Genomic DNA, 56,506 nt, shown 5'->3' on the forward strand with positions numbered 1-56,506 from the left:
AGAGACCGCATCATCGAGGCGGCGAGCGCGCTCGTCGACGCCGAAGGGCTGGACGCCGTCTCGACCCGCCGGCTCGCCGCCGAACTGGGGGTCAGCGGACCCTCGCTCTACAACCACTTCCGCAACAAGGACGAGATCCTCGACGCGGTCGCCGACGCCGTGTCCGCGCAGGTCGACCTGTCGATGTTCGAGGTGTCCGACGCGCGCGACTGGCCCGCCGCCCTGCACGACTGGGCCGTCTCCTACCGGGCCGCGCTCGCCGCGCACCCGCACATCGTCCCGGTGCTCGCCCAGGGGCCAGGGCGCCGTCCGGCGGGTCTACGGGTCGCCGACGCGGTCTTCGGAGCCATGGTCCGGGCCGGCTGGCCGCCCGCCCAGGCCACCTACATCGGTGCGCTGATGCGCTACTTCATCACCGGTTCGGCGCTGGGCTCCTTCGCCCGGGGATTCGTCGACGACGAGACGGCGTACGACCCCGCCGACTACCCACACCTCGGCCAGGCACATCTGCTGGCCGACCGTCGCCAGCAGGTCGACGAGGGCGCTTTCGAGACCGGGCTGCGAGCCCTGCTGGACGGCCTCGCCCTCCAGTACCAGCAGACGGCCGGCGGCCGTACGGTTCGGCGCTCGCCGAACGGTGCCTGACGCATCCTGGACGTATGGCCCGTACGACACCGCACGATCCGACCGCGCCACGGCTCGCCGCGCTGGCATCCCTGCTCGCCGACGAGACCCGCGCCTCCTTCTGTCTGGCCCTGCTCGACGGCCGGGCCTGGACCGCGGGCGAGCTGGCCCGTGGCGCGGGCGTGGCTCCGTCGACCGCCAGTGAGCATCTGGGCAAGCTGGTCGCCGGCGGGGTGCTGGCGGAGGAGCGCCAGGGCCGCCACCGCTATCTGCGGCTCGCCGACGGGCGGATCGCCCAGCTGATCGAGGAGCTGGCCGCTCACGCCCTCCCCGGGGCCCGGACGCCCCCGCGCACACTGCGCGAGGCGAGCCTCCACCACGCGCTGGCCCGTGGGCGTACCTGCTACGACCATCTCGCGGGGCGGCTCGGCATCCGGATCACCGACGCCATGACCGAGCGCGGACTCCTGCGGCAGGACACCGGTTTCGCGCTCACCGACGACGGCCTGGAGTGGTTCGCCGCACTCGGTGTCCGCCTCGGCACCACGTCACGCAGGCCCCTGGCGCGCGGCTGCCTGGACTGGACCGAGCGGCGGCCGCATCTGGCGGGTGCCTCGGGTGCCGCCCTGTGCCGTCATGTGCTGGACGCGGGATGGTGCGAACGGGTCGGGACGGGAAGAGCTGTCCGGGCGACGCCCGCCGGACTGCGTGCCCTGTCGGAGCACCTGGGTATCGAGCCGGCGGCCGTCCACGCGGGCTGACAATTCGGTGGGAGCCGAAGCGTTCCCCGCCTACCGTCGTGACCATGACGACGACACCGACAGCGCACTCCTCCGCACCGGCCGCCTCCCGACGCGACTGGCGTGCTCCGGCCGCGGCGTGCACCACAGTCATCCTGTGGGCCTCCGCGTTCGTCTCCATCCGCAGCGCGGGCGAGGCGTACTCCCCGGGGGCGCTGGCCCTGGGCCGGCTCCTCGCGGGCACACTGACGCTCGGCACGATCCTGCTCGTGCGCCGCGGGGGGCTCCCGTCCCGGGCCGCCTGGCCCGGGATCATCGGATCCGGACTGCTCTGGTTCGGCCTGTACATGGTGGTGCTCAACTGGGGTGAGCAGCAGGTCGACGCGGGCACGGCGGCCATGGTCGTGAACGTCGGGCCGATCCTGATGGCGCTGCTGGGCGCCCGGCTGCTCGGTGAAGGGCTGCCGCGCCGCCTCCTGACGGGCATGGCGGTCTCGTTCGCGGGCGCCGTCGTCGTCGGTCTCTCCATGTCGGGCCACGGAGGTTCCTCCGTGCTCGGCGTGCTCCTGTGCCTGCTGGCCGCGGTGTCGTACGCGGGCGGGGTGGTCATCCAGAAGCCCGCGCTGCGGCACGGATCCCCGCTGCAGATCACCACGTTCGGCTGCCTGATCGGCACGGTCGCCTGCCTGCCGTTCACCGGCGTCCTGGTCTCCGAGGCGGCGGACGCCCCTGTGTCCGCCACACTGAACATGATCTACCTCGGGGTGTTCCCGACGGCGCTGGCCTTCACCACCTGGGCCTATGCGCTGGCCCGTACGACCGCCGGCCGGATGGGCTCGACGACGTACGCGGTGCCGGCCCTGGTGGTGCTGATGTCCTGGCTGCTGCTCGACGAGGTACCGGCGCTGCTCACCGTCGCGGGAGGGCTGCTCTGCCTGGCAGGGGTCGCGGTCTCGCGGACCCGGGCGCGGCAGGCGGGAGTTTGACGACAGACCGTGGGGCCGGAAGTCCCGCGTGGGGGGAACGTAGGTCCCTTACACCGGGTTCGGGTGACGTCGGAGACTGGAAGACACGTCATCACAGGCCACCACCCGCAGGAGGCACGCCTCATGCAGTCCTTGCTCCGCACCCCACTCGACCTGCCGGGACAGGCCGCCGTCGCAGCGGCCGCGGCCGCGGCTCCTTCCGTGTTCAACACCCAGCCCTGGTCGTTCTCGGTGAGCCCGGCAGGACTGGACGTGTACGCGGATCCGGGCCGGGCCTCGCTGCCGACGGCGTCGGCGGAGCGCGACGTCCACCTGTCGTGCGGGGCGGCGGTCCTCAACGCCCGGGCCGCGCTCGCGCGCCTGGGCCACGGGACACGGGTGTCGGTACTGCCCGACGCCGGCGACCCGCTGCTCGTGGCGCGGATCACGGTGACCGACGAGGCTCCTGACCAGGTGCTGGGCCGGTTGTACGGCTGGGTCCACCTGCGCCGCACGAACCGGTACCCGTTCGCTCCCGAGCCCCTTGCGTCGGAGGTGGTGGCACTCCTGCGCGACGCGGCGAGCCGGGAGGGGGCGAGTCTGCGGCTGCTGGACCGTGAGCCGGAGTACCAGCGCGTGCTGTCACTGATCCGGGCGGCGACGGGGAAAGAGGAGGAGGCCGTCCGGGAGGACAGGGCCGCCCGCCTCTCGCCCGGCAGCGCCCCCTCCGTCATTCCGGTCGGCAGCCTCGGACCGGTGCCGCGCCGCGGCGGTTACGACGACCCGGCCGTACGGGACATGGCCGAGGGAATCGGCCTCCCCGGGCGTACCTGTGCGGACTTCGAACCGCGCCCGGACCTCGCCGTCCTGGAGACCCCCGGCGACGACCCCGCCTCCTGGGTCGCGGCCGGGCAGTCGCTGCAGAGGCTGCTGCTCACGGCCGCGGAGCACGCGGTCGCCGCCTCGTTCGCCAACCAGCCGCTGGAGGACGCCGACCTGCGCGACGCCGTGTCGGCGAGTGCCGCGCACTACGGGCACCCGCAGATGGTGCTGCGCATCGGCTATCCCCTGACACAGCCGCCCGCCTCTCCCCGCCGCCCGCTGAGCGAGGCGCTCCGCCGGGACGGGGACTGACAGCACGGCCCTGCCCTGGCTTCGCGGCCCGGCCTAGAACACGACCAGCGCGCGTCCGCCCTTGCCGGCGATCATGTTGTCGAACGCCGCCGGGATGCCGTCCAGCGAGATCCGCTCCGTGACCAGCATGGAGAGGTCGAACCGTCCGGACCGGATGTGTTCGGCGAGCACCGGCAGGTCTCGTGCCGGGTCGCTGTTCCCGTAGACGCAGCCGGTGAGGGAGCGGCCCCAGTGGAAGATCTCCAGGGCGTTGAAGGTCACCTGCTGGTCCTTGCCGCCGATGCCGACGACCGTGGTGCGGCCGCCGCGGCGGGTCGACTCCCAGGCCCCGCGGATCGTGGCGGGGCGGCCCACGCACTCCACGGCCACGTCGGCGCCCTGGCCGCCTGTGAGCTTGCGGATGGCGCGCGGCGTGGTCTCGGACGCGACGACGTAGTCGGTCGCACCGGCCCGGCGGGCGAGTTCCTCCTTCTCCGGTGACACGTCCACGGCGATGATCTTCGACGCTCCGGCGATACGGGCGGCCTGCAGGACGGCGAGGCCGACGCCCCCGATCCCGAAGACGACGACGCTCTCGCCCTCGCGGACCCGGGCGGAGTGGTGGACCGCCCCGTATCCGGTGAGGACCGCGCAGCCGAGCAGGGCCGCGTCGTCGAGCGGGATGCCGGCCGGGGCGGGCAGCACGCAGTTGGCGGCGACGACGGTCTCCTGGGCGAAGGCCGCGACGTTCAGTCCGGGGTGGAGCTCGGTGCCGTCGGCCGTGCGGGCATGGATGTTCGCCGCGCCCTTGAGCGCGTCGGCGCAGAGCCAGACCTCGCCGATCCCGCAGTGGAAGCAGGCTCCGCAGGACGGCGCCCAGTTGAGGACGACCGCGTCGCCCGCGGTGACACGGGTGACGCCCTCGCCGACGGCGAGCACCGTACCGGCGCCCTCGTGGCCGAGGACGGCGGGGACGGGCAACCGCATGGTGCCGTTGGACAGGGACAGGTCGGAGTGGCAGACACCGGCGGCGGCGAGAGAGATGCTCACCTGGCCGGGGCCGGGCTCCGGGAGTTCGATGTCGGTGATCTCCAGGGGAGCTCCGACGGCGGGCAGTACGGCGGCGCGGACCACGAACAGACTCCTCGGTGGATCGGCGTGGGGATCAGAACTGGAGGGACTTGGTCTGGAGGTACTCGGAGAGGCCGTGCGGGCCGAGCTCGCGGCCCACCCCCGACTGCTTGTAACCACCGAAGGGGGCCAGGGGGTTGAAGCGTCCGCCGTTGATGTCGACCTGTCCGGTGTCCATGCGGCGGGCGAAGGCCACGGCCTCCTCGTCGTCGGCGCCCCAGACGGCGCCGGCCAGTCCGTACACGGTGTCGTTGGCGATGCGCAGGGCGTCGTCCACGTCCTCGTACCGCAGGATCGAGAGCACCGGGCCGAAGATCTCCTCCTGCGCGATGGTCATGCCGGGCGTGACGTCGGCGAACACGGTGGGGCTGACGTAGTAGCCCTGGTCCTTGGGCGCCTCGGGGCCTCCTGCGACGAGTCGGGCGCCCTCCTCGATGCCCTTCTCGATGTAACCCCGCACCCGGGCCTGCTGCTTGGCGTTGACGACGGGACCGACCCGCTCACCGGGTACGTACTTGGCGACGGCCGTGGCGGCGAGGCTCACGGCCTCCTCGTACCGGTCGGCGTCGACGAGCATCCGGGTCCAGGCGCTGCACGTCTGGCCGGAGTTGGACATCACGTTGGCCACGCCGACGTTGACCGCCTTCGCGAGGTCGGCGCCGGGCAGGATCACGTTGGCCGACTTGCCGCCGAGCTCCAGGGCGACGCGCTTGACCGCCGCGCCCGCGGTGGCCCCGATCTGCCGGCCGACGGCCGTGGACCCGGTGAACGAGACCAGGTCGACGTCCTCGTGCTCGGCGAGCGCCTGGCCGGCGACCGCCCCGATTCCGGTGACCAGGTTGAAGACGCCGGCCGGCAGGCCCGCCTCCTGGGTGGCCTCGGCGAAGAGCTGAGCGGTGAGCGGGGTGTCCTCGGCGGGCTTCAGGACGACGGTGCAGCCCGCGGCCAGGGCGGGGGCCACCTTGGCGACGATCTGGTGGAGCGGGTAGTTCCAGGGCGTGATCGCGCCGACCACGCCGACGGGCTCCAGCAGGACGGTGGAGTTGCCGAGCTTCTCCTCGAAGGAGTACGAGGCGGCCAGTTCGGCGTACGAACCGGCGACCAGCACCGGTACGCCCGCGTGCACCATCTGGGACATGGGCAGCGGCGAGCCGAGCTCGGCGGTGACGGTCTCGGCGATCTCGTCCTTGCGGGCGGCGAGCACGTCGCGCAGCGCGGCGATCCTCGCGGCGCGCTCGGCGGGCGGGGTGGCCGCCCAGCCGGGGAAAGCCGCGCGCGCGGCGCGCACCGCGGAGTCGACGTCCTCGGCGGTGCCCGCCGGGACATGCCCGATGACCTGCTCGTCCGCCGGGTTCACGACCGCGATCGTGTCCTGGCCCGAGGCGGGCCGCCACTCCCCGCCGATGTACATCCCGTCATGCGCCTTCATGGCTGTTCCTCCCGGGCTCGCTGTGCCTGCCGCCGAAGCCGTGCGTCGTACGGACGGATGCCGTTCCGGCCCCCAAACTAGCGCTGTTAGTTTTTTGGCGCCAGGGAACCACTGGAGACACAGGTCACGCACGGCCGGCAGCCACACTCGCACGCCGGGCCGGAGAGTGTCCCGGTGCCCGCCGCTCCGCCGCCCCGCAGCCCGAGCCCCGCCGCCCCGACGAGCAGGGCACCCAGCATCACGAACGGCGCGGCGGTGCCCGCGACCCCGGCGATCAGGCCGGCCGACGCGGGGGCCGCGACCTGGCCGAGCCGGTTGCCGGTGAGTCTGAGGGCGAGCGCGGTGGAGCGGGCGCCCGCAGGGGCCGCCTGGACGACGGTGGTCATCGAGAGGGGCTGCCCGACCCCCAGGCAGAAGCCCAGCACGGCCAGCATCACGGCGAGCCCCCACACCGGGGCGGGCAGGGCGATCGCCGCGCAGAGGAGGCCGCCGAGCAGGCAGGTCGTGGAGAGCAGGGCTGCCCTGCCGACCGTACGCAGCATCGGTGTCATGACGAGCCGGCAGGCGATGGTCGCGGCGGCCCGGAGGCTGAGCAGCAGGCCGACGGTGGCGGGTGCGATCCCGCGGTTCTCACCCACCACCGGCAGATAGGCGGTGAGGATGTCGGTGGCGCTGAGCACGGCGAGGCTGATGAAGATGCCGGCCGGGACTCCGCGGGTGCGCAGGATGCCGCCCACCGGCACCTTCCGGTCCGTCCTCCGGGGCACCCCCTCGGACCTGCGGTGCTCGATGCGCCACAGCGAGGTCAGCGAGACGGCGGCGACGGCCGCCGAGACCAGCAGGGCGAGGGCGCTCGTACGGGCCATCGCGCCGTCCTGCTCCGAGACGACGTAACCCGCGGCGATCGGTCCGACGAGCTGGCCGAGCGAGGCACCGATGGTGAAGTGCCCGAAGTTGCGGTCCTGTTCGGCGGGGGCCGACTGCCGGGCGACCAGCGACTGAGCGCCGATCACGAAGCAGAGGTGGCCGAGCCCCATGAGCCCGCTCCAGGCCGCCAGTGCCGGGAGGGAGCCCGAGACTCCGCTGAGCGCGCAGCCTCCGCCGATCAGAAGGACCCCGACGGGCAGCAGCGGCGCGCAGCGGCCGTGGTCGGTCCGCCGGCCGAGCGGTACGGCGGCGAAGAGCGGCAGAAGCGCGTAGACACCGGCGATGACGCCGATCGCACGCTCGTCGGCGCCCAGCGAGAGGGCCCGGTAGGAGACGGCGGGCCGCGCCATCGACACCGCACCCTGCGCGAAGGCGAAGGCGATGACGAGGCGCAGCAGCCAGCCCCTGCCGGGCCGTGGCTCCGGAGGCATCAGACGATTCCGAAGAGGATCGCGGCGCCGAGGACCACCAGCGAGGTGAGCACCGCCCACTTGACGGTGAACCGTGTGTGGTCGCCGAACTCGACCTTCGCCATGCCGACCAGGACGAAGACGGCGGGCACGAGCGGGGACGACATGTGCAGCGGCTGTCCGACGATGGACGCGCGGGCGATCTCCAGGGAGGAGACGCCGTGCGAGGCTCCGGCCTCGGCGAGCACGGGCAGGACCCCGAAGTAGAAGCCGTCGTTCGACATGAAATAGGTGAGCGGGAGGCTCAGCAGACCGGTGACGAGTCCCATGTGCGGGCCCATCGAGTCGGGGATCGCGCCCACGAGCCAGTCCGCCATGTGATCGACCATACCGGTGCCGGTGAGCACGCCCGTGAAGACGGCGGCGGCGAAGACCATGCCGGAGACGTTGAGCACGTTGTCGGCGTGGGCCGCGATCCTGGCCCGCTGGTCGGGCATGTGGGGGAAGTTGACGGTGAGGGCCAGGGCCGCACCGAGCAGGAAGAGCACCGGGATCGGCATGAGTTCCAGGATCATCGCGGTCAGCAGGGCGACGGTGAGACCGGCGTTGAACCAGTAGAGCTTCGGGCGGAGCGTGGACCGGTCGGGGTCGAGTCCCTTGAACTCCTCGTCCTCCTCGTCCTCTTCGGTGCCGCCCGTGGCGCCCGCACCGCCGGTGCTCCTCGGAGCCTTCGTGAGGCGGTCGCCGCCGCCCGCGCCGACGAGGACGGTCTCGGGCTCGGTCACCAGCGCCTCGTCGAGGGTGAGCATGCCGAGCCGCTTGCGCTCACGGCGGCCCAGGACACAGGCGAGGAGGAGGACGGCGAGCAGGCCGACGGCCAGAGCCGGGATCATCGGGACGAAGATGTCGGCCGCGTCCACCTTGAGCGCGGTGGCCGCGCGGGCGGTGGGGCCACCCCAGGGCAGGGTGTTCATGACCCCGTTCGCGGTGGCGGCGACACCGGTCATCACGACCAGGCTCATCTTCAGCCGCTTGTAGAGCGGGTACATCGCCGAGACGGTGATCATGAAGGTGGTGGAACCGTCGCCGTCCAGCGAGACGACCGCTGCGAGCAGGGCCGTCCCGATGACGATCCGCATCGGGTCGGCCTTGCAGAAGCGCAGGATGCCCCGGACGACCGGGTCGAAGAGACCGACGTCGATCATCACGCCGAAGTAGACGATGGCGAACATCAGCATCGCCGCGGTCGGCGCGAGCGTGCCGACCCCTTCGATGACGTAGTCACCGAGCTTCGCGCCCTGTCCGACGGCCACACAGAACAGGGCGGGGATCAGGACCAGCGCCGCGATCGGCGACATCTTCTTCATCATGATCAGGACCAGGAAGGTCGCGATCATGGCAAAGCCGAGGACTGTCAACATATGGGATACCTAACGTTCACCTTTGAACTCTCACCGGTGTCGGCGGTCCGGATGACGTTAGGGGCCCCGAAGCAGCGTTAACAAGATGTTGACGTGTGAGCAATACGAGCAAAACCCCAGGTCAACGAGTTGGTGCTACGGAGACGGGGACGGCGTTGAGCACCGCGGTACCGGACAGCGGGTCCAGGAGGGTGCCGTCCAGGAGCTGGTTCACATTGACGCCCGGGTCCGCCCCCGCCACCGACATACGGGTGCCCGGCCGGCTGTGGCCCCAGCCGTGCGGCAGGCTCACGACCCCGGCCCGTACCGAGTCGGTGATCTCGGCGGGTGCCTCGACCGCGCCGCCCGCGGCGGTGATCCGGGCCGTGTCGCCGTCCGCGAGTCCGATCCGGTCCGCGTCGTCGGGATGGATCTGCAAGGTGCAGACGTTCGAGCCGCCGCGCAGCGCGGCGACGTTGTGCATCCAGCTGTTGTTGGACCGCAGATGGCGGCGGCCGACGAGGACGAGTCCGGCGGGCCGCGCCCCCAGCGACGCGCGGAGCCGGGGAAGGTCGGCGGCGATCGGCGCCGGGAACAGCTCGATGCGGCCGCTGCGCGTCCTGAGCACCTGCGGGACGCGCGGCTCCAGCGGGCCGAGATCGATCCCGTGGGGCCGCGCGAGGAGCTGCTCCAGCGTGAGCCCGTACGGACCGAGGCGCAGCATCAGGTCGAGGCGGCGTTCGGCCCCGGTGCTGCCGGTCAGGTCGGCCGCGAGGGACTCAGGGAGTCCCGCCTTGGCGATCGTGGTGGTGATCGCCAGGTCGTCGACGGCCTCGGGCGGCGCGCCGTGGTTGCCACCGACGGCGAGAACGAGCCGGGCCAGAATCTCGCTCTCGTCCATCCGCCCCTCCTCCAGCTCCACGGCGGGGCCGCTGTAGCGGACCTGGTTGCGCACGGCGAGGGAGTTGAACGCGAAGTCGAAGTGGGCGCTCTGCGAGGGCGGCGGCGGGGGCAGCACGACGTCCGCGTGGCGCGCGGTCTCGTTGAGGTACGGATCGACGCTGATCATGAAGTCGAGGCCGTCGGTGAGCGCCCTGTCCAGGCGGTCCCCGTCGGGCGCGGAGAGCACCGGGTTGCCCGCGATGACGATCAGCGCCCGGATCCGGCCCTCCCCCGGTGTCTCGATCTCCTCGGCGAGTGCCGCGACGGGCAGTTCGCCCTTGGCCTCGGGGTGCCCGGAGACCCTGCTCCTCCAGCGGCCGAGGGAGAAGCCCTTCCCCGGCCCGGCGGGACGCGGGGTGCGGCCGGTGGCGGAGAGCGGGAAGAGCGCACCGCCAGGTCGGTCGAGATTGCCGGTGAGGATGTTGAGTACGTCGACGAGCCAGCTGGCCAGCGTGCCGTGCTCGACGGTGCAGCTGCCGATGCGCCCGTAGACGGCCGCCGAGGGGGCGGCGGCCAGCTCACGGGCGATCTCCCGGATGGTGGCCGCGTCCAGGCCGCAGGCCCCGGCCACCGCCTCGGGGGTGAAGTCCGCGACTGCCTCCGTCAGTTCGTCGTAGCCGTCGAGGTGCTCGGCGAGCACCCCGGGGTCGGCGAGCTTCTCCTCGACGACGACCTGGGCGAGCGCGGCGAGCAGCAGCGCGTCGGTGCCGGGCCTGATGGCGGCGTGCCGGTCGGCGAGGCGCGCGGTGCGGGTGCGGCGCGGGTCGATGACGGTGAGCGTGCCACCGCGCTTGCGGAGCGCCTTGAGCTTTCCCGGGAAGTCGGGCGCCGTGCACAGGCTGCCGTTGGATTCCAGCGGGTTGGCGCCGATCAGCAGCAGATGGGCGGTGCGGTCCAGGTCCGGTACGGGGATGGCGTTGGCATCCCCGAAGAGCAGTCCGCTGGAGACGTGCTTGGGCATCTGGTCCAGGGTGCTGGCGCTGAAGACGTTGCGGGTGCCGAGCGTGGACAGCAGCAGCGGCGGATAGAGCCCGCCCGCCATGGTGTGCACATTGGGGTTGCCGAGGAAGACACCGACGGCCTGCTCGCCGTGCGCCCGGACCAGAGCCGGGATGTTCGCCGCGATCGCGTCGAAGGCCTCGCTCCAGCTCGCCTCGCGCAGCACACCGTCCGTGCGGACGAGCGGGGTGCGCAGCCGGTCCGGGTCGGCGTCGAGGCCGCCGAAGGAGGCGCCCTTGGGGCAGATGAAGCCCTTGCTGAACACGTCCTCGCGGTCACCGCGGGCACCGGTGACCGTGGCCCCCTCGATCGTGAGGGTGAGTCCACAGGTGGCTTCGCAGAGCGGGCAGACACGCAGAGCGGTACGGGATTCGTGGGACATGGGCCCTCCCCGGGGCGGCGGCAGCGGTGGCACGCGGGCGTGATCCGGCCCCCCGCGGCGCACTCGGCGGGCGCGGGCTCCCGGCGAACCGAGCATACCGACCGGTACGGATGCTGGCGAGGTGCTGGAGCGACCCGTTGTCCCGCCGCCCCGCCTTTCGCCCCGCCGCCCCCGCTCGTCTATTCGAGTGCGCCCGCGAGATAGGCCTGGAGCAGGACCCGGGTCTCCGCTATGAGGTCCGGGTCGCCCGCCGGGTCGGCGCGGAAGGCGAGTTGGAGCAGGGCGTCGGCGGCCTGCACGCAGACCAGGACCGTGCGGAGCAGACCGGCGTCGGAGGCGGCCCCGTCGCGCCCCCGGCCGAGGTACCCGGAGAGCAGATCCGTCAGGCGTCCCGCGACGCGCCGGTTCACCTCCGCGTCGAGCGGTCCCGCGACGGGCACGGGAGGGCCGAAGTCGACGAGGGAGAAGCCGGCGACGGAGCGCTTCATCGCGAGGTACTCGTCGAGCACGGCGTCGATGGCCGCGCGCCATTCCCGCTCCGGGATCGTCTCCAGTCGGGCGACGACCCGCCTGGCGTAGACCTCGAGGTTGCGCTCGGCCAGGGCGTCGACCAGCGCCCTCTTGTTGGGGAAGAAGCGGTAGACGGAGCCGATGGGCACGCCGGCCCGGTCGGCCACCGCCCGGGTGGAGAGCTGCTCGTAGCCGGTCTCGTCGAGCAGCGCGGCGCCGGCGTCGAGGATGCGGGCGAGGCGGTCGGCGCTGCGCTGCTGCACGGGGACGCGTCGGAGGTTCGTATGAGCGTGGGACACGCCTCCATGATGCCTGTATGCCGTTGACGGGCCACGTTTCGATTCCTACGGTGATCCATAGGATTCTTCGTCAGGGGATCCACGGGATTCCTCATCCAACGGGAGCGCACCATGAGCGGCATCGAGCAGGCGAGGAAAACGGCGGAGAACCTCGGCCACATGTCCGGCTTCGGCAACGAGCACAGTTCGGAGGCCGTCCCGGGCGCCCTGCCCCACGGCCGCAACTCGCCCCAGCGCGCCCCCCTAGGGCTGTACGCGGAACAGCTGAGCGGCTCGGCCTTCACCGAGCCCCGCGCCCGTAACCGCCGGTCCTGGCTCTACCGGATCCGCCCCTCGGCCGCCCACCCCGCCTTCGTCCGCACCGGCAACGGCACCCTGCGCACCGCCCCCTTCACCGAGACGGTCCCCGACCCCAACCGGCTGCGCTGGGACCCGCTCCCCGATCCCGGGCCCGGCACGGACTTCCTCACCGGCCTGTGGACCCTGGGCGGAAACGGCGACGCCACGCAGCGCACCGGCATGGCCGTGCACCTGTACAGCGCGAACTCCTCCATGACGGACCGGGTGTTCAGCGATTCCGACGGGGAACTCCTGATCGTCCCCGAGCGCGGCGCCCTGCTGCTCCGGACCGAACTGGGCCTGCTGCGGGCCGAGCCGGGCCACGTGGCGCTGATCCCGCGTGGCGTCCGGTTCCGCGTCGAGCTGCTGGACACCACCGCCCGGGGCTACGTCTGCGAGAACTACGGGCAGCCCTTCGTCCTGCCCGACCTCGGACCCATCGGCGCCAACGGCCTGGCGAACGCGCGGGACTTCCTGGCGCCCGTGGCGGCGTTCGAGGACCGCGAGGGCCCCGTCGAGGTGGTCAACAAGTTCTGCGGGAACCTCTGGTCGGCGACGTACGGCCACTCGCCGCTCGACGTCGTCGCCTGGCACGGCAACCACACCCCGTACGTCTACGACCTGCGCCGCTTCAACGTGATGGGCACGATCAGCTACGACCACCCGGACCCGTCGATCTTCACCGTGCTGACCTCGCCGTCCGACACCCCGGGGCTCGCGGGCGTCGACTTCGTCGTCTTCGCCCCGCGCTGGCTGGTCGGCGAGGACACCTTCCGCCCGCCGTACTTCCACCGCAACGTGATGAGCGAGTACATGGGCCTCATCGAGGGCGCGTACGACGCCAAGGCGGGCGGCTTCGTGCCGGGCGGCGGCTCGCTGCACAACATGATGTCGGCGCACGGCCCGGACCGTGAGACCTTCGACCGTGCGAGCGCGGCGGAGCTGAAGCCGCAGAAGATCGACGACGGACTGGCGTTCATGTTCGAGACCCGCTGGCCGGTCACGGCGACCGCGCAGGCCGCGGGCACGGACCGTCTCCAGCGGGGATACGACGACGTGTGGCAGGGTCTGAGCCGCAACTTCCGGCCGTGAGACCGCACCGCAGAAAGCCCAGGTGAACCAGATGGATCAGTTGCACGAGGCGAGCCCGCCAGGCTTCGCCCCCGACTCCCTGGTGCTGAACCGGAAGCTGCCCCTGTGGTACCAGGTCTCGCAGTCCCTGCGGGCCTCCATACTGGGCCGCCCCCAGGACGCCTCGACGCGGCTGCCCACCGAGGAACAGCTCGCCCTGCACTACGGCGTCAGCGTCCTCACCATGCGCCAGGCGCTCAAGGAGCTGGAGAGCGAAGGGCTGATCAGCAGGCACCGGCGGCGCGGCACGTTCATCGAGCCGCGCGCCCGGCGGGTGTCCCCGGTCCGGCTGATGGGTTCGATCGACGCGATCGTCGCCCAGCAGTCGGGCGAGCGGACGACCGTCCTGGGCCACGGCCGGGCGCCCGTCCCAGGAGATCTCGCCGAGTTCTTCCCGGACTGTCCGGAGGTGGTCACCTACCGGCGGCTCCGCTGCGACGAGGGGACGGGCGAACCCACCAACTGGGCGGAGAACGCGGTGCGCCCGGAGGTCGCCGCGCGGCTCGACGTGGCCGATCTGGAGCGGTGGCCGATGACCAAGGTGCTGCGCGACGCCGTCGGCGTACGGATCTCCCGGATCACGGACACCGTCGAGGCGCGCCTTGCCGACCCCCTCACCGCCGAGCTGCTCGGCGTCCCGCTGCTCAGCCCGATCCTGCACTACACCGGCGTGACGTACGACGAGGACGGCACGGTGGTGGACGTGGCGCGCATCCGCTACCGGGGGGACCGCTTCTCCTTCTCCGTGACCGTCGACGCGCACTGACGGCGGGGCCGCGGCGGGCGGTCGTTACGATGCCTGGGGCGGCGGACGTGGCGAGGGGGAGGACGACACGGTGGCAGCACGGGTGGCGGCCGGAACCGGCGGGAGCGACGCGCTCCCGCTGCTCGACGACCTCATGCCCTGGTCGGTGCGCCCCCTGAGACCGGGACGCCCCTGGGTGACGGCCCCCGACGCCGCCTCGCTCCGGGCCCGCTGGGACCTGCTGGCAGAGGCGGAAGGCGCCGAGCAGGAACGGCTGTTCCGGCCCAGCCGCTCCCGTACACCGCTGACCCCGGCCGCGGCACTGCCCGGCAGGGCCACCGGCACGAGTGCGTTCGCCCGGGATCCCGGCCCCTGTCCCGAACCGGTGCGGATCTCGCACGGCCCCTTCGACGAACAGTGGCTGATTCCCGACCAGAGGCTGCTCGACGCGGCGCGCCCGGAGCTGTGGCGGGTCGCCGACGGGCACCAGGTCTTCGCCGTCGAGCACGGATACGTGCCCCAGGACAGCGGCCCCGCCCTGTCCGCGACCGCGCTGCTGCCCGACGGCCACTCCCCCGCCGGGCGGCCAGGCCGGATACGGCCGCTCTACCGGCGTCCGGGCGGCCTGGAGCCCAATCTCGCACCGGGGCTGGCCGCTGAGCTGAGTGCCCGGTACGGAGCGCCGGTCACCGCCGGATCCGTCCTGGCCTGGGCGCTCGCCGCCGCCCGCCCCTCCCCTGCCGGGCCGCTCGTCCCGCTGCCCGCCGACGGCGCACTGTGGGCGCAGGGCGTGGAGCTCGGCGAGGAGCTGTTGCGGATCCAGCTGCGCGGGGCGCGCGGCGGGGAGCGTCCGCGTCTGCCCGGCGGCCGGCGCCCCTATGTGCGGGCCGCGATCCCGCCCCGGCCCACCGGTCTGGACTACGACGCCGACGACGAGGCGCTCGTCCTCGGCGAGGGGCGCGTCTCCCCCGTTCCCGTGGGGGCCTGGGACTTCCGGGTCTGCGGGGTACGGATGCTGGAGCTGTGGTTCGAGCGCCGGACGGAGACGGCGGAGGGGCTTGCGGCGGTGGGGCCGCGCGGCTGGCCGCAGGAGCGGACCTCGGAACTGCTGGAGCTGATCACCGTCCTGGCGCTGCTCGCCGGAGTGCGGCCCCGGCAGGACGCGCTGCGGGACCGGCTGGACGAGGAGGATGTCCTGACCCTGGACGGGCTGCGCGCGGCCGGGGTGCTTCCCGTGCCGGCCTCGGCCCGGCGTCCCGCGTCCGTACTGGACCACCAGGAGGAGGGGCCGGAGGGGCAGTTCGCGCTGTTGTGAGACGGCGGGAACCGGCCATATCTGTCGGCGCGTCGCAGGCGCTGCTGCCCCCGGTCACGCTGCCGGGCGGGGGCGTCGGCGCCGATGGGTGCCGAACCGGCGCTGGGGGAGCACACCGACGCAACGCTGCGGGCCCTGGGGATGACGGACGGGCGAAAAGCAGCACTGCGCCGGGACGGAGTGATCGTGGACGCGGCCCCGAGCGGAGGGCCGGACCGGTCGTGACAGCCGTCGGTCAGCGGCGGCTGCCGAAGAGCGAGCGCCGCAGTCGCCGCAACGGGGCGAAGAGCGAGACACGCGCGCTCCTGCTCCTGCGGGTGTGCGCGGCGTCGCGCGAGGTGAGCTCGAGCATCAGCAGCGTCGCCTCCGCCGACTCGCGCTGCGGAACGGCGGGGCCGCCCAGCACTGCGAGATGGCGGTCGAGGCGCGAACTGGTCGCACCGCTCCCACATGTAATCGCAGGCACACGAGGCCTGCTGCGCACCGTTATCTGTTCCATGTCACTCCCCACCCGTACGAGGGCACCCGGCCCGGGCAGGTTAACCCTATCGTCCCGCGGTGACACTCGTGTATCCCGGCCGCAGGATTGCACACCTGTACACGGGAGCTGACGGGCCGTTACCGGATCCCGTCGGTTCCGGGACACGTTGGGTTAGCTTGGAAGGGATTCGTCCGTACTGCGCACCGCTGCTGATGGAGGGTCACCGATGAGCGAAGTCCCGGGAACCGGCCGTGTGATCGCGGATCGTTACCGCCTTCTGGACCCGCTGGGCGAGGGCGGGGCGGGCATCGTGTGGCGGGCCCGTGACGAGGTGCTGGGGCGCGAGGTGGCCGTGAAGGAGGTCCGTGCGCCAGCCGCCCTGTCCGTCACCGACACCGAACTGCTGCACGCCCGTCTGGAGCGGGAGGCCAGGGCGGCGACCCGCTTCTCGCACCGCAACGCCGTAGCCGTGCATGACGTGGTCACCCAGGACTCCCGGCCCTGGATCGTGATGGAGCTGGTCCGTGGGCTCGCCCTGTCGGACGTACTGCACGCCGACGGCCCGCTCTCCCCCCGGCGCGCGGCCAGGATCGGCGCGGAGGTGCTCGCGGCACTGCGCGGCGCCCATGACGCCGGCCTGCTGCACCTCGACGTGAAGCCGGGCAACGTGCTGATGGCCAACGACGGCCGGGTGATGCTGAAGGACTTCGGCATCACCCCCGCCGACGGCCCGTCCGGCCTCACGGCGACGGGTGGTCCGATCGGCTCGCCGGACTACCTCGCACCCGAACGTGCGCGGGGGCGCGCGCCGGGGCCCGAGTCCGACCTCTGGTCGCTCGGAGTGCTTCTGTACGCCGCCGTCGAGGGGCGGCCGCCGTTCGGCCGGAACACTCCGCCGGACACCCTGCGCGCGGTGACCGAGGAGGAGGAGCCGCCGCTCCGACGGGCGGGCGCGCTGGCGCCGGTCATCGAGGGGCTGCTGTGCAAGGACCCGGCCGGGCGGCTCACGGCCGGGGACGCGGAGCGCCGGCTGCGGATCCTGGCCGCGGGCGGGACCGGATCACCCGGCGGCGGAGCGGCCGGCCCTCCGCTGCCACCGCCGACGGACGGCACGGCCGAGGCGGCCGGGAAACCCGGAACCGTCACGAGCGCACCGGAACCCGCCGGCCGTACGAGACGCACAGGCGTCCTGGTGGCAGTGGGGGCGGTTCTCGCGCTGCTCGTCGCGGGAGGAGTCGTCTGGGCGCTGGCGAGCGACGACGACCAGGACGAGAGGGGCGGCGGGAAGGCCACGACGGAAGCCGTGGAGCCCTTCCTGCCGGTCCGGAAGGAGACCCCGCAGGGCGGAGTCCCCTCCTCGGCGGATGGCCGCGCCGGCGCGCCGCGCTACTGAGGTGCGGTCAGGCGTTCGAGCTGAGGACGGGCAGGTAGCCCCCCGACTGCCCGGCGGCGGTGGGGTGGTAGGACACACCGATGTCGAGCCAGTTGACGCTGTGCAGCCAGGCGCTGCCCGAGCAGATCTCGTGCCCGGTGAAGGTCGAGGTGACGTCACCGAAGGTGAAGCCGTGGTCCGCGGCGCGCTTGGCGGTGGCGGCGTTGAGGTAGTCGGCGGCACCGTTGATGGCGGAGCGTTCCGCCTCACTCAGGCCGACGGCGCAGCTCCCGCCGAGCTTGTAGAAGCGGGGGTAGCCGAGGACGACGACGTGGGCCGCGGGCGCTTTGGCGCTGATCGCCGCGTAGACGGAATCCAGTTTGCCGGGGAGGGTCGAGTCGACGTAGGAGCGGGCGGTGGCGATCCGGCTCAGACAGGTCGCCTCCGACTGCAGGACACAGGTGGTCATGACATCGGCGAAGCCCGCGTCGTTGCCGCCGACGGAGATCGAGACGAGGTCGGTCGCGGAGGTCAGGGGCCCGAGCTGACCGGCCGTGACATCGCCCGTCCTGGCTCCTGAGCACGCGGTGAACGCGAAGGAGGCGGGGCTGTTGGCCGCCTCCCAGAGGACGGGGTACGCGCGGGTGCTGCGCTTGCAGTCGCCGCTCGCACCGTCGTAGCTGCCGGCGCCGACACCTGACGCGTACGAGTCCCCCAGGGCCACGTAGTCGACGGCCGCGGCGGTCTGCGCGGATTCCTGGGCCTGGGCGACGCCCGCACCGGTCAGAGCGAGAACGGTGCCGAGCAGGAGAGAGGACGAGAACGCCACGAGTCCGGACATTTTCATGGAACCTCCTTGGGCAGGATCTCTGCCTGCTCCGTAGTAGCAGTACCGGCCGGTATTCCGGTAGTGGGCATGCCAAGGCGACGCAACTACGCCTTTTTGACGGCTACTTGACGGTGCGGCACATTGAAATCCGACATCCGGCGCGCTGGGGGGCAAAGTCGCCGATGCGGATCATCAGCCATGAGACAGGGACAGTAGGGGCAGCCGGGTCACCCGTTGACAACGGGCGGCCCGGCCGCCGCGCTGATCATTTATCTGCCGGCACAGATCCCGGCCGGAACACGGCAAGAAGTGGGAAGCGTCAATTCCGCGGCCGAATGTGACAGTTCCGTCAAAGTCCGAAAAGAGCGAGACGTCATCGCATGTCTTGCCATACAGTTCCAATCGTTAATACCGTCGTAGATCAACCCGCAACGGTCCATCACGCAGGCGGCTCCAGGGGAGGGCTCAGGCAGCCGCGGTGGATACCGGAGCGGGGCACGGTAGGGGGGTGCCGTGCCAGCGGCCGTACTCAGTCGAGTCGGTCGCCGCGCGGCCAGTTGTTCCACCTCATCCAGCCAGCTCGGAGCGCCATGCCGTCATGGCCGGGGTGAGAACCCCCCTTTCGAACCGGACCTTTATCCGGACAGCCCGGGGGCGGGCCGTCCACCGGACGAGAGGGAAAAGAATCATGAGTTCAGTCCTGCCTTCCTCGATCAGACCTGCCGCCGAAGAGACCGAAGCCACTCGAATAAAGAGCGAATACCGTCCGATCTCCTCGCACCTCGCGATAGCGCCACCGGTAAGTGTCGTGATTCCCGCCATGAATGAGGCGGAGAATCTTCCCTATGTGTTCAGGACGCTGCCCGACTGGATTCATGAAGTCGTGCTCGTGGACGGGAATTCGACCGACGACACCGTCCGGGTCGCCCGCGAACTCCGGCCGGACGTCGTGGTCGTCAAGCAGGTCGGCAAGGGCAAGGGCGACGCCCTGATCAGCGGCTTCGCCGCCTGCACCGGCGAGATCATCGTGATGGTCGACGCGGACGGCTCGGCTGACGGGGAGGAGATCGTCAGCTACGTCTCCGCCCTGGTCGGCGGCGCAGACTTCGCCAAGGGCTCCCGCTTCGCCAACGGCGGCGGCACGGACGACATGACGCCCGTCCGCAAGCTCGGCAACTGGGCGCTGTGCACGGTGGTCAACCGCAAGTTCGGGGCCCGCTACACCGACCTCTGCTACGGCTACAACGCCTTCTGGAAGCACTGCCTGGACAGGATCACCCTGGACTGCACCGGCTTCGAGATAGAGACCCTGATGAACATCCGGGTGGTCAAGGCCGGCCTCCGCGTCCAGGAGGTGCCCAGCCACGAGTACAACCGCATCCACGGCGTCAGCAACCTCAGCGCCGTGCGGGACGGGCTCCGGGTGCTCAGGGTGATCCTCAAGGAGAAGGGCGTGCGCCGCCGCGTGCGCCGGACGGCGGCCGTTCCCGCCGTGATCGGCCGGGGACAGGTGTTGTGACTCCGGCCCCACGCGATTTCTCCGTCGTCATCTGCGTGTACACCGAGGAGCGCTGGGAGGACATCCTCGAGGCCGTCGCCTCGGTCCGCGCGCAGTCCCTGCCGGCGGAGGAGATCCTCCTGGTGGTGGACCACAATCCGGCACTGCTGCGTCGCCTCGCCGGGGAGTTCGGGGACGGCCCGGGGGTGCGGGTGCTCGCGAACGCGGGCCCCCGCGGTCTGTCGGCGGGCCGGAACACGGGCATCGCCGCGGCCCGGGGCGCGATCGTCGCCTTCCTCGACGACGACGCGGTGGCCGAGCCGGACTGGCTGCACCACTTCGGCCAGGGCTACGACGATCCGGAGGTGATGGCCGTCGGCGGCCGGACCCTGCCGTCGTGGGCCTCGGGCCGCAGGCCGCTCTGGTTCCCCGAGGAGTTCGACTGGGTCGTCGGGTGCACCTACCTGGGGCTGCCGCCCGGCACGGTCCGGGTCCGCAACGTCCTCGGTGGCAACGCGTCGTTCCGGCGTACGGCCTTCGACGCGGCGGGCGGCTTCGCCACCGGCATCGGGCGGGACGGGGACAAGCGGCCGCTGGGGGGCGAGGAGGCCGAGCTGTGCATCCGGCTGAGCCGCGCACTCCCCCACGCCGTCCTGCTGATCGACGACCGGGCCGTGATCCACCACAAGGTCCCCGGGGTGCGGGAACGCTTCGGCTACTTCCGTACCCGTACGTACGCCGAGGGGCTCTCCAAGGCGCTCGTCGCCCGGAGCGTCGGTGCGGGCCGGGGGCTCGAGTCCGAGCGCCGCTACACCACCCGGGTACTCCCGGCCGGGGTGCTGCGGGGCGTACGGGACTTCCTGCTCGGCCGTCCGGGCGGAGCGGGCCGCGCCGGTGCCGTCGTGACGGGAGTGCTGGCGGCGGCCGCCGGCTTCGCGGTGGGGAGCGTACGCGTCCGGCGCGACGGCGCGTCCTTCGCCGTACCGGCGATCCGGCCGGCGGTCACGCCTGAGGAGGTCCGTTGAGCGCGGCCGTTCCGATCCTGATGTACCACGCCGTCGGCCGCCGTCCGTCCGACGGCGTGTACGGCCTCTCGGTGTCGCCCGGCGCCTTCCGCACGCAGATGGAGATCCTGGCCCGGCGCGGTTCCACCCCGCTCACCACGGCCGCGCTGGGCGAGCTCTGGCGCACGGGGCGGGCCCTGCCGCCCCGGCCGGTGCTGATCACGTTCGACGACGGCTACGAGGGGGTGCACCGGCACGCCCTGCCGGTGCTCGCCGAGCACGGTTTCGCGGCCACCGTCTTCGTCACCACCGGCTGGCTGCGCGGGGCGTACCACGAGGGCGGGGCCCCGGACACCATGCTCGACTGGGGCCAGGTGCGCGAACTCGCCGCGACGGGTGTGGAAATAGGCGGCCACAGCCACACCCACCCGCAGCTGGACCAGCTCGACGAGGTGACGCTGCGGGCCGAGACCGTACGCTGCCGCGAGATCGTCACCGCCGAACTGGGCGGTCCCCCGGCCTCCTTCGCCTATCCCTACGGCTACTCCACCCGCCGGGTGCGGCGGTCGGTGCGGGCGGCCGGCTTCGCGCAGTCCCTCGCCGTGGGCAACGCACTGGCGCGCCGCCGCCAGGGGCCGTACGCCCTGGAGCGGATGACCGTCCGCCGCAGCACGAGCGCCGCCGAGTTCGCACAGCTGGTCGAGGGCCGGGCCGTCGCCCGGGTGTTCGTGGTGGACCGGGCGCTCACCAAGGGGTTCGCCGTCGTGCGCGGCGTACGCCGGGTGGGCCGCGTCACCAACCTGTCCGGGCAGCACACCTGAGGCCTGTGACCGGGGCGGGCGCCGGAGCGCCCGCCCGGGGCGTTCCGGTCCACCGGCTCCTGAAACCTGGGTGCGCGGGATGCCGGTGTGCCGGATCATGGGCGCCATGTCTGCCAACCCCGAGTCCGCCCTGCCGATCCGGCTCAACGTCGACGACAGCGATTCGCCGTCCGACGTCGTGGACGCGCTGTTCCTGGGCCGCTTCGCGACGGGCGAGCAGCCCTGCTCGCACAGTGCCTCCCTCGACCGGGTCAAGTCGGGGGCGACCCTGCTTCCCACGGCGGCCAAGGTGCTGAGGACCGCCCGTGACGACGACCGCAGCGCGATCCTCGCCGAGGGCGACGGATGGACGCTGCTCGTCTCGCGGTGGAACCGGGGCGCCGATGTCACGGTCACCGCCACCACCTCCGAGCTGGCCGAGAAGATCCTGTCCGAGGCGACGGACGGGGCCCAGGACGAGCCGGAGCCGCAGCCGGAGAACGTCCCCATGGGCTTCTGGTACGTGTCCCCGCGGCGCGGTCCGCACCGCACCACCCGGCAGATCACCGCCGGCACCTGGGACGAGGTCCGCGCCAACTACACGGCCCCGGTGGCCGATGCCATGGGCCGGCTGATGAAGGTCACCCCGGACGACATCGCCGGCCGGCTGCTCCTGCTTCACGGCCCTCCTGGTACGGGCAAGACCTCCGCGCTGCGCACCCTCGCCCGGTCGTGGCGGGACTGGTGCCAGGTCGACTGTGTGCTGGACCCGGAGCGGCTCTTCAACGACGTCGGCTATCTGATGGACATCGCCATCGGCGAGGACGACGGCTCGGCGAAGGGCCGGTGGCGGCTGCTGCTCCTGGAGGACTGCGACGAACTGATCCGCGGTGAGGCGAAGCACACGGCGGGTCAGGCACTGTCCCGGCTGCTCAATCTTACGGACGGCCTGCTGGGCCAGGGCCGCAATGTGCTGGTGGGGGTGACGACCAACGAGGACCTGGAGCGGCTGCACCCCGCGGTCGTGCGGCCCGGCCGCTGCCTGGCCCGTATCGAGATCGGTTCGCTGACCCACGCGGAGTCGGTGTCCTGGCTGGGCACGGAGGAGGGGCTCGGCCGCGAGGGCGCGACGCTCGCGGAGCTGTACGCCCTGCGGCGCGGCAGCGGTCCCGCGTCCGTGCCGAAGCAGGACGCGGGCGCCGACGCGGGCCTGTACCTCTGATCTGCCGCGCTACCGCGCGTAGGCCGCCCGTACCGCGTCCTCGGCCTGTGCCAGCGCGTCGGCCCTGGAGAGGCCGAGGCGCCGGGCCTGCTCGGCGTACTCCTGCGCCGCCGTCGCCGCATGGCGGGCCGCCGCGTCGCCCGCGGCGGCGATGAACGTCCCGTTGCGCCCCCGCGTCTCGATCACCCCGTCGCTCTCCAGCGCGCGGTACGCCTTCGCCACGGTGTTGGCGGCCAGGCCGAGTTCACCGGCGAGGCCGCGGACGGTCGGGAGGCGGTAGCCGACGGGCAGGGCGCCGGAGCGGGCCTGCTCGGACAGCTGGGCGCGCAGCTGCTCGTACGGGGCGGTGGCGGAGTCCGGGTCAACGGCGATCTTCAGGGTCACGCGCCGATTCTCTCCCACCGCCGGAAAATCGGAGGCGACCGGGCGGGTCGCCCGCGTACCGTCCGGCGCATGACGGTGATCGTGCGTGACTTCCGGCCCTCCGACGCGGAGGCCTGGGTACGGGTGCGGCGTGCCGCGTTGCCCTACATGGTGACGACCCCGGAGCAGGTCCTGAGCGACCTGGCCGAAGCCCACCCCGACCGGCACTACCGGCTGCTGGTCGCCGAGGACGACGGCGAGGTGATCGGCACCGCGCAGGTGGGCGTCTCCCACGAGAGCACGGAGCCGGGCCAGGGGTTCTGCAATCCGTACGTACGCCCGGACAGGACGGCCCGGGGCGCGGGGTCGCTTCTGTTGCGGACCGGCGAGGAGCATGTGGCCGGCGCGGGCGCGACCTCGGTCTACGCCTGGGTGCTCGACGAACCGGACAACCGCGCGTTCGCCGAGAAGCGCGGCTATGCGGCGCGCCGTCCCGCGCACTTCCTCCGCCTCGGCCTGGCGGACGGCACGCTGCCGCCGCTCCAGGAGCTTCCCGCCGGGGTCGAGCTGCGCACCGCCGCCGACTTCGAGGACGACCCGCGCCCGCTGTTCGAGGCAGACGCGGAGACGACCGCGGACGAACCGAGCGACACCCCGGTGGAGTTCGACGACTACCAGGACTGGCTGGCCACGACGTGGCGGCGGCCCGGCTTCGACCACGCGCTCACCACGGTGGTGACGGTGGACGGGCAGGTCGCGGCGTTCAGCGCGGCGCAGACCGACGGGCTCACCCGCTACTCGTCGGCCATGACCGGCACCCTGCGCGCCTTCCGGGGCAGGGGGCTGGCGAAGCTCGCCAAGAACGGCTCCCTGCACCGGGCACGGGCCGCCGGGTACACGGACGCCTACACCGGCAACGACGCCGGGAACGGTCCGATGCTGGCGGTCAACCGCTGGTTCGGTTACGAGATCTGCGCCACGGAGGTGCGTCATGTCCGCGAGCTCGGCTGATTCCGGTGCCACTCTGACGGTGGCCCTGGTCAAGGCAGGCCGCACCAAGATCCGTTACCCCGCCGAGCCGGTCCGCGACGACGGGACGCGGATCACCGTCCGGGCCCCGTGGGCGGCCCCGGGGGTCCGGGACTTCGGCTTCGTACGGTTCGAGCCGGGCGACGTCTTCACCGAGCACTACTGGCGTGACCGGTGGTACGCGGTGAAGGAGGTCCGCACCGGCAGCGGTCAGCTCAAGGGCTGGTACTGCGACATCACGCGGCCCGCCGTGCTGCGGGGTACCGAACTCCTGGTCGAGGACCTGGACCTGGATCTGTGGGTGTCGGCGGACGGCTCATCCGTACTGCGCCTGGACGAGGACGAGTTCGAGGAGAGCGGCCTCGCCGGCCGCGACCCGTCGGCGGCGGAGGCGGCTGTCCGGGCGCTCGACGAGCTGGAGAATCTGGCCCGCACGGAGGGACTGGCGGGGCTCGTCACCGAACGCCGGCGCCGGCGGTGGCTGGTCTCGGTGGATCGCACGGGCTGACACACCCTGGGCGTCGTCGGCCCCGGTGCCCCACGGCGCCCGGTCTGCCCTCTCCGTAAGGGCCCTGCGGTCACCGGACGGAAGCGGGTCGCCCTCCGGTTCCGACGCGCGACTCGGCCGTCGCCGGAGCCACTCAGCTCCAGGGCGCGACCAGCTCCACCTCCTGCCCCGCCGTGTTCGTCAGGCGGGCCGCGTAGGGCCCGCTCTCGTCGGCGTACGGAGGGAGGCCGGCCGACGGCGGCCGCCAGCCGTGCCCCGGGGCGTCCGCCAGCAGGGCGTCGAGCGTGGCACGGTCGCGGATGTGGAACGCCAGGCGGCTGACGCCCGGGCGCGGGCTGTCGTGCCGGCCGCCGGTCGGGCAGGGTGTGTGCTCGACCACCACATAGCTGTCGCCACGCCGCCAGCTCCGGCCGAGCGCCCAGCGCTGGTACGGGACATGGCCGAGGCGTCCGAGCAGCCAGCCCCACTCCGCGTCGGCCTCGGCCAGGTCGGGCACGCACAGCTCCACGTGGTGCAGCCTGCCGGTGGGGGCAGCCGCGACCGGCAGCGGGACGGCACGCCGGATGCCCCGCGGTGCGTGGGCGACGGTGTCGTCGTCCTCGTGCCAGTGGATCAGGAAGCGCTGCTCGGCGCGGTACCCGTCGAGGCCCGCACGGCAGTACGCCACCATGTCGTCGGGCAGCGCGTCCAGGGGGAACCAGTCCAGCTCCGAGCACTTGTCCGGCTCCGCGTTGCGGGGCGGGCGCGCGGGGTCGTGGTCCGCCTCGAAGAACCAGCCCATCCTGGGGTTGCCGCCCGGTCCCCTGTGCTGCATGACCAGGGCCACCCGGAGCTCGTCCGGATCCAGCTCGACGCCGATCTCCTCCGCCGCCTCCCGGATCATCGCCGCCCGGACGTCCTCGCCGTCCTCCGCGTGGCCTGAGGGGGCGTGGAGCAGCCCGTCGGCATAGCCCGTGCCGGCCCGCCGGGCGAGGAGCACCTCGGAGCCTCTGCGCAGGATGAGGTGGACGTCGACGACCTCGGTGTGCCGGTGCGGCGGCTCGGCACGGGCCACCAGGGCGTACCTGTCGTCGTCGACCTCCTTGCCCCAGAGCCGGGAGTCCCCGGACAGCGGCTCGTGGTGGACGCGCTCCGTGTGCTCGGCGAGGAGTGCGGTGAGGCCGGCCGCGGGGATCCCGGTGCCGTTCCACACGCCTTCGATCAGCACCAGCCGGCCGCCCGGCCGCAGCAGCGAGAACCAGTGCCGCAGGACGGCTGCCGGGTCGGGCAGCAGCCACACGATGTGCCGGGCGAGGATCACGTCGAACCGCTGTCTGCCGACCGGAGGGTGCGCCGCGTCGCCGACGAGCACCTCGGTGCCCGTCCCGGCCAGCTTGGCCCGCGCCTGCTCCACCATCCGGGCCGACCGGTCGACGGCGGTGACCCGGTGCCCCTGGCAGGCGACCAGCAGCGCCAGGCTGCCCGTCCCGCATCCGAGGTCGAGGACCGCGGAGCGCGCGGTGGGCAGCCAGGTCTCCATCCGCCGCGCCCAGGCGCTGCGGACCACAGGGTCGTGAAGGCCGTGGTCGGGTTCCTCGTCGAACGAGTCGGCGGCGGCGTCCCAGTCGATCGTGGTCATACCCGCAATCCTCTCAGCCGCCACCGACAGTCCGTCACGCCCGGTTTCGTCCCAGTACCTTCCTCACCAGTGGCCACAGCAGGATCAGCGCGACGACGACGTAGACCGTCACGGAGAACGGGGTGTCGACCAGGCCGGTCACGCTGCCGTCGCTGATCTGGAGGGCGCGCCGCAGCTGCTGTTCGGCGGACGGGCCGAGGATGACCGCGATGATCGCGGGCAGCACCGGAAGTCCGTACCGCCGCATCCCGAAGCCGATCAGCCCGATCACCAGCAGGATCACCAGGTCGACGGCCTCCCCGCCCACCGCGTAGGCGCCGACGGCTGCGAAGAACAGGATGCCGGCGTACAGGTAGGGGCGCGGGATACGCAGCAGCTTCGCCCAGAGCGGCGCGAGGGGCAGGTTCAGCGCGAGCAGCAGCACCATGCCGACGAAGAGCGAGGCGATCAGGCCCCAGACCAGCTCGGGTTCACGCTCGAACAGCAGCGGGCCGGGCTGGATGCCGTACTGCTGGAAGGCGGCCAGCATGACGGCGGCGACGGCCGTGGTGGGAAGGCCGAGCGTCAGCATGGAGACGAGTGTTCCCGCGGCGGAGGCGGAGGCCGCGGACTCCGGCCCGGCGACACCCTCGATGGCGCCCTTGCCGAACTCGTCGCGGTGCTTGGAGAGCCGCTTCTCGGTGACGTAGGAGAGGAAGGTGGGGATCTCCGCGCCGCCCGCCGGGATCGCGCCGAACGGGAAGCCGATGAGGGGCCCGCGCAGCCAGGACTTCCAGGTTCGCCGGACGTCGGCCTTGCCCAGCCAGGGGCGGCCGACCGGGATCGGCTCCCCGCTGGTACGGCGCAGGTGCGCGGCGACCCAGAGGGCCTCCCCGATGGCGAAGAGCCCGACGGCCACGATCACCACGTCGATGCCGTCGGCCAGTTGGAGCGAGCCGAAGGTGAGGCGCTGCTGGCCCGTCATCTGGTCCAGGCCGACGAGGCCGATGGTGAGACCGATGAGGAGTGACGCGAGGCCGCGGATCCGGGAGGAGCCGAGCACGGAGGTGACGGCGATGAAGGCCAGCACCATGATGGCGAAGTAGTCGGGGGCGCCGATGTCGACGGCGAGCGAGGCGACGGTCGGGGCGAGGACGACCAGCAGGATCGTGCCGATCATGCCCCCGGCGAAGTGCCCGATGGCGGCGGCGGCGAGCGCCTGTGCGCCTCGCCCGGCCTTCGCCATCGGATTGCCCTCGATCGCGGCGACGACGGCCGCGCTCTCCCCCGGGGTGTTGAGGAGGATCGAGGTGGTGGAGCCGCCGAACATCGCGCCGTAGTAGATCCCGGCGAACATGATGAAGGCACCGGTCGGTTCGAGTCCGTACGTCACCGGCAGCAGCAGCGCCACGGCCATGGCCGGGCCGATGCCGGGGAGCACACCGATCGCCGTGCCGAGCAGGACGCCGAGTGCGGCCCAGAGAAGGTTGACCGGCGTGAGCGCCGTGCCGAAGCCGTCGATGAGGGAGTTGAGGGAATCCATCGGTCAGAGCACCCCCATCAGCGGGCCGCCCGGGAGGGGCACCCCGAGCAGGTTGTCGAAGACGAAGTAGGTCACCAGGGAGAGCCCGGCGGCGATGAGCGGATCGCGGTCGAGGTGGCGGCTGCCCAGCGCGTAGGCCGAACCCCAGAAGAGGAGGGCGCCGGAGATCGGGAAGCCGAGCGGGCCGATGAGGACGGCGAAGGCGAGGAAGACGCCGGTGAGCAGGGCGACGGTGCGCCAGTCGGCGGGTTCGTCGAGGTCGACGTCCTCGCCGGCCTCCGCCTCGCCGCGGCCGCCGCGCAGGACGTCGACGGCCAGCAGCACAGCGACGGCCAGCAGCCCGATCCCGACGGCCACGGGCACGGTCTTGGGCCCGACCGGTCCACGCTGGGTGATGTCCACGCTCATCGTCAGGGCGTCGGTCAGGACGAGGACGCCGAGCACGAGCAGCAGGACGCAGACGCCGAGTTCGGAGTGCTCGCGCAGCCAGGCGCGGGCGGTGGCGGGCCGGTCGGGGATGTTCTCGTCGCTCACAGTCCCAGCTCCTTGAGGACAGTGGCGACACGGCGGTCCTGGGCGTCCAGGAAGTCACCGAAGGCGTCACCGGTGAGGAAGGCGTCGTCCCAGCCGTTCTTCGTCATGGAGTCCCGCCACTGCTTCGAGTCGTGCAGCTCGGTGACCAGCCCGACGAGCTTGTCGCGCTCCGCCTCGGAGAGTCCGGGCGGGGCGACGATGCCGCGCCAGTTGGTGAAGTCGGTGTCGAGACCGGCCTCGCGGAGGGTGGGCGCGTCGAGGCCCGGGACCCGCTTCGGACCGGTGACGGCGAGCAGCCGCAGCTCACCGGCCTCGATCTGGTCGAGGTACTCACCGACACCGGAGACACCGAAGCCGACCTTGTCGCCGAGGATCGAGGCGAGCAGCTCGCCGCCGCCGTCGAACGGGATGTAGTTGACCTTCTCCGGAGCGATCCCGGCGGCCTTCGCCATCAGCATCGGCGCCAGGTGGTCGGGCCCGCCGGGCGAGGAACCGCCGCCGACCGGGATCTTCCCCGGGTCCTTCCTCCAGGCGGTGAGCAGCTGGTCGATCGTCCTGTACGGGGAGTCCTTGGAGACGACGACGATGTCCTGCTCCTCGGTGAGCCGGGCGATCGGGGTCGTGTCGCCCAGGGTCTTGGGCGACTTGTTGGTGTGCACGGCGCCCACGACACCGAGGCCCATCGACATGGCGAGCTTGCCGTTGCCGTGCTCGGCGACCAGCCGGGTCACACCGACGGTGCCGCCCGCGCCGGGCAGGTTGAACACCTCGATGCCATGGGTGAGTCCCGCGTCCTCGGCGTTCTTCGCCGCGGTGCGCGCCGTGATGTCGTAACCGCCGCCGGGTGTGTTGGGAACCATGAAGCGCAGTCCGGGGATCTGCGTGCCGGTGTCGGAACCGCTGCCGGTGGACAGCAGCGGTGGCCCGACGACCACCAGCAGCGCTGCCCCGAACAGGGCGAGTGGAATGCGCAGTCGCACCGGGAGCCGCCTTTCGAGCCGTGGGTGTACGCGTGTGAGGTGGCCCACATGTTGCCTGCGCGTCAACGACCTGTCGCCGTTCCGGAACCAATGGACGTTGTGGTCCTTGTGGTCGCGCCCTACGGTGTCGGGCGTGACGAAAGTGCTGGTGGTGGACGACGACTTCATGGTCGCGAAGCTGCACAGCCGCTATGTGTCCGCATTGGACGGTTTTACGGTCGTAGGCGTGGCACACACGGGCGCCGAGGCCCTGCACGCGGCCCGCCGACACCGTCCCGACCTGGTCCTGCTCGACATCTACCTACCCGACATGGACGGGATCCAAGTCCTGCGGGAGCTGCGCGCCGCGGAGGAACGGGACGGGGACACCAACAGCGCGGACGCCCTCTTCATCACTGCCGCCCGGGACGCCGGTGTGGTCAGGGCGGCCCTGCGGGCGGGCGCCCTGCACTACCTGATCAAGCCGTTCCACCGCTCCGCCCTCCAGGAGCAGCTGCAGCACGTGGCCTCGCTGCGCAACCGCCTGGACGCGCTGGACGAGGCCCGCCAGGAAGCCCGCCAGGAGGACGTGGACCGTATCTTCGGCACCCGCCCCCCGGGCTCCCGCGAGCTCCCCAAGGGCCTGGCGGCCCACACGGCGGACCTGGTGGAGCGCGTCCTGCGCGAGCACCCGGACGGCCTGTCGGCCTCCGAATGCGCCGAGGGCGGCGCCCTGTCCAGGGTCAGCGCCCGCCGCTACCTGGAGTACTTCGCGGAGACCGGCAGGGCCGAGGTGTCACTGCGCTACGGCGGGACGGGCCGCCCGGAGCGCCGCTACCGCGCGGTGTCCTGAGCCGCTCTCCGTAAAAGCTGTCCTGTTCACGTATCGCTCGGCCCCCGGCCATGCGCTGCGTGTGAGCATGACATCAAGTCCCGGCAGCGTGTCCGAGGTTGGCGCAGATCAACCGAGGAGGGCGTACCCGTGGTCGCGAATTCCGTGTCCCGCAGGCAGATGTTCGGATTCGGCGGTGCGGCAGCCGCCGCGCTGATGCTCGGGACGGGGGCGTGGGAGGCGCAGTCCGCGTTCGCCGCGCCCACCCTGAAGGGCGACCCGTTCACCCTGGGTGTCGCCTCGGGCGACCCGACGTCGGACGGTGTCGTGCTGTGGACCCGTCTGGCTCCCGAACCCTTCGCACAGGACGGTCTCGGCGGCATGCCGGCGAAGCCGGTCCGTGTCCACTACGAGGTGTCGCTCGACGAGCGGTTCCGCCGGGTCGTACGCCGCGGCAGTGTCGTCGCGACCCCCGAACTGGCGCACTCGGTCCACCCCGAGGTGCACGGGCTCGCCCCCGACCGCACGTACTGGTTCCGCTTCAAGGCCGGCTCCTCGATCTCTCCCGTGGGCCGCACACGCACCACCCCGGCGCCGGGGGACTCCCCCCGGCAGCTGAAGTTCGCCTTCGCCTCCTGCCAGGCCTGGCAGGACGGCTACTTCACTGCCTACCACCACATGGCCCAGGAGGACCTGGACCTGGTGGTGCACCTCGGCGACTACCTGTACGAGCACGGCCTCAAGACGAACAAGCGCGGCGTGACGACCGATCCGAAGTTCCACACGGAGACCCTCGACCTCGCCCGGTACCGCCTCCAGTACGGCCTCTACAAGTCCGAGGCTCCGCTGCGCGAGGCGCATGCCAGCTTCCCGTGGATCATGACGTTCGACGACCACGAGGTGGAGAACAACTGGGCGGGCGAGACCTCCGAGAACGACGAGAACCCCGAGACGTTTCTGCAGCGCCGGACCGAAGCCTTCCAGGCCCTGTACGAGCACGCACCGCTGCGCCGGCCCCAGCTGCCCAAGGGCCCCGACGTACAGATGTTCCGCAGGCTCCCCTACGGCCGGCTCGCCGACTTCACCATGCTCGACACCCGCCAGTACCGCGACGACCAGGCGTGCGGGGACGGCTCGTCGGCCGACTGCGACGACCGCTTCGACACGGACCGGACCCTGCTCGGGGCCCGGCAGCGGGACTGGGTGCTCAAGGGCTTCAGCCGCTCGCAGGCGCGCTGGCAAATCCTCGGCAACCAGGCCCCGATGGGCCAGACCGACCTGGACCCGGGCCCGGCCACGGACGTCTTCATGGATCCGTGGGACGGCTACGTCGCCGAGCGCAACCGGCTCCTCGCGGAGGCGGACACCCGCGGGGTGCGCAACCTGGTCGTGATCACGGGTGACCGCCACCAGAACTACGCCTGGGACCTCAAGCGCGACTACGCCGACCCGGAGTCGGCGACCGTCGGTTCGGAGTTCGTGGGCACCTCGATCACCAGCGGCGGCGACGGCGCGGACATGACGCCGGAGGGGGAGAAGTTCCTCGCGACGAACCCGCACATGAAGTTCTTCAACTGCCAGCGCGGCTACGTACGCGTCACGGTGGACCGCGACCGGTGGACGAGCGATTTCCGCGTCCTCCCGTTCGTGACGAAGCCGGGCGCCACGATCAGCACGCGCGCGAGTGTGGTCGTGGAGGACGGCATGCCGGGCGTCCAGGTCTGACGTCGGCCGGTGGGAGGTCACGGAGAGGATTCCGGCCGATATGCCCGAACTTCCTGTCCGCGACCTCCCACCGACCTGTTTCCCCCATTAGGCAGAGCTTAAGGGCGGCATAAGGGGTGCCACCTGGGGCTTTTGCCCTCCTGACGGCGGCTAGTTTGCTGAGCAACCAGCCGTGCCGCCGAAGGAGAACCACCACCATGGCCGTCATCACCACCGCCCGCCGCGGGCTCGCCGGGACCGTCGTCGCGCTCGGCGTCGCGCCGCTCGCGCTGACCGGGCTCTCCGCCACCCCTGCCGCCGCCCACGGTTCGCTGAGCGATCCGGTCAGCCGGGTCTCGGCCTGTTTCGCGGAGGGGCCGGAGAACCCGCAGTCCGGGGCCTGCCAGGCGGCGGTGGCGGCGGGCGGGACCCAGGCGCTGTACGACTGGAACGGCGTGAACGTCGCCAACGCCGCCGGTAAGCACCGCGAGTTGATCCCGGACGGCAAGCTGTGCAGCGCGGGGAACGACAAGTTCAAGGGGCTCGACCTGCCGCGCGCCGACTGGCCGTCCACGGCCATGGAGGCGGGCAGCCACACCTTCCGTTTCCGGGCGACCGCTCCGCACAAGGGCTCGTTCGAGCTGTTCCTGACCAAGGCGAGCTATGACCCGTCCCAGCCCCTGAAGTGGTCGGACCTTCAGGAGAAGCCGTTCGTCACGGCCACCGACCCGGAGCTGGTGGACGGGTCGTACGTCTTCGACGGCACCGTGCCGGAGGCGTCGGGACGGCAGCTGGTCTACACGGTCTGGCAGCGGTCGGACTCCCCCGAGGCCTTCTACGCCTGCTCCGACGTGGTCTTCGGCGGTGAGAAGTCCGCCAGCGGTTCCGTCGCGGCCGCACCGGCGCCGGCCGCGTCCGCCCCGTCCGAGCAGGAGATCGACGAGGGCGCGGGCCAGTCGTCCGTCGAGCACGGCGGACACGGCGACGACGACGCCTCGACCGGCGCGGAGGTCACCGAAGCGGCCCCGGCCGAGGACACCGGGGCGAACGCGCCCGAGCCGAACAACGTCGCCGCCTCCCCCGCGGACGAGGCCCTCGCCGAGACGGGTGGCAGCAGCAGCACCTCCTACCTCGCGATGGGCGGGGCCGCCGCGCTGGCCCTCGGGGCGAGTGCCCTGTTCGTCTCGGTCCGCCGCCGGTCCGCGGGCGGCGCGCACCGCGCCTGACCGGGTGGCTGCCGGGCCCCGGTGACAGGGGGCCCGGCAGTGCGTCTCAGCCGATGACCGAGGCGCAGGTGGTCGGGGTGGCGTGCGCCGGGTCAAGGGCGTTCGCCACCTCGTGGAAGGCGATCCTGTCGATGGTCCCGATCGCGACATGCTCGGACAGGTCGACCGGGCACAGGTCCTGGAGCAGGACGTTGCGTACGTTCGGCCCGTCCAGGTACTGCGTGCGGTACGGGGTCACGACTTCGTCGTACCGCGTCGCGATGACGGTGTAGCGGACCCCGGGCACGGTGTCGCCGCCCGCGTTGAGTTTCGTGATGAAGGCGGAGCCGGCGATCTGGTCGGCGAGACCCGGGGTGTTCGTCGTGAGGAGGTCCTCGATGCCCGGGAAGTACGGCAGCAGCCGGGTGAGGCCGAGGAGCGTGGTGCCGTGGTTGTCGGGGGCGATCCCGACCAGGGCGTTCACCTTGTCGGCTCCGCCGAGGAACTTCAGGTAGTAGTTGGGCATCATGCCGCCCTGGGAGTGACCGACGAGGTCGGCCTTCGGTGCGCCGGTGGTGCCGAGCACCTCGTCGACGAACGCGTCGAGCTGTTCCGCCGACTTGTCGATCGGGCCCAGGCCGTTGAAGAAGGGCACGCCCGGGAGCTGTCCGTAGTCGAGTGAGAAGACGCAGTAGCCCCGGTTGACGAGGTACGGCGCGAGAACCAGCCAGTTGTCGACCGAGTTCCCAAAAGTTCCGTGGACGAGGACGACCGGGCGGGGGTGGGCCCCGGAAGGCTTGCAGGAGTAGTCGTTCCATCCACGGGACGGAGCGGCGGTTTCCGCCGCGGTCGCCGTCGCTGTGGGGGCGACGAGCGCGGCGAGGGTGAGGAGCAGCGCGGCGAGGGTGCGGCGGGCGCGTGGGGAGCGCCGGGCACGGGTCCAGGGCAGCATCGGGTGATCTCCTTGCGGCTCAAGGGAGTTGCGATGTCGGTGCGCCCTGCGGTCCGGACCACAAGTGAGATGCGTGTCTACGTGCTCATGCCAAGTTACGCACGGGTAAGGTCGCGGGGGAAGTTACGCGTCGGTAAAAAGATTCCGGTGCCCCGGGGGGCAGGCCGCGAGCCGCTCAGGGGTCAGGCCGCGAGCCGCCCCGGCTTCACGGCCCCCGGGCCGAATCTGGCCCGCAGCCTGTCGGACACCGCCTCGATCCGCCGTGCCCGCTCGTCCACCGGGTCGAAGGTGAGCTGGTGGGCCGCGCGTTCCGCGTCGTGGAGCCCTTCCGCACGGAGCCCGATCCCCCGCACCCGCGCCCGTTGCAGGGCGAACGAGTCCTGGATCCGGTACGCGAGCGAGGTGAGCTCCGCCGAGTGGGCGGTGGGCTCCTGGAGCGTACGGCTGCGGGTCAGCGTCGCGTAACCGGTCCGGTCGGCGTAGCGCACGGAGACCGCGAGCGAGCGGCACACCTGCCCGTCGCCGCGCAGCCTGGCCCCCAGCTCCTCGGTGAGCGAGAGGAGCGCGCGGCGGTGCTGCTCCGGGTCCAGTTCGTCGCGGGGGAAGGAGCGTTCGGCGGCGATCGACCGGGCGGCGGCGTTCGGCGCGACCCGCGTACGGTCGATGCCGTTGGCCCGCTCCCACAGCTCGCGCCCGGTCCGTACGCCGGTGATCCGCTGCAGGGTGGCGAGCGGTGCGGCGGCTATCCGGCCGATGGAGTCGAGCCCGTATCCGCACAGGGTGCGCGCGGTCGCCGTCCCGACGCCGTCCAGCGCGGCGGCCGGCCTGGACGCGAGGAAGCCGGCGTGCTCGCCGGGGGGCACCACGAAGGTCGTTCCGGCCGTCGCCTGCCGTGCGGCCATCCTGGCCAGCATGGGGTTGGAGGCGGCACCGATCGCGCAGTCCACGCCGTGCAGGGCGAGGGCACGCACCCGGATCACGGAGGCCAGTCCCGTCGCGTCCTGCCCGAAGTAGCGCAGCGCGCCGCTGACATCGGCGAGCGCGGCGCCGGGCGGGGCGGCCTCGACGACCGGGGTGAACGCCCCGAGGAGGGCGAGCAGTCCCTCGTAACCCGCGCTGTCCGGCAGTCCGCCGCCGATCCGGCGGAACCGCAGGCACAGGACGGCCGGCTGGTCGTTCATCCCGCGCTCCCCTGGCTCCGGTGCCACAGCTTCCTTCCGGTGGGCGTCCCTTCACCGGCCGGCTGGAGATCGGACCAGGGGTTCATCTCGTAGCCGGTCGGCAGCTGGATGCGGCGGCCGTCGTCGGGTGCCTCCTCCTCGCCGGAGGCGGGCTCCTCCGCCAGCCGTGCGGCGACCGCGTCGAGGCCGCCGGTGCGCCGGAGTTCGACCAGCTCCGCCAGGTTCCAGGCGGCCGAGCCGACCACGCTCATGCTGCGCGCGCCGCGCCGCTGGACCACCCCGCGCACGAGCAGCAGCCAGGAGTGGAAGACGGTGTGTGCGCAGGCGGCGTGGCTGTCGTCGAAGAAGGCGAGGTCGACCAGGCCCGTCCCGTCGTCCAGGGTGGTGAAGATGACCCGGCGCCCGGAACGGACCGGCGGGGTCTGGGTGGCCACCTTGGCGCCCGCGACCAGCACGGTCTCCCCGTGCCCGGCCTCCCGCAGCCGCTGGGCGGAGACCGCGCCCAGCTCCTTCAGGAAGGCGTGGTGATCGCCCATCAGATGGCGTGACACGTCCATGCTGAGGACACCGAGCTCGGCGCTGAGACGTTCGGCGTCGTTGAGGTCGGGCAGTCCGACGGTGCCGGTCCTGTGCCCGCCGCCGAGCGGGAGCTGGGCGCCCGCCGCTCCGGAGCCGGAGCCCCGCTGGGCGCGGTGGAGTTCGGACAGATGCAGCAGCAGGTCCCTGCGGTTGGCGCCGAAGGCGTCCAGCGCGCCGACCTGGGCCAGCCGTTCGGCGGCCGGCTTCCCGGGCCTGGCCCGCTGCCAGAAGTCCAGCAGCGAGGTGTAGGGCTGCCCGGCCTCGATCCGGGCGACCTCGGCCTCACTGATGCCGTGGACGTCCGAGAGCGCCAGCCGCAATCCCCATTTCTCACCATTACCGCCAGACACCAGTTCGATCCTATGGGCGGCCGCCGACCGGTTCACGTCCAGCGGCAGCACCGGCACCCCGCGCCGCCGCGCGTCCGCGAGCAGCAGCCGCTTCGGGTACATCCCGGGGTCGTGCGTGAGCAGCCCGGCGTAGAAGGCCGCCGGGTGGTGCGCCTTGAGCCAGGCCGACTGGTACGTCGGCACGGCGAAGGCGACCGCGTGCGCCTTGCAGAAGCCGTAGCTCCCGAACGCCTCGATGATCTCCCAGGCACGGGCGATCACCTCTGCGCCGTACTTCCTCCGCGCCGCCCGCTGTGCGAACCAGACCCTGATCCGGGCCTGCGACTCGGGGTCGGAGAGCCCGCGCCGCACCCGGTCGGCCTCGCCGCGTCCGCAGCCGGTCATGATGTTCACCATCTCGATGATCTGCTCGTGGAAGACGACCACCCCATAGGTGTCGCGCAGCGCCCCCTCCAGGTCGGGGTGCGGGTAGCGCACGGGCGCGCGGCCGTGTCTGGCCTCGATGAACGGCCGCACCATGTCGGCGGCGACCGGCCCCGGCCGGAACAGCGAGATGTCGACCACCAGGTCGTGGAAGGTGGCGGGCTGGAGCCGGCCGACCAGGTCGCGCTGGCCCGGCGACTCGATCTGGAAGCAGCCGAGCGTCTCGGCGCTCCTGATCAGCCGGTACGTCTCCGGGTCGCCCTGGGGTACGGCGTCCAGGTCGACCTCCTGCCCCGAGGCCCGCTTCAGCTCGGTCACCGCGTGCGCCATCGCCGACTGCATCCGCACGCCGAGCACATCGAGCTTGAGCAGCCCGAGGTGCTCCACGTCGTCCTTGTCGAACTGGGACATCGGGAAGCCCTCGCCGCTGGTGGGCATGACCGGCGTGCGCCGCAGCAGCGAGTCGTCCGAGAGGAGCACCCCGCACGGGTGCATGGCGATACCGCGCGGCAGTGCGTCCAGCGACTCCACCAGATCCCAGAGCCGGCCGTACTGCTCCTTACGCCCGGCCACGGCCCGCAGTTCGGGCAGCTCCTCCATCGCGGCGCGGGCGTCCCTGGCCCGGATGTGCGGGAAGGCCTTGGCGAGCCGGTCGGTCTCGGCCGGGTCCATGGAGAGCGCGGCGCCGACGTCGCGGATGGCGTGGCGCACCCGGTAGGTCTCGGGCATGGAGACGGTCGCGACCCGCTCGGCGCCGAAGCGCCCGATGATCGCGCGGTAGACGTCCAGGCGGCGGGCCGACTCGACGTCGATGTCGATGTCGGGCAGCACGAAGCGCCGCTTGGACAGGAAGCGCTCCATGAGCAGCCCGTGTTCTACCGGGTCCGCGTGGGCGATCCCGAGCAGATGGTTGACCAGGGAGCCGGCCCCGGAGCCGCGCGCGGCGACCCGTATGCCCATCCCCTTCACGTCGTCGACGACCTGGGAGACCGTCAGGAAGTAGGAGGCGAAACCGTGGTGGGCGATGATGTCCAGCTCGCGGTTCATCCGGTCCCAGTAGTCGCGCCTGCGGTCGTAGCCGTGCCGCACCATGCCGGCGGCGGCACGCGAGGCCAGCACCCGCTGGGCGGTGCGCCGCCCGGCGCCGACGAGGTGCGGTTCGGGGAAGTGGACGCTGCCGAGGCCCAGGTCGTCCGCGGGGTCGACGAGGCAGGCGTCTGCGGTGTGCCGGGTCTCCGCGAGCAGCCGCTCACCGGCTCCCTGGCCGAGCCCCGCGGCGGAGGTGATCCGCTCGGCGGTCTCCCGCATGGCGCGGGCGTCCTTGAGCCAGCGCTCCCCGCTGTCGAGGGGGGAACGGCGCGGGTCGACGGGGACGAGCCGGCGGGCCGAGTCGAGCACGTCGGCGACGGGGCCCTGTCCCGGGTCGGCATAGCGGACGGCGTTGGTCAGCACGGCCCGCACGCCCTGCTCGGCGGCGAAGCCGACGGTACGGGCGGCGAGCCGCAGCGATCCGGGGCCGGTGCCCTCGCGGCCGTGGTGGACGGCTTCGAGGCGCAGGGCGTCGCCGTAGATCTCCCGCCAGGGGGCGAGCAGCGCGGCGGCCCGGTCGGGCCGGCCCGCGGCCAGCGCGGCGCCCACCTCGGAGGCGGGGCCGAGCAGCACGGTGAGTCCTTCGGCGGGCAGCGCGTCGCGGCCGACCAGTGGCTGTCCGGCGTCGGGGTCCCCGGCGCCGGAGGCATGGGCGGCGGTGACCAGCCGGCACAGCTCGGCCCAGCCACGGGCGCCGTCCCGGGCGAGGAAGGTGACCCGGGGTGCGGATTCATCGACAAAGGCACCTCCGCGGACCGGCGTACGCGGTTTGTGCGTACGCCCCTCTCCTCCCGCCTGCCGCGCCACCGCGAGCTCCGCTCCGAAGAGCGGGCGTATCCCGGCCTTCTCGCAGGCCCTGGCGAAGCGGACCGCGCCCGCGAGGCTGTCGCGGTCGGTCAGCGCGAGGGCGTCCATCCCCCGCTCGACGGCACGCTCGGCCAGCCGCTCCGGATGCGATGCCCCGTACCGCAGGGAGAACCCGGAAACGGTATGCAGATGCGTGAACCCGGGCATCCGCACCTCCTGGACCTCTCCGTCTCACCACCCCCTTGCTCTCCACCATAGACCAAGTTTCGAACGTTCGTACGATAACCGGGCGCGGGCGCCCTCCTCCGCCATTCGGCCCGGCACCGCCTGCGCGAACGCCGGGCTCCCCGGACTGTGGGGGCATGACTTTCGCTGACGAGGTGAAGAGCGCCGTCACCACACGGGCCGCACTGCTGGTCATCGGCGTACTGGCACTGCAGCTGCTGTTCATCGCCTCCTACGTCGGCGCGCTGCACAGGCCCGACCCGACGGATGTCCCCTTCGGGGTCGTCGCCCCGCAGCGGGTGTCCGGGCAGCTCGTCACCCAGCTGGGTGACCTGCCGGGCGGCCCGCTCGATCCGCGCGCGGTCTCCGGCGAGGCCGAGGCCCGCCGGCAGATCCAGAACCGCGACATCGACGGCGCCCTGATCGTCAGCCCCAGTGGGTCGACCGACACGGTGCTCGTCGCCTCCGGCGGCGGCACCGTGCTGGCCAGCTCACTGACCAAGATCATCGAGCAGGCGGAGGGGCCCCGGCAGCGCACCGTACGACCCGTGGACGTGGCCCCCGCCTCTCCGGGCGACTTCAACGGCCTCTCGTCGTTCTACCTGGTCGTGGGCTGGTGCGTCGGCGGCTACCTCTGCGCCTCGATCCTGGCGATCAGCGCGGGCACCAGGCCGGCCAACCGGCAGCGCGCGGCGATCCGCACCGGGGTCATGGCGCTGTACTCGATCGTGGGCGGGATCGGCGGCGCGATCATCATCGGCCCCGTCCTCGGCGCACTCCCGGGCAGCTTCTGGGCCCTGGCAGGCCTGGGCGCGCTGATCGTCTTCGCGACCGGCATGATCACGCTCGCCCTGGAGGCACTCACCGGCATCGTCGGCATCGGCCTGGCCGTCCTGCTGATCGTGATCGCGGGCAACCCGAGCGCCGGCGGCGCCTTCCCGCTGCCGATGCTCCCCGACTTCTGGCGGGCGATCGGCCCCGCCCTGCCACCCGGAGCGGGGACCTGGACGGCCCGTTCGATCGCGTACTTCAGGGGCAACGCGGTCACCGGCCCCCTGCTGGTGCTCTCCGCCTGGGCGGTCGTCGGCACAGCCCTGACCATGCTCCTGTCGACGCGCCGCCGGGACACGGACGGAAAGGGGCAGGCGACGGCTCCCCGGGACGCGGCGGCCTCCGGGAGCGGCTCGCACCTCGGCTGAGCCCCGGGATCAGCCCAGCAGCTCCTCGACGAGGCCGACGCCCGCGCCGTACCACCCCGGCGCGGGCGTCGGCGTGGAGCCGCGCGCCGGCGACTGGCGACTGGCGACATCGGGGTCGGCGGCCACGGGAGCCCGGGGCGCTCCGGTGCACACGCGGGGGACGACCCCTGGCCGACCCGCACCCGATGCACAGCCGAAATCCCGGCGTCGGGCGGGCGAAGCCACTAGGCATGGCAGGTGCATGACGTCATTCTGGGAGCGGCCTCGCGGGACCCGCGAGGAGCACGGCCTGCACAACCCCCTTTCACTCAACGGAGGTTGCTCATGCGTCGCCGATTCACCGTCCCGCTCGCCGCAGTCGCTCTGTCGCTCCCGCTCGCCCTCGTACCCGCCGTCTCCGCGACGGCCGCCCCCTCGGACAAGCCGCAGGTCCTCAGCTCCTGGACCCAGACGAGCGCCTCCAGCTACAACGCGTGGAACGCCGCCCGCAACAACCAGGGCGCCTGGGCCGCGTACGGCTTCAGCTGGTCGACGGACTACTGCAGCACCTCTCCCGACAACCCGTTCGGCTTCCCCTTCCAGACGGCCTGCGCCCGCCATGACTTCGGCTACCGCAACTACAAGGCCGCCGGCACGTTCCCCGCGAACAAGTCCCGCATCGACTCCGCGTTCTACTCGGACCTCAAACGTGTGTGTGCCGCCTACTCCGGAGCCAAACTGACCGCGTGCAACAGCACGGCGTGGACGTACTACCACGCGGTGGACATCTTCGGCGTCGCCCCGGCCAAGTAGGCCCCGGGAGACTGGACCGGGCGGCCTGACGCGGCCTCCGGCCCCCGGAAAGCCCGGCCCCCGGGCTTCCCGGGGGCCTGCCGCAGTCCGTTCCGGGGGGCGTGTCCCATTTCGGCGGGCCCCGGGCCCTCCGTAGCGTCGAGGCATGACGAAGAACCACGGAACGGACCGTCAGGACGAGGGGCGCGGGCACCCGGCTCGCCGGGGAGTGCTGCGCGGGTTCGGCCTCGCGGCGGGCGGCGTCGTCCTCGGCGCCGGCACGGGGACGACGGCGTCGGCTGCCTCGTCCGGGCGTGACAGCAGCCGCGGCGGCACGGGGCCGTGCACGTATGTGCTGGTGCACGGTACGCACAGCGCGGGGGCGTACTGGCTGCCCGTGGCGCAGGAGCTGGTCCTGCGCGGTCACCGTGTCGTCGCCGTGGATCTGCCGCTGCACGGCTCGCAGGCGTTCGTGCCGGAGTCGTACCAGCGGCAGGACCTCGAGGCCATGGCCATCGAGCCGTCACCCGTCGCCGCGCTGGGCCTGGACGACTACGAGAGACATGTCACCCGCGTGGTCCGCCGCGCCGCGGCGAACGGCCCGGTCGTCCTGGTCGGCCACAGCCTGGGCGGGGCCACGGTGAGCCGGGTGAGCAACGCCGTGCCCGAACTGCTCGACCACATCTGCTACATGGCGGCCTTCTGCCCCAGCCCCGCCCTGCCGACCCCCGACGCGTGCACGGCCGCGCCCGAGAACGCGGACGCGCTCATCCCCTTCGGCCAGATCATCGGGGACCCCGATCAGCTCGGCGTGATGCGGCTCAATCCCCGTACGGGCGATGCGGAGGACCTCGCGGCGCTCCGCGAGATGATGTGCGCGGACTATCCGGACGACGCGTTCCGGCAGCGGCTCGGCAGCATGCAGACGGATGAGTCGACCATGGCCTACGCGGGCCGGGCGGTGGGCGCACCGGAGTCCTGGGGCCGGCTTCCGCGCACCTACCTGCGCTTCGGCAAGGACCGCACGATCGCCACGAAACTCCAGGACCGGATGATCACGGAAGCCGACGCGCGCACGCCCCGCAACCCGTTCACGGTCCATGACTTCCCCGCCGCACCGCACATCGGCCCGCTGGACCAGAGCCCCGTGGCGAGGGCGCTGGCCGGGCTCGCTCCCTGACGGTCCGGCGCCGTGGGGCCGACACCTGACAAACGTCATCTCTTCCTGTGCACAAGGTCGTTCGCAGGGAGGATGGACGGCGGGTGTGACACGCAGAGGATGGGGAGCTCTGTCACGCACACCTGAGGAGACGGGATCCGCCCATGCGCAACACCCGACCGAACCCTCGCTCCGGGCGCCGCAGAGCGCGCCTGGCCGCTGTCGCATCGGCAGCCCTGCTGTCCCTCGCGGTCGGCGCACTGCCGGCCGCATCCGACGCCCCGCCGCCTGCCACCACCACCGCATCCGCCGCCTCGACGACATCCGGCCTCGACCGGAAAGCGCTGCGCGCCTCCCTCGACGCGTTCCACCAGGCGGGGATGTACGGGGCCTACTCAGCGGTCAGGGACGGATCCGGGCAGTGGCGCGGAGCGGCGGGCGTCGCCGACATCGACAACGGGCGGCCGATGCACCCGGACTACGAGCACCGCATCGGCAGCATCACCAAGACCTTCACCTCGGTGGCCGTCCTCCAGCAGGTGGCCAAGGGCCGAATAGACCTGGACGCCCCGGTCGGCGACTACCTTCCGGAGCTGGTGCCGGGCGAGCGGGGCCGCAAGGTGACGGTGCGGATGCTGCTCAACCACACGAGCGGTATCGCGGACTACATACTGCCCGCCTTCCCCAAGCTGGTGACGGACCCGGGACAGGCCCTGGACGAAGGCCGGTTCCGCCAGATGGTCCCCGAGGAGCTGGCCCGCCTCGGCCTGGCGGCCGAGCCACCGGCGCCGCGTGGCACGCACTCGTACGCGAACACCAACTACATCATCGCCGGACTGCTCCTGAAGAAGGTCACGGGCCAGGACCCGGAGTCGTACATCACCAGGAACGTCATCCGCAAGGCCGGACTGCGGCACACGTACTTCCCGCGCTCCGCCCGCATATCGGGGCCGCACGCCAAGATGTACGAGTCGTTCTACGGAACCATCGACCCGGCGCGCGACTACAGCGTGTACGACATGTCCTGGGCCGGGACGGCCGGTGCGATGGTCTCCACGATGAGCGACCTCAACGACTTCTACCGCCTGCTCCTGGGCGGGAAGCTGCTCGGCGCGGCGGAGCTGCGGGAGATGAAGACGACGGTCCCCGCCTACGAGCCGGCTCCGGGACAGGAGGTGGCGATGCGTTACGGCCTCGGCCTGTACACGCTCAAGATGCCCAGCGGTGGCTGGTACTGGGGCCACGACGGTGGCGTGTTCGGGGCCGGGACCTGGGCGCTGTCGACGGAGGACGGGCGCCGGCAGGCCGCGATCGGCTACAACCTGATGAAGTACGAACGGTTCGGCGAGGACGGCACACCGTTGCCCGACCCGATCGGCGAAGCGCTGTTCGGATACATGGACGGTGCGCTGAGCGGCGCCCCCGCCGAGCGGGCCCCCGGCGTGTCGCCTGTGCCTCAGCGTCTGGTCGCACCTGACCAGCTGCGGTGAGGACGATCTGCGCGAGCGAGCCCGCCCCCTCCTGCAAGGGGGCGGGCTCGCCGGTTCACCGGAACCGGAGGGAGACCGGAGGTCAGCCGATCTCGGCGCCGAACGCGTCCAGCGCCTCGGGCACCGGCTGGAAGAACGTCTCGCCGCCGGCGGAGCAGTCGCCGCTGCCGCCCGAGGTGAGGCCGAGCGCGGTGTCGCCCGCGAAGAGCGCGCCGCCGCTGTCGCCGGGCTCGGCGCAGACCGTGGTCTGGATGAGGCCGTTGACGATGTCGCCGTTGCCGTAGTTGACCGTGGCGTCCAGCGCGGTGACCTCACCGTCGTGGACCTGGGTGGTGGAGCCGCTGCGGGTCACCGTCTGGCCGACGGTCGCGTCGCCCGCCTGGGTGATCGCCTGGGTGGAGCCGTCGTAGAGGTCCACCTCGCTGGGGTGCTCGACGTCGGACGTGTACTTGACCAGGCCGTAGTCGTTGTCCGGGAAGCTGGAGCCCTCGTTGGCGCCGATCTCCGATCCGCCCTGCGCGTCGGACCAGCTGGTGATCGACTCGGTGCAGTGGCCGGCGGTCAGGAAGTACGGCTCGCCGCCCTTGACCACGTTGAAGCCGAGCGAGCAGCGGGCGCCGTCGCCCCAGATGGCGTCGCCGCCGGCGATGAGGGGCTTGAACTCCCCTTCGGACTTCTTGAGTTCGGCCTTGGTGCCGAGCCCGTCGACCACCTTGCTGAGCTTGTCCCAGGCCGCGCCGTCGACCGTACGGTCGGCGGTGACGACCACCTTGTTGCTGACCGGGTCGACGGCCCAGGAGGTGCCCGGGATGGTCGCCTTGTCGGAGAGGGTCTGCCGGGCGTTCGTCAGCTCGGCGAGCGTGTGCTGCACCAGTCTGGCCTTGCCGCCCGCCTGGCGGACCTGCTCGGCCGCGGCCTCGTCGATGACGTTGACGACGAGGTTCTTGGCCTTGGCGTCGTAGTACGCGCCCGCCTTGTCTCCGCCCAGGGCCTTGTCCAGGGTGGCCGCGAGGCTTCCGGCCGAGTGGGCGTTCAGGGTCCGTGCGTCGAACTGGGGTACGTCGTCACTGGCGTTCGCGGTCTGGAGCGTGACTCCTGCCGCGACCACGGCGAGGACGGCCGATCCGGCCAGGGCCACGCGCTTCCTGGATATGCGTCGGTGCTTCAACTTCGACCTCCTGTGGGGCCGTGCACGGACAAGTGGGGTGTCCGGAACACGGAGGATGGGGCGCCCACTATTCCGATGCGACCGATAGCACACAAGGTCGACTTCCGGACGCGCACACGACGCCGACGGTTCACGCGCGCCGTGTTCACAACCCGCGTCGCACCACGTCGGTACCGTTCGTGAACACCCGGTGCGACGGCCGGTCGGCAGCGGGTGAGGACTAGTCCTGTCCTGTTACCGCTCCCGAAGTCCGGATGCCGTGGAGGGCACTCCTGAAGCCGAACACCACCGAATGCCCCCGAACGTCCCGAACACCACCGGCTCGTACCGACAGGGAGTGCCGGTATCGCTTCCGATAGGTCATCATCGAACTGGCAGTACACGCCGGGCACTTGATGCCCGGACCGAGCGGGGTGATGAGCGGAGGGCGTCGTGCGGAGTCGGGTGCGCGTGGCCGACGGACGGCATCTGATGGTCGAGCGACTGGGGGACCCCCGCGGCAGACCGGTGTTCCTCCTGCACGGCATGCCGGGCAGCCGGCTGGGGCCTGCTCCACGCGGGATGGTCCTCTACCAGCGGAACATGCAGCTGATCGCCTACGACCGCCCGGGGTACGGCGGCTCGGACCGGCTACCGGGGCGGCGGGTGATGGACGTCGCCGAGGACGTCCGGGCGATCGCGGACTCCCTCGGCCTGGAACGCTTCGCCGTGGTCGGCCGTTCCGGCGGCGCACCGCACGCTCTGGCCTGCGCCGCGCTGATGCCCGAACGGGTCACCCGTGGTGCCGCTCTGGTCAGCCTGGCTCCCCCGGATGCCGAAGGGCTCGACTGGTTCGACGGGATGGCCGCTTCGAACGTCCTCGCGTACTCCAGGGCGACGGCGGATCCGGACGGGCTGGCGGAATCCTTCATCAGCCGCTCGGCGGAGATCCGGCAGAACCCGGCCCGGCTCCTGGACGACCTGCGCCGGGAGCTGACCGACTCCGACCGCACCGTGGTCAACGACGCCGGGATCCGCACGATGCTGCTCGCCAACTTCCGGGAAGGGCTGCGCACGTCGGCGTACGGCTGGATCGACGACGCGCTCGCGTTCTGCAGGCCGTGGGGGTTCGACCCCGCCGACATCACGTGTCCCGTGATGCTGTGGCACGGCGTGAAGGACGTGTTCTCCCCGGTGGGCCACTCCCGGTGGCTGGCCGAACAGATCCCGGGCGCCACCACCGTACTGGAACCGGCGGCGGCGCATTTCGACGCGCTGTCGGTGCTGCCGGAGGTGCTCAACTGGCTGCTGGACGACCGGGAGGCCGCGCTCCGCTGAGCAGCGGTGGGGCTCCGGGACCGGAGCCCCACCGGATCAGCGGGCCCGGAGGAAACCGGAGGTGGAGGTCCTGCCGATGAAGGTGAGCCGGCGGTCCCGGACACCTCCACGGCAGCCGCCGGGCACACGCCCGCCGACCGGAGGATGAACAGTGCGGGACCCGCCCACGAAGCACCACGCGCCCCGGCTCCGCACCGGGCCGCCCCGCCCTGCCGTCACACCGACATCGGCTCCAGCTCGCGCCAGAACCTCCGCTCGTCCCTCGCTATCCGGGTCAGCGGATGGTCGTCGCCGAGCTGCCGTGCCAGTTCGTCCCCCGTCTCGGCCCGCAGCCTCAGTGCCTCGTCCTTGCGCCCCATCGAGCCCAGTGTGACCGCGAGGTTCGACGTCATGGCCAGCGTCTCCGGGTGATGCGCCCCGAGGACCTCCCGGAGCTGACCGGCGACCCGGCGCTCCGTCTCCAGGACGAGTTCGAGATCCCGCCCGGCCGTCGCGTTGGCCAGGTTCATGACGCAGAACAGTGTGTTCGGGTGCTCGCGCCCGAACACCTCACGCATCGAGGCGACCACCCGCGTCAGCAGTTCCTCCGCCTCCTGCGGCGCGCCCGCCCCCGAGAGGTAGGTACCGAGGTTGTTCTGCGCGGCCAGGGTGTACGGATGGCTCTCCCCCGGCACGTTCATGTACTGGTCCACCACCTCCTGCGCGGTGTCCCGAGCCTCGACGGCCTCCCCCGCGACGAACAGGTCGGCCGCCATGTTGAGATCACAGGCCAGTGACTCCGGGTTGGCCGCGGTGTACTTGGCCCGGTACCTGGCCCGGGTGGCGACCGTCAGCCTCCGGGCGTCCTCCAGCTGCCCCGCCCTGCGCAGCGAGACCGCCAGACTCTTGGCCGCGCTGAGCGTGGTGGGGTAGGTCCGGCCGAGGGTGGCCTTGAGACTGCCGTACGTACGGCTGAGCAATCCGACGGAGTCCTCGTACCGTCCGACCTCTCGCAGGTCACGCGCCAGGTTCAGTGCGGAGGAGAGGCTGTGCGGATGCTCCTGGCCCAGTACCTCGGACCGCAGGTCGTAGCAGTCCTGATCGATTTCCCGTGCTCTGGCGTACTGCCCGACGCTCCGCAGGTTCAGGGCGAGATTATTGGCCGCGGCCAGCGTCCGGGCGTGCCTCTCGTGGAAGATCTGGTTGAAGCCGTCATGGGCTTCTGTCGCCAGCTCGATCGCCCGCCCGTAGTCCCCCAGAAGGCCCAGGTCGATGGCGAGGCTGCTGGTGGTCATGTACGTGTGCGGATGTTCCGGCCCCAGCACTTCCCGCTGCAGGCGCAGGGTGAACTCGTCGAGTTCCTTGGCCTCCACGTACCGCCCACGGGTGCGAAGGATGTTGGAGAGGTGGAAGCAGAGGTACAGGTACTGTATGTCCCGCTCTCCCAGCATTCCCAGCCAGACCTCGCGCAGTTCCTCTCCCAGAGTTCCCGCGGTCCTCACATCACCGCGCTTCCAGAGATAGCGCACCCGGTCGATCAGCAGCCTGCGGGTCTCATGGTCACGGCAGTTGCGTGCGTCGGACGGGCCCAGGTGGGGCCAGATCACGGCGAAGCGGGGCCAGGTCTCCGGGTTGTCGATCGGCTCGGTGTCGTCGGGACGGGCGCCCGCCAGGATGCGGTGGACGACATGCCTGGCCTCTGTCTGCTCCTCCTCGCTGAGCTGCGCCCTGATCACCGCCTGCACCAGGCGGTGCACCTGGATGGAGTTGGACACCTGGTCGACCTTGGCGAGGGCGAAACGGCCGATCTCACGGATGACCCGGCCCAGCACCAGCTTCTCCTGGAGCGAGGCGTCGTACGGCTTCAGTGCCTCGATCATCTCCTTGCTGTAGAGGAGATTCGCGGAGATCGGCTCGGGTGCGAAGAACGCGCAGAGCTGGAGCAGTCGCACCGCGGCCGGCGAGCGCTCCTTGAGCCGTTCGATGGAGATGTTCCACGTTGCCGCCACGGGCTGCGGATACCCGGCCGGCTGGTTCAGGGCCAGGACCTCGGGTGCCTGTCGGGCCAGCTGATCCAGGTAGGTGTCGATGGGGGTCGCGGTCTCCGCGATCCAGGCCGCCGCTTGTTCGACCGCGAGCGGCAGGTCACCGACGGCAGTGGCCACCTGGGCCGCATCCTTCACACTGAGCCCGGGGGCCCTGCGCTGCAGGTGCTCGATCGACTCCTCCCGCAGGAAGACGTCGACCGGCAACGCGTCGCCGTGCTGGGACCATGCCTGGTTCCGGGAAGTGACGAGGATGTGGCCGGAGCCGCCCTGCGGGAAGTAACGCCTGAGCCGTTCCGGGTCGTCGGCGTTGTCGAAGACGAGCAGCCAGCGGTCCGACGGCACGCCACGACGCAACAGATCGACCGCCTCCTGAGAGGCCGCAGCCATGTCGTCGCCGCCCTGGGCGCCGAGTCGCACGGCCAGTTCCGCGAGTCCCGCGATCACGTCGTCCGTCTGTTCGGACGATATCCACCACACCAGGTCGTAGTCCGCCATGAAACGGTGCACGTACTCCAGGGCGACCTGGGTCTTACCCACACCGCCGAGGCCGTACAGAGTCTGCGGCTGCGGCAGCACGACGGCCATGCCTCCGCCGAGCTGGTCACGCATCCGTTCCAGGACCAGGGAACGGCCTGTGAAACCGGGGTTGCGGGGCGGTGCGTTCCAGATCCGAGGCACGGTGCCGGGGAATCGGGGGCCGGGCGACGCCCCGTCGCCGGCCTGCGTCGGCCGGTCCAGGGCGCGCATCAACGCGGCCGTGGCGTGGACCTCGTCAAGCCTGAACAGGTCCACCGGGTTGCGGTCGATGTACGGCGCGGAGAGCCGGACATCGCTGATCCTGAGCGGCAGCACCTGACGCCGCCCGCCACCGGGATCCTCGGAGACCGCACGCTCCCAGAGGTCCACGGCCCGCTGGGACTTGAGATAGGCGCTGGAGAGGAGGACGACCGTACGGGCCGCCGTCTCGCCCGCAGCAGGCAGGGGGTCCAGGTTGGCCGGGTCGGCGGAGACATCGCGTGGGACCACCCGGAACCCCGCCCGCGTGAGAACCGACTCGATCCAGTCCGCCCACATCCGGTTCTCCGCCACATAGCTGAGCAGAAGATCAGCGGGCAGTGCGGGCCTGCGCCGCGTGAACGCGTCGCGGATGCGCAGCCGCGCCTCTTCGCCCACGGGCGGCATCGCGGTGACCTCTTGCTGGGTGACGACCGCGGTGAGCCGTTCGAAGGCCGACAGCAGTGAATTGCTGAGCCCGGCTTCGTCGCCGAAGGTGGAGAGGGTCTCCTCGTACGCGTAGTAGGGGCGGTAGGGGATCTCCACCGCGCCCCAGTACGCGGTGAGTTCATCACCGGAGAGGTCTCGGGGCAACCGGTCGAACTTCAGCCGGGCCAGCGCCCGCCCGGCATCGGCCTTCTCCTTCTCGCCCTCGTCGATCCGCATGGGGACGGGGAAGATGGAGATGGGCCGGCCGGTGTAGCGCTCCGCGATCTGCCGGGCGACCGAGGCTGCGCCGTCGATGGACTGGTCGCTGAGGGTGAAGCAGTCGACGAGCACGTCCGGGAGATGGACGGTGCAGATGTCCGCGATGTCGCTGAGGCCCGTACGGCTGTCGATGAGGACGTAGTCGTAGTTGGCCTTCATGTCGTCCCGCAGGGCGTCGAAGAAGTGGCCGCCGCCGAGACGGTCGTAGAAGTTGTCCCAGTCGAAGGTGGAGACGGTCGCGGAGTACTCACGGTTCTGCCGTCCGGCGGACACGAAATCGAGGGTCCCGCCCCTCGGGAACTCCCAGCCGAGCGCCTCAGGGGTGAGTGAGACCGCATGCGGCTGGATGCGGGCGTAGTCCCGGTGCCAGTCGTCGGCCCGCTGGGCGGGGTTGGTCGCGGCCCAGGCGAACTCGGTGATCAGGTCGATCACGCCGGTGGTGGCCCCGAGAGTCGACGGGTCGAGGAAGGGGTGGAAGAACCGGTGGAGTCCGGGTGCTTCCAGGTCCCAGTCGACGGCCAGCACCCGTTTACCGTTGGCGGCCAGGATCCATGCGGTGTTGGCCAGGGCCATCGTGCGCCCTGTGCCACCCTTGTACGAGTAGAAAGTGACGACGCGCCCGTCACGACCGGCTGTCATACGTCCTCCGCATCCGTCGCAGGGTCGTGCATGTCGGGTATGAACTGGGTGTTTCCCATCGGCCCCATCAGCCGCGTCCGTTCACTGTGCCGTCCACCGGCCGGTGGATAGACCGTGGCATGCCTCAGATACTGCTGGGCGGCCACCTCGACCACTTGGGGCAGGATCTGGCCGAACGCTTCCATGCTGGGTACCCCCTTGGCCGCGACACGGCAGAAGGCCCGCCCCTGCCGCATCTTGACCGGCATCGTCTGCTCGAGTTTCTCGGCCAGTTCGGCCTCGGCCGCCCTGCTCTGGTGGTCTCCCCTGCACCACGGCACGACCATGGTCACCCAGGGCCGGTTCTCCGCGTCGAATGCGGCGAGCCGACGTCTCAGGTCCTCGTCCTGCAGAGCCCAGCGGTCGACCAGGAGGATTTCGGGCGTGTTGGGCGGCTGCTTCCCCTGGCGCTGTCCGGGTTCCTCGTCGAACGACGCGATGAGAGGCTGGTAGTTGAGAGAGCGCACCAGTTCTTCGGCCACATAGGCCAGTGGTCTGGCGGAAGCCGGATGGTAGGGGTTCCACTCGTGCGGATTGTCACCGTAGTACTCCGGATTCCGGCCTTCCGGCAGGTCGTGGCGAGTGGGCGCGACAATGGTGATCCGCATGGGCCTCGGCGCACCCGCGCCACTGCCCGGTGCGCCGAAGGCGCTGGGGATGAGACGGAAATCGAGTGGTCTGCCCGAGCCGAGCCGTACGGTGTCGGCGACGTCGACGATGCGCTTGGCCAAGTGGTAGACGGCCTGCTCGTAATCCTGGGCGAACAACGTCAGTTTGATCAGCCCGTAGAGTCCGTCACTGACGTATCTTTCCCCGAAATCGCGGTGGTTGAACTGCAACCGCTCGGCTGGGCCCGGTAGTTGACTCGGCGGCACGGGCACCCAGAGCGCCGGCACGATCGCCTCGGCCGGCTGATTCGACCGGGCCCGGTGATGGATGGCGCGTTGTTCGAAGGCGTACCACTCCCTGCCGCACATCTCGCTGGCGAAGTAACGCGGCGAGAACAGCGGGACGAAGACCCGGCAGTTGGCGAGCACACTGCCCAGCCGCTCGGACCAGCCCTCACCGGAGCGTATCTCCCGGTCCATGAAGCCCGCCGGCGCACCGGCGGGCAGGTTGGTCATGGCCATCACATGACCGCAGAGATCCTGGAAAAGCCGCTCGACCCACATATCCGGGTCCGATCCACCACCGTACCCCGGTGTGTGCGCGTAGCTCAGAAAGAAGTACGGCCGATGGTCCGCCGCTCGCTGCTGCGTCGATGCGTGCACACGACCCCCGTCCTGTGTGGCACTCGCATCGAGAGATTGGAAAGTAAGGATGCGAGCGAATTCATCATCACGGAGCGGACCGCACTCCACCCCCTTGCAGTTCAGTCATTCACCGTTACTTTCCAGTCATCCATCCTCCCCCAGACCAACCTCCTCATGATCAGAAAGCACCTTGCGGCTGTTTTTCCTCAGATGTTCCGTGCGCGCAGCCGGCGAGCTCTTTTTGGAGGCCGGCCAGCACTCGCGTTCCATCGATAGTCAGTTCGGGGGCAGATTCGAGCGTGCGGAGCGCATTCCGGACACCTTCCAGATCCTGTGGCCTGAAAAGTTCCGTCCCCACCCGTTCAAAAGTCTCTGCAAGCAACTGGGAGAACGGGACGGATTCCTGGCTCCAGGGTGCCCGGTGTTCCCATTCCCCGTCCGCGGCGTAAAGATCCGTGACACCGACGAGCGCCCGGAACTTCGTACGCCTGAATCCGCGCAGCAGGGAGAGCGCGTGCTCTTCGTCGTCACCGTCGACGCCGAGACCCAGCGCCCCGTAGCCGTGCTCTCCGGCTCGGGTGGGCCCTGCGCCGAGAGGAGTCAGGACCACCATGGCCCTCGCCGCCTCGGTCGCCTGGTCAGGGACCCTTTCCCGCAGCAGCTCCCACGCCGCGTCCAGGCGTACGCCCCACTGTTCGGCCTGCTGCGGAGTGAGTCGCGAAGCCACGGGGGCACCGAAGCAGTCGCGGTACGGGTCCAGATCGTCGAGCACGAAATCGGGCCCTCCGACGCGGCGCAGCGGAGTCCAGTAGGGGCCCTCGTCCGTCACGGTCTCGATGACGCGTGTCGCTCCACCCGGACCTTCCCCGCGGACCAGGATCCCTTCCCCTGACGCTCGCACCAGGGCTCTCCCCTGTTCCCCCGGTTCACCGATCCGCACTTCTCCCAGAGTCGGAAGGAAGAGCCTGCCGTCGTCGAACCGCACGGGAACCGTGAGCTCGAGTCGCGCGCGGATGGCGGCAGCTGCCACGGATGCGGCCAGGCGCCCGGCCGCCCGGTCCCCGTGGGCCTGGTCGTCCGGCCCCCCTTGGGCTCGGAGGAGCCAGGTACGGGCGTAGGGGTGGCCGAGCACCTCGTCCAGAGCGGTGGCCCCCTGCTCGGTCCGCTCCGCTTCCGCCGCCAGTTCCCACGCCTCGTCCCAGTACGCATGGCCGCGTGCGCCGAGCCTGGTGTGAAGGGCGGCGAGGATCGTGCGGTTCAGGTCCTGTCCCGCCGCCACGAGTTCGGCCGGCTCCGTGACCGCCGGAGAACCGATGGAGGCAGCGGCACGCTCCTCGATGGCTCGCACCAGCGTCTCCAGGTCCCCGCAGTACACGGACGGGTTGTCGAACCCGTTGGAGGAGCGGTAGCGGTGCGTGTAGAGGCCACCACCGCACGAGCGTACGACGGGGCACGCCCGGCACTTCTCGCTGACGCCCGCCAGGCCGAGCTGCCGTGCCCGCACCCCTGGGTGGGCGGCAACCTCGTCGAAGGAGTGCGAGAACACGTCGAACCCGGTGGCCGCCGCCCCCTCATAGGCGCTCTTGAGCGAGTCGACCTGCTCCAGCTGCCCGTCCGTCTCGATGACCACCAGGTCCGTCGGGGCGAGCCCGAGCGATTCGGTGAGGCTCGGGCCGCCGCTCAGAGTCGAGAGGACCGAGGAGAAGAGCCGCACCGGCAGTTTCCGCCCCTGTTCCGCCCAGCGGTCGAAGACCGCGAGGATCCAGTCGGCGTAGGCGGTGGGCGAGCCGCCGGGCCGCAACGGGGGCTCGTCCCACGTGGCGTGCGGCAGGAGGAAATCCACCTGCGGGGGGTCGAGCTCGACGAGTGCGTCGTACACAGCGACCGGATCATTCCGGATGTCGATGGTGCACAGCAGCCCTAGGTCCAGGTGCCGGTAGCGGTCCTGGCGAAGTAGCTCCACGGCTCTGAGGACCAGGGGATGGCTCGTCCGGCCGTTGGCGAAGAGGCGGTGCCGGTCGTTCGCCGCACGGTCGCCGTCGAGCGAGATACCGACCTTGACGTCGAACTCGTCGAAGAGGTCGAGATAGCGGGGGCTGAGCTGGACACCGTTCGTATGGATCCTGAGGTCCAGCTCAGCGGTACCGTCCAACGCCGAGGTGAGCTCCTCGCAGACGCGGCGCAGTCGCGCAGGGCCGGCCAGGAGCGGCTCGCCTCCATGCAGGATCACTGACATCGAATCGAGTGCATGCTCCGAGGCATGCTCGGCCAATCGTCGAGCCGTCCATGAAATCGCCTCGTCAGAGATGGACTTAGGGCGGGTGCGCCAACTCTGATCTGCGTGTTCATAGATATAGCAATGGTCACACGCGAGATCGCACCTGCTGTGCACTTTGAGCACGACCTCGCGAAAGGGGACCAGGGGTCCTGTCATTCCCCCAGTCTAGCCACCTCAGCACTCGACTCAGAGTGCTGAGCTGAAGGTCGAGGTCTGTGTGGGACGACTCATGGAGGTGGTGAGTACCCGCCCGATCTTCCTGGACGCGTCGGCGCCACTGGCGTCGATCTTGGCGAGCGGCACACGGCTCTTCTTCGCAATGGCGAAGGAGGGGGAGCTTGCGTAGGTCTTCACGGCCGTCCTTGATGGATTGTTTCTGGACACTGGATCGACACTGGATCACAGCCGGGCCTGCATATTCACAGTGTCCGGCGGCATGACTTTACTCTGCCCACGCCCCTTCGCAAACGCCGGCGTGAGAGGGAAACCTGTGTTTACGCCGAATTACGGAGACGGAAATCATTGTGACCATTGACCCGCCCGGGTGAGGGAAGAACAGCCGAGACGGGAACCATCGAACGGCCGCCCCCGCGGGCCTCTCCGCTCACCTCACGGTTCTGGTCGCGAACCGAGCCGGCCGGCATCCACACACCCACTGCCGCACCGCCACTCGCGGGGCGCCTGGACGGCCGTGGGCGAGGACAGGACGACGCACGGGGACAGCATCCCCTCATGCGCGCGTTGTTCACCCGTTCGGCGGCCGACACGGGTGTCAGTCGAGCGGCGCGTGCGTGTTGGCCCGCGCTCCCTTCATGCAGTCGCCGGTGCGCTCGTGGCTGTCACCCACGACGTCGGTCACCCGCATACGCACATAGAGCGCGTCGACGCGCTCGACGAACTTCTTCGAGAAGGCACCCACCAGCAGCGTTTCGTAGCTACTGGTGCCCACGAGAGGAAAGCCCGGTCCCAGTTCGACGAGCTGGAAGTCCTCGGCGACCACGAGCCCCGCCCCGGCGAGCTCGGTCACCGCCACCGAGATGTCCGTCCACCGAGAGGCTGCGCGACCGTCCCTGCCCGCAAGGACGACCCGGCAGTCGTAGGACTCCAGGGTCGCGATGTGCTGCCCTCCGTTCAGTACGCCCACGGTCCACGCCTGGGAGTTCCCACGAAGGTGGCCCTTGGTCCACGACCCCCGCCACCCCAGATAGGGCCGCACCGTGCGGGCGTACTGTGCGCGGGCGAGGACGGCACCGACGGCGACAGCCAGGAGGCTGCCGAGCGCCTCCATGTCGAGCACTTCCAGGCGCCAGGGCCAGTGATCCTGCGCGTCGGGCGCGATGTTGCCGCGGATCGTCTCCCGGACAAGGACGAGCGTCAGCAGCCCGAGCATCACCAGAGGTGCGGTGAACAGCAACGCGCTTCTACGGACTCTGTGTTGAAGCTGGGAGGACGGACCAACGTCTCCGGGACCTGCATCCATGCACCCTCCCCCGAGCCGAGGAGAGGCCTTCCCGATCTCTCACTGCACCAACTTCCCCTTGATACCGCGGTGTTGTGTGACCTTTCCACAGAAGCGTCCGATCGCACGAGAGCGCCTTTTCGGCCCCGGCGGACATCGAAGCCCCCGGAGGCGCCATTGCCGTACGAGCAGTCGCGACCTACTCTCATGGCCCCGGGCAGGCCTTCGCACGCGCTTCCGGACCCCCGGGCACACGCATGGGCCGACCACGTACGGCTGCGCCTGGATCCTGGACCGATGTCGCGTTCCACAACTGCACACGGGGGTGAACATGGCGATTCCAGGACCACTGCAGAGCATGGTCTTCAGGAGCGCTGATCTGCCCGCACTCTTCCACCACACCGACGCCGTGGCCATCGCCCGCCGGCGTGAGGCGGTGAACACCACCCGCGGCCAGCTCGTCCTGCTCGTCCTGGGCACCGTGCCCGCCGCCCTGCCCTGGCACGCCGAGGTCGGCTCGCGGGTCCAACTCTTCGATGGTATCGCCGTGTTGGCGTATCTCGGTGTCCTGATCACGACCTACCTCGGCTCGCGGCGCAAAGCAAAGTCGCACTGGCAACTCAACCGTTCCGCGGCCGAGTTCATCAAGTCCAACTGCTGGCGCTACGCGGTCCACGGCTCCCCCTTCGACTCGGCAGTCCAGCACCCCGAAGCGGTGTTCGCCAACCGGCTCGAAGAAGGGCTCCAGGAGTTGCGGAAGGTGGGGTGGAACGACCCGAGGGAGGAGATGGCGGACTCGGGCGGCGGGCTCATCACCTCGTCCATGCGTGAGCTGCGCGAGAAGGCGTTCACCGTACGCAAGGAGACGTACATCCGGGACCGCCTGATCGAGCAGCGGCGCTGGTACCGCAGGCGCAGGCTGGTCTCACGGCGCGGTGCGCTCGTCTGGTCGAGCACCGTCGCCGCGCTGACGCTCCCGGCGCTGGTCCTCGCCGTGCTGCAGAGCTTCGGGAGCGCCGGGTCGTTCGCGCTCACCGGGACGTTCTCCGCGGCGGCTGCCGCCTGCCTCGCCTGGAACGAGATGCGGCGTCATCATCCGCTGGTGACCGCGCACTCCCTGGTCGAGGACGACCTGGAGAACATGCAGGCCGCGATGGAGACCACCCTCACCGAACGCCAGTGGGCGGCCGCCGTCTTCGAGACCGAGCGGATCGTCTCTCCCGAGCACACGGACTGGCTGGTCAGGCACCGGATGTGAGGGCACGTGGGTTCAGCCGCGCTCCACCCCGTCGCGCCAGATGACGGTGACCGGGCGTCCGAGGCTGCGGGCGTACGCCACGATGTCGCCGGTGCCTCCGAGGCCCCGTGCCGGCAGGCCGTCCCAGACCGCGATCAGCCGGTCGCAGTGGTCGGCGATGTAGGCGCCCGCGGCGTAGTAGGCCTCGTCGGTGGAGTGCGGGAAGTCCAGCCGGATCTCGCGGGCGGCCCGGGTCTTGAGCGTCAGATAGCGCGCCAGGTCCGCCTCGTCGGCGAAGCCGTCCTCGTAGTCCCCGCTGGGGATGACGACGGTCAGCTCCGCGCCCTGGGCCAGTGCGAGGTCGGCGAAGAGCTGGTCGGCCCCGACCGCCAGGCTGGAGAGCGCCTCCAGGGCACCCTCGTGTCCGCACAGCGCAGCCCTCAGCCCTGCCAGCACATGCGCCTGGACCTCTTGGGGGATGGAACGGTGACCGGTCACTCC

Annotated in this window: 48 protein-coding genes (2 of these 48 cut by a window edge); 24 read left to right on the plus strand and 24 right to left on the minus strand. The window is 71.3% G+C overall.

The window, feature by feature from the left end:
• The 4 genes from ACIREO_RS18145 to ACIREO_RS18160 form a co-directional block, all read left to right on the plus strand.
• Positions 1-645: the 3' portion of a TetR/AcrR family transcriptional regulator gene (locus ACIREO_RS18145; RefSeq protein ID WP_404110778.1), read on the plus strand. 30 nt of this gene lie to the left of the window's left edge; the window shows 645 of its 675 coding nt (coding positions 31-675); its start codon lies off the left edge, out of view; the stop codon is at positions 643-645.
• 14 nt (positions 646-659) lie between these two features.
• Positions 660-1,385, plus strand: a complete 726-nt coding sequence (locus ACIREO_RS18150) for an ArsR/SmtB family transcription factor (protein ID WP_404110781.1) — start codon at positions 660-662, stop codon at positions 1,383-1,385.
• A 44-nt stretch (positions 1,386-1,429) separates the two neighbouring features.
• The gene (locus ACIREO_RS18155) at positions 1,430-2,350 is read left to right on the plus strand and encodes a DMT family transporter (protein WP_404110784.1); all 921 of its coding nucleotides are present in this window, start codon (positions 1,430-1,432) and stop codon (positions 2,348-2,350) included.
• 123 nt (positions 2,351-2,473) lie between these two features.
• Entirely contained in the window at positions 2,474-3,463 is a 990-nt protein-coding gene (locus ACIREO_RS18160; RefSeq protein WP_404110786.1) for an Acg family FMN-binding oxidoreductase, read from the plus strand.
• A 33-nt stretch (positions 3,464-3,496) separates the two neighbouring features.
• Here the strand turns inward: ACIREO_RS18160 and ACIREO_RS18165 are convergent, their stop codons facing one another.
• The 6 genes from ACIREO_RS18165 to ACIREO_RS18190 all read right to left on the minus strand — a co-directional run bounded on the left by ACIREO_RS18165 (position 3,497) and on the right by ACIREO_RS18190 (position 11,871).
• A complete protein-coding gene (locus tag ACIREO_RS18165; protein WP_404110788.1) occupies positions 3,497-4,576 on the minus strand; it encodes a Zn-dependent alcohol dehydrogenase in 1,080 nt (359 codons plus the stop codon).
• 31 nt (positions 4,577-4,607) lie between these two features.
• Positions 4,608-6,002 (minus strand): aldehyde dehydrogenase family protein, encoded by a 1,395-nt coding sequence (locus tag ACIREO_RS18170; RefSeq protein ID WP_404110790.1) that lies wholly within the window; start codon positions 6,000-6,002, stop codon positions 4,608-4,610.
• 86 nt (positions 6,003-6,088) lie between these two features.
• The gene (locus ACIREO_RS18175; RefSeq protein ID WP_404110793.1) at positions 6,089-7,360 is read right to left on the minus strand and encodes an MFS transporter; all 1,272 of its coding nucleotides are present in this window, start codon (positions 7,358-7,360) and stop codon (positions 6,089-6,091) included.
• Positions 7,360-8,760 (minus strand): CitMHS family transporter, encoded by a 1,401-nt coding sequence (locus ACIREO_RS18180; RefSeq protein WP_404110796.1) that lies wholly within the window; start codon positions 8,758-8,760, stop codon positions 7,360-7,362. The genes ACIREO_RS18175 and ACIREO_RS18180 overlap by 1 nt, the downstream gene beginning before the upstream one ends.
• A gap of 121 nt (positions 8,761-8,881) precedes the next feature.
• Complete coding sequence (locus ACIREO_RS18185; RefSeq protein WP_404110799.1) at positions 8,882-11,062, minus strand: molybdopterin oxidoreductase family protein; 2,181 nt, start codon at positions 11,060-11,062, stop codon at positions 8,882-8,884.
• A 179-nt stretch (positions 11,063-11,241) separates the two neighbouring features.
• Complete coding sequence (locus ACIREO_RS18190) at positions 11,242-11,871, minus strand: TetR/AcrR family transcriptional regulator (RefSeq protein ID WP_404110801.1); 630 nt, start codon at positions 11,869-11,871, stop codon at positions 11,242-11,244.
• Between the two features lie 111 nt (positions 11,872-11,982).
• On the opposite strand from ACIREO_RS18190, the gene hmgA reads away from it, so the two are divergent.
• From hmgA to ACIREO_RS18210, 4 genes are all read left to right on the plus strand, one after another.
• Complete coding sequence (gene hmgA, locus ACIREO_RS18195; protein ID WP_404110804.1) at positions 11,983-13,302, plus strand: homogentisate 1,2-dioxygenase; 1,320 nt, start codon at positions 11,983-11,985, stop codon at positions 13,300-13,302.
• A 31-nt stretch (positions 13,303-13,333) separates the two neighbouring features.
• Positions 13,334-14,107, plus strand: a complete 774-nt coding sequence (locus ACIREO_RS18200) for a GntR family transcriptional regulator (protein ID WP_404110807.1) — start codon at positions 13,334-13,336, stop codon at positions 14,105-14,107.
• A gap of 70 nt (positions 14,108-14,177) precedes the next feature.
• Entirely contained in the window at positions 14,178-15,401 is a 1,224-nt protein-coding gene (locus ACIREO_RS18205) for a type ISP restriction/modification enzyme (protein WP_404110810.1), read from the plus strand.
• A gap of 84 nt (positions 15,402-15,485) precedes the next feature.
• Positions 15,486-15,626 (plus strand): hypothetical protein, encoded by a 141-nt coding sequence (locus tag ACIREO_RS18210; protein WP_404110813.1) that lies wholly within the window; start codon positions 15,486-15,488, stop codon positions 15,624-15,626.
• Between the two features lie 10 nt (positions 15,627-15,636).
• On the opposite strand, the gene ACIREO_RS18215 is transcribed toward ACIREO_RS18210, so the two are convergent.
• Complete coding sequence (locus ACIREO_RS18215; protein WP_104790182.1) at positions 15,637-15,900, minus strand: hypothetical protein; 264 nt, start codon at positions 15,898-15,900, stop codon at positions 15,637-15,639.
• A 208-nt stretch (positions 15,901-16,108) separates the two neighbouring features.
• Here ACIREO_RS18215 and ACIREO_RS18220 point away from each other — a divergent pair, with 208 nt between their 5' ends.
• A complete protein-coding gene (locus ACIREO_RS18220) occupies positions 16,109-17,275 on the plus strand; it encodes a serine/threonine-protein kinase (RefSeq protein WP_404110816.1) in 1,167 nt (388 codons plus the stop codon).
• A gap of 7 nt (positions 17,276-17,282) precedes the next feature.
• Here the strand turns inward: ACIREO_RS18220 and ACIREO_RS18225 are convergent, their stop codons facing one another.
• Complete coding sequence (locus ACIREO_RS18225) at positions 17,283-18,101, minus strand: SGNH/GDSL hydrolase family protein (RefSeq protein WP_404110818.1); 819 nt, start codon at positions 18,099-18,101, stop codon at positions 17,283-17,285.
• A gap of 670 nt (positions 18,102-18,771) precedes the next feature.
• On the opposite strand from ACIREO_RS18225, the gene ACIREO_RS18230 reads away from it, so the two are divergent.
• The 4 genes from ACIREO_RS18230 (at position 18,772) to ACIREO_RS18245 (ending at position 22,607) form a co-directional block, all read left to right on the plus strand.
• Positions 18,772-19,602 (plus strand): glycosyltransferase family 2 protein, encoded by an 831-nt coding sequence (locus ACIREO_RS18230; RefSeq protein WP_404110821.1) that lies wholly within the window; start codon positions 18,772-18,774, stop codon positions 19,600-19,602.
• Complete coding sequence (locus ACIREO_RS18235) at positions 19,599-20,606, plus strand: glycosyltransferase family 2 protein (RefSeq protein ID WP_404110823.1); 1,008 nt, start codon at positions 19,599-19,601, stop codon at positions 20,604-20,606. The genes ACIREO_RS18230 and ACIREO_RS18235 overlap by 4 nt, the downstream gene beginning before the upstream one ends.
• Before the next feature lie 20 nt (positions 20,607-20,626).
• Positions 20,627-21,406 (plus strand): polysaccharide deacetylase family protein, encoded by a 780-nt coding sequence (locus ACIREO_RS18240; RefSeq protein ID WP_404111084.1) that lies wholly within the window; start codon positions 20,627-20,629, stop codon positions 21,404-21,406.
• Positions 21,407-21,485: 79 nt separating this feature from the next.
• On the plus strand, positions 21,486-22,607 hold the full coding sequence (locus ACIREO_RS18245) for a DUF5925 domain-containing protein (protein ID WP_404110827.1): 1,122 nt from the start codon (positions 21,486-21,488) through the stop codon (positions 22,605-22,607).
• Positions 22,608-22,616: 9 nt separating this feature from the next.
• Here the strand turns inward: ACIREO_RS18245 and ACIREO_RS18250 are convergent, their stop codons facing one another.
• Positions 22,617-22,991 carry a GntR family transcriptional regulator gene (locus ACIREO_RS18250; protein ID WP_404110829.1) on the minus strand — a complete coding sequence of 125 codons (375 nt, stop codon included), beginning with the start codon at positions 22,989-22,991 and terminating at the stop codon, positions 22,617-22,619.
• Positions 22,992-23,060: 69 nt separating this feature from the next.
• On the opposite strand from ACIREO_RS18250, the gene ACIREO_RS18255 reads away from it, so the two are divergent.
• Positions 23,061-23,981: a GNAT family N-acetyltransferase gene (locus tag ACIREO_RS18255; RefSeq protein WP_404110832.1), complete on the plus strand. Its 921-nt coding sequence runs from the start codon at positions 23,061-23,063 to the stop codon at positions 23,979-23,981.
• Positions 23,962-24,507 (plus strand): DUF402 domain-containing protein, encoded by a 546-nt coding sequence (locus ACIREO_RS18260; protein WP_404110835.1) that lies wholly within the window; start codon positions 23,962-23,964, stop codon positions 24,505-24,507. Before ACIREO_RS18255 ends, ACIREO_RS18260 begins: the two co-directional genes overlap by 20 nt.
• Before the next feature lie 133 nt (positions 24,508-24,640).
• Here the strand turns inward: ACIREO_RS18260 and ACIREO_RS18265 are convergent, their stop codons facing one another.
• The 4 genes from ACIREO_RS18265 to ACIREO_RS18280 are packed head-to-tail and all read right to left on the minus strand — an operon-like array spanning position 24,641 to position 29,161.
• On the minus strand, positions 24,641-26,125 hold the full coding sequence (locus tag ACIREO_RS18265; protein WP_404110839.1) for a trifunctional class I SAM-dependent methyltransferase/NUDIX hydrolase/VOC family protein: 1,485 nt from the start codon (positions 26,123-26,125) through the stop codon (positions 24,641-24,643).
• 34 nt (positions 26,126-26,159) lie between these two features.
• Positions 26,160-27,647 carry a tripartite tricarboxylate transporter permease gene (locus tag ACIREO_RS18270; RefSeq protein ID WP_404110842.1) on the minus strand — a complete coding sequence of 496 codons (1,488 nt, stop codon included), beginning with the start codon at positions 27,645-27,647 and terminating at the stop codon, positions 26,160-26,162.
• A 3-nt stretch (positions 27,648-27,650) separates the two neighbouring features.
• A complete protein-coding gene (locus ACIREO_RS18275) occupies positions 27,651-28,181 on the minus strand; it encodes a tripartite tricarboxylate transporter TctB family protein (protein WP_404110845.1) in 531 nt (176 codons plus the stop codon).
• On the minus strand, positions 28,178-29,161 hold the full coding sequence (locus tag ACIREO_RS18280) for a Bug family tripartite tricarboxylate transporter substrate binding protein (RefSeq protein ID WP_404110848.1): 984 nt from the start codon (positions 29,159-29,161) through the stop codon (positions 28,178-28,180). Before ACIREO_RS18280 ends, ACIREO_RS18275 begins: the two co-directional genes overlap by 4 nt.
• 166 nt (positions 29,162-29,327) lie before the next feature.
• Between ACIREO_RS18280 and ACIREO_RS18285 the strand changes: the two genes are divergently transcribed.
• From ACIREO_RS18285 to ACIREO_RS18295, 3 genes are all read left to right on the plus strand, one after another.
• Entirely contained in the window at positions 29,328-29,993 is a 666-nt protein-coding gene (locus ACIREO_RS18285; RefSeq protein ID WP_404111087.1) for a response regulator, read from the plus strand.
• Between the two features lie 129 nt (positions 29,994-30,122).
• A complete protein-coding gene (locus tag ACIREO_RS18290) occupies positions 30,123-31,697 on the plus strand; it encodes an alkaline phosphatase D family protein (RefSeq protein ID WP_404110852.1) in 1,575 nt (524 codons plus the stop codon).
• Between the two features lie 197 nt (positions 31,698-31,894).
• Entirely contained in the window at positions 31,895-32,902 is a 1,008-nt protein-coding gene (locus tag ACIREO_RS18295) for a lytic polysaccharide monooxygenase (protein ID WP_404110854.1), read from the plus strand.
• Positions 32,903-32,948: 46 nt separating this feature from the next.
• Here the strand turns inward: ACIREO_RS18295 and ACIREO_RS18300 are convergent, their stop codons facing one another.
• From ACIREO_RS18300 to ACIREO_RS18310, 3 genes are all read right to left on the minus strand, one after another.
• Positions 32,949-33,833: an esterase/lipase family protein gene (locus tag ACIREO_RS18300; protein ID WP_404110857.1), complete on the minus strand. Its 885-nt coding sequence runs from the start codon at positions 33,831-33,833 to the stop codon at positions 32,949-32,951.
• Positions 33,834-34,015: 182 nt separating this feature from the next.
• On the minus strand, positions 34,016-35,014 hold the full coding sequence (locus tag ACIREO_RS18305) for a hypothetical protein (protein WP_404110859.1): 999 nt from the start codon (positions 35,012-35,014) through the stop codon (positions 34,016-34,018).
• Entirely contained in the window at positions 35,011-38,469 is a 3,459-nt protein-coding gene (locus tag ACIREO_RS18310; RefSeq protein WP_404110862.1) for a DNA polymerase III subunit alpha, read from the minus strand. Before ACIREO_RS18310 ends, ACIREO_RS18305 begins: the two co-directional genes overlap by 4 nt.
• 155 nt (positions 38,470-38,624) lie before the next feature.
• Between ACIREO_RS18310 and ACIREO_RS18315 the strand changes: the two genes are divergently transcribed.
• Positions 38,625-39,686 carry a DUF3533 domain-containing protein gene (locus ACIREO_RS18315; RefSeq protein WP_404110864.1) on the plus strand — a complete coding sequence of 354 codons (1,062 nt, stop codon included), beginning with the start codon at positions 38,625-38,627 and terminating at the stop codon, positions 39,684-39,686.
• Positions 39,687-39,695: 9 nt separating this feature from the next.
• Here the strand turns inward: ACIREO_RS18315 and ACIREO_RS18320 are convergent, their stop codons facing one another.
• Positions 39,696-39,839: a hypothetical protein gene (locus ACIREO_RS18320; protein WP_404110867.1), complete on the minus strand. Its 144-nt coding sequence runs from the start codon at positions 39,837-39,839 to the stop codon at positions 39,696-39,698.
• A 171-nt stretch (positions 39,840-40,010) separates the two neighbouring features.
• Here ACIREO_RS18320 and ACIREO_RS18325 point away from each other — a divergent pair, with 171 nt between their 5' ends.
• From ACIREO_RS18325 to ACIREO_RS18335, 3 genes are all read left to right on the plus strand, one after another.
• Entirely contained in the window at positions 40,011-40,478 is a 468-nt protein-coding gene (locus tag ACIREO_RS18325) for a phospholipase (protein ID WP_404110869.1), read from the plus strand.
• 145 nt (positions 40,479-40,623) lie between these two features.
• Positions 40,624-41,637 (plus strand): alpha/beta fold hydrolase, encoded by a 1,014-nt coding sequence (locus ACIREO_RS18330; protein WP_404110872.1) that lies wholly within the window; start codon positions 40,624-40,626, stop codon positions 41,635-41,637.
• 143 nt (positions 41,638-41,780) lie between these two features.
• The gene (locus tag ACIREO_RS18335) at positions 41,781-43,106 is read left to right on the plus strand and encodes a serine hydrolase domain-containing protein (RefSeq protein WP_404110875.1); all 1,326 of its coding nucleotides are present in this window, start codon (positions 41,781-41,783) and stop codon (positions 43,104-43,106) included.
• An 82-nt stretch (positions 43,107-43,188) separates the two neighbouring features.
• Here the strand turns inward: ACIREO_RS18335 and ACIREO_RS18340 are convergent, their stop codons facing one another.
• Positions 43,189-44,274, minus strand: coding sequence for a S1 family peptidase (locus ACIREO_RS18340; RefSeq protein ID WP_404110878.1), 1,086 nt, complete (start codon positions 44,272-44,274; stop codon positions 43,189-43,191).
• A gap of 432 nt (positions 44,275-44,706) precedes the next feature.
• Between ACIREO_RS18340 and ACIREO_RS18345 the strand changes: the two genes are divergently transcribed.
• Positions 44,707-45,591: an alpha/beta fold hydrolase gene (locus tag ACIREO_RS18345; protein WP_404110880.1), complete on the plus strand. Its 885-nt coding sequence runs from the start codon at positions 44,707-44,709 to the stop codon at positions 45,589-45,591.
• Between the two features lie 215 nt (positions 45,592-45,806).
• Here ACIREO_RS18345 and fxsT read toward each other — a convergent pair whose 3' ends face one another.
• The 5 genes from fxsT to ACIREO_RS18370 all read right to left on the minus strand — a co-directional run bounded on the left by fxsT (position 45,807) and on the right by ACIREO_RS18370 (position 54,723).
• Positions 45,807-49,739 carry an FxSxx-COOH system tetratricopeptide repeat protein gene (fxsT, locus tag ACIREO_RS18350; protein ID WP_404110883.1) on the minus strand — a complete coding sequence of 1,311 codons (3,933 nt, stop codon included), beginning with the start codon at positions 49,737-49,739 and terminating at the stop codon, positions 45,807-45,809.
• Positions 49,736-51,049, minus strand: coding sequence for an FxsC protein (fsxC, locus tag ACIREO_RS18355; protein ID WP_404110885.1), 1,314 nt, complete (start codon positions 51,047-51,049; stop codon positions 49,736-49,738). The genes fxsT and fsxC overlap by 4 nt, the downstream gene beginning before the upstream one ends.
• A gap of 160 nt (positions 51,050-51,209) precedes the next feature.
• Positions 51,210-53,465 (minus strand): radical SAM/SPASM protein FxsBH, inactivated beta-hydroxylase extension form, encoded by a 2,256-nt coding sequence (gene fxsBH / locus ACIREO_RS18360; protein WP_404110888.1) that lies wholly within the window; start codon positions 53,463-53,465, stop codon positions 51,210-51,212.
• A 30-nt stretch (positions 53,466-53,495) separates the two neighbouring features.
• A complete protein-coding gene (gene fxsA / locus ACIREO_RS18365) occupies positions 53,496-53,663 on the minus strand; it encodes an FxSxx-COOH cyclophane-containing RiPP peptide (protein WP_404110890.1) in 168 nt (55 codons plus the stop codon).
• Between the two features lie 418 nt (positions 53,664-54,081).
• Entirely contained in the window at positions 54,082-54,723 is a 642-nt protein-coding gene (locus ACIREO_RS18370; protein WP_404110893.1) for a hypothetical protein, read from the minus strand.
• 403 nt (positions 54,724-55,126) lie between these two features.
• Here ACIREO_RS18370 and ACIREO_RS18375 point away from each other — a divergent pair, with 403 nt between their 5' ends.
• Positions 55,127-56,026, plus strand: coding sequence for a DUF4231 domain-containing protein (locus ACIREO_RS18375; protein WP_404110896.1), 900 nt, complete (start codon positions 55,127-55,129; stop codon positions 56,024-56,026).
• Positions 56,027-56,038: 12 nt separating this feature from the next.
• Here the strand turns inward: ACIREO_RS18375 and ACIREO_RS18380 are convergent, their stop codons facing one another.
• Positions 56,039-56,506 carry the 3' portion of a hypothetical protein gene (locus tag ACIREO_RS18380; RefSeq protein WP_404110899.1) on the minus strand. The gene runs 12 nt beyond the window's last position, so the window shows 468 of its 480 coding nt (coding positions 13-480); its start codon lies off the right edge, out of view; it ends in the stop codon at positions 56,039-56,041.

The organism is Streptomyces sp. NPDC102441, from assembly GCF_044765585.1.
Lineage (GTDB): Bacteria > Actinomycetota > Actinomycetes > Streptomycetales > Streptomycetaceae > Streptomyces.

What these genes read in the sequence shown, in the direction of transcription:
- ACIREO_RS18230 (WP_404110821.1), top strand. Translation starts at nt 18,772, where the DNA reads ATGAGTTCAGTCCTGCCTTCCTCGATCAGACCTGCCGCCGAAGAGACC.
- ACIREO_RS18160 (WP_404110786.1), top strand. Translation starts at nt 2,474, where the DNA reads ATGCAGTCCTTGCTCCGCACCCCACTCGACCTGCCGGGACAGGCCGCC.
- ACIREO_RS18295 (WP_404110854.1), top strand. Translation starts at nt 31,895, where the DNA reads ATGGCCGTCATCACCACCGCCCGCCGCGGGCTCGCCGGGACCGTCGTC.
- ACIREO_RS18150 (WP_404110781.1), top strand. Translation starts at nt 660, where the DNA reads ATGGCCCGTACGACACCGCACGATCCGACCGCGCCACGGCTCGCCGCG.
- hmgA (WP_404110804.1), top strand. Translation starts at nt 11,983, where the DNA reads ATGAGCGGCATCGAGCAGGCGAGGAAAACGGCGGAGAACCTCGGCCAC.
- ACIREO_RS18285 (WP_404111087.1), top strand. Translation starts at nt 29,328, where the DNA reads ATGGTCGCGAAGCTGCACAGCCGCTATGTGTCCGCATTGGACGGTTTT.
- fxsT (WP_404110883.1), bottom strand. Translation starts at nt 49,739, where the DNA reads ATGACAGCCGGTCGTGACGGGCGCGTCGTCACTTTCTACTCGTACAAG.
- ACIREO_RS18215 (WP_104790182.1), bottom strand. Translation starts at nt 15,900, where the DNA reads ATGGAACAGATAACGGTGCGCAGCAGGCCTCGTGTGCCTGCGATTACA.
- ACIREO_RS18325 (WP_404110869.1), top strand. Translation starts at nt 40,011, where the DNA reads ATGCGTCGCCGATTCACCGTCCCGCTCGCCGCAGTCGCTCTGTCGCTC.
- ACIREO_RS18245 (WP_404110827.1), top strand. Translation starts at nt 21,486, where the DNA reads ATGCCGGTGTGCCGGATCATGGGCGCCATGTCTGCCAACCCCGAGTCC.
- ACIREO_RS18305 (WP_404110859.1), bottom strand. Translation starts at nt 35,014, where the DNA reads ATGAACGACCAGCCGGCCGTCCTGTGCCTGCGGTTCCGCCGGATCGGC.
- ACIREO_RS18180 (WP_404110796.1), bottom strand. Translation starts at nt 8,760, where the DNA reads ATGTTGACAGTCCTCGGCTTTGCCATGATCGCGACCTTCCTGGTCCTG.
- ACIREO_RS18260 (WP_404110835.1), top strand. Translation starts at nt 23,962, where the DNA reads ATGTCCGCGAGCTCGGCTGATTCCGGTGCCACTCTGACGGTGGCCCTG.
- ACIREO_RS18265 (WP_404110839.1), bottom strand. Translation starts at nt 26,125, where the DNA reads ATGACCACGATCGACTGGGACGCCGCCGCCGACTCGTTCGACGAGGAA.
- ACIREO_RS18155 (WP_404110784.1), top strand. Translation starts at nt 1,430, where the DNA reads ATGACGACGACACCGACAGCGCACTCCTCCGCACCGGCCGCCTCCCGA.
- ACIREO_RS18220 (WP_404110816.1), top strand. Translation starts at nt 16,109, where the DNA reads ATGAGCGAAGTCCCGGGAACCGGCCGTGTGATCGCGGATCGTTACCGC.
- ACIREO_RS18210 (WP_404110813.1), top strand. Translation starts at nt 15,486, where the DNA reads ATGGGTGCCGAACCGGCGCTGGGGGAGCACACCGACGCAACGCTGCGG.
- ACIREO_RS18335 (WP_404110875.1), top strand. Translation starts at nt 41,781, where the DNA reads ATGCGCAACACCCGACCGAACCCTCGCTCCGGGCGCCGCAGAGCGCGC.
- ACIREO_RS18310 (WP_404110862.1), bottom strand. Translation starts at nt 38,469, where the DNA reads ATGCCCGGGTTCACGCATCTGCATACCGTTTCCGGGTTCTCCCTGCGG.
- ACIREO_RS18240 (WP_404111084.1), top strand. Translation starts at nt 20,627, where the DNA reads ATGTACCACGCCGTCGGCCGCCGTCCGTCCGACGGCGTGTACGGCCTC.
- ACIREO_RS18225 (WP_404110818.1), bottom strand. Translation starts at nt 18,101, where the DNA reads ATGAAAATGTCCGGACTCGTGGCGTTCTCGTCCTCTCTCCTGCTCGGC.
- ACIREO_RS18170 (WP_404110790.1), bottom strand. Translation starts at nt 6,002, where the DNA reads ATGAAGGCGCATGACGGGATGTACATCGGCGGGGAGTGGCGGCCCGCC.
- ACIREO_RS18185 (WP_404110799.1), bottom strand. Translation starts at nt 11,062, where the DNA reads ATGTCCCACGAATCCCGTACCGCTCTGCGTGTCTGCCCGCTCTGCGAA.
- ACIREO_RS18300 (WP_404110857.1), bottom strand. Translation starts at nt 33,833, where the DNA reads ATGCTGCCCTGGACCCGTGCCCGGCGCTCCCCACGCGCCCGCCGCACC.
- ACIREO_RS18270 (WP_404110842.1), bottom strand. Translation starts at nt 27,647, where the DNA reads ATGGATTCCCTCAACTCCCTCATCGACGGCTTCGGCACGGCGCTCACG.
- ACIREO_RS18200 (WP_404110807.1), top strand. Translation starts at nt 13,334, where the DNA reads ATGGATCAGTTGCACGAGGCGAGCCCGCCAGGCTTCGCCCCCGACTCC.
- ACIREO_RS18255 (WP_404110832.1), top strand. Translation starts at nt 23,061, where the DNA reads ATGACGGTGATCGTGCGTGACTTCCGGCCCTCCGACGCGGAGGCCTGG.
- fxsBH (WP_404110888.1), bottom strand. Translation starts at nt 53,465, where the DNA reads ATGACAGGACCCCTGGTCCCCTTTCGCGAGGTCGTGCTCAAAGTGCAC.
- ACIREO_RS18375 (WP_404110896.1), top strand. Translation starts at nt 55,127, where the DNA reads ATGGTCTTCAGGAGCGCTGATCTGCCCGCACTCTTCCACCACACCGAC.
- ACIREO_RS18175 (WP_404110793.1), bottom strand. Translation starts at nt 7,360, where the DNA reads ATGCCTCCGGAGCCACGGCCCGGCAGGGGCTGGCTGCTGCGCCTCGTC.
- ACIREO_RS18315 (WP_404110864.1), top strand. Translation starts at nt 38,625, where the DNA reads ATGACTTTCGCTGACGAGGTGAAGAGCGCCGTCACCACACGGGCCGCA.
- ACIREO_RS18330 (WP_404110872.1), top strand. Translation starts at nt 40,624, where the DNA reads ATGACGAAGAACCACGGAACGGACCGTCAGGACGAGGGGCGCGGGCAC.